Consider the following 57671-nt stretch of genomic DNA (forward strand, 5'->3'; position numbering starts at 1 on the left):
GGTTATAGGTACTTCGGCATCTGCAATTAATGCACTAGATATTTCATCCGCTCAAAAAACTGCTATGCAATCTAGTGTAGCAATAGCATATGCTATAACTTATATATTTGGTACTGTTGGAATACTTATTTTCTTAAAGAATATAGCTCCAATGCTTTTACATGTAAATTTAAAACAAGAAACTAAAAGAATGATTGAAAAAATAAACTTTAAAGGTGATTCATCAAATAGCTCAGCTATTTTAAAGAATGTAAAAATGCGTTCTTTTCTTGTAAATAATAATTGTACATTTATAGGAAAATCAGTAGGAGATATTGAAAAACAATTTAAGCATAAAGTAACTTTCGAAAAGATTTTTCAAAATGACAATGATGTTAAGTTTAATCAAGATATTAAAATAGAAGCAAGAAACTATATTACTTTAATAGGTGACCTTACAAACATGTTACAAGTTGCTAGTTCTGGATTAACAGAAACTTCAGATGAAAAATATCTAAATATATCATTGAAGAAGTCAGAAATAGTCCTTACAAAAGAATTTAATTTAAAAAATCTACAAGATTTATATAATAACAATATAATGTTATTAGGAGTTAGTAGAAACGGTAAGGCTTTGGAAGATGAAACTCAAATGAAAAATGGTGATTTCTTACAAATAATAGGACCACAACATGCTATTGGAAATATAATCAAAGAATTTGGTTATATAAAAGATACAGGCTCACAAACAGATGTTAGTTATTTAACATTTGGTATTATAGTTGGTGTAATAATAGGAACATTCGCATTAACTATACATAACGTTCCATTAACTCTTGGTAGTGGTGGAGGTGCTTTATTCTCAGGTTTATTATTTGGATGGTATCAAAATAAACATCCTCGTTTCGGAGAAATACCAGCATCAACACGTTGGTTCTTAAAGAGTGTAGGTTTAAACTTATTTATCTCAGTTGTTGGATTAGAAGCAGGAAGTGCCTTTATTCCTGCATTAAAATCTATGGGTTGGGTAGTTCTTTTAATAGGTATAGTAGTGTCTTTAGTACCACATGTTTTATCACTATACTTTGGTAAGTACGCTTTAAAATTAGAACCAGTAGATATAATCGGATCACTTTGTGGTGCAGGTACAATAACAGCTGCCTTAAATGCAATTGTTGAAGATACTGGAAGTAGTATATTTGCTTTAAGTTATACACCTTCTTATGCTGTGGGTAACATATTAATAACAATTATGGGCCCACTTGCTATAGGATTATTGTTTAAATAGATTGAAAAAAGACAAGCTTATGATAAGCTTGTCTTTTTTATAGGCTCTATTTTATTAAGCTAATAAAGTTTTTAAGCTATTTATACTATTTGAAATTTCTATTACGTTACTTAATAATAGTTTTTCTTCAAGACTATGTGAGTCATGAATATAGTCTTTTAATTTAAGTTCGCATTTTTTATTAGATTTCTCTTCTTTTAAATTATTAAATACATTTTTTAAATGTTGATTTTCACAACTATAGTTAGATAATTGAATATATAACTCATAAATACTACAAATAAGCATTCTTTCGTTAGTTATAAGTTGATTTAAATTATCATCTTCTTGAATATTATTTGCTTTAAGTCTTTCTTCGATAAAAGATGTTACTATGAATAAGTTATTCATTTTTGTACTAGATTTATGTATATATACTTCTTCAAGTGTAGTTAGCATTTCTTGAACTACATCAACATACATCTTCTTTAAGATTGATATATCTTTATTTAAGTTATAAGGTAAAATAAATTTATTTATTGATATAGCTAGTACAGCTCCTAGTGCGACGAATAATAGTCTGTTTATTACCATTGTACTAGTAAAGCCCATATTTCCTAAAAGTGAAGCAGCACCTATTGCGGATACTGTTACGCAAATCATGTTATACTTATAATCTTTAATAAATCCACTTATATATCCAGCTAACATAAGTATTAAAGTCCTTGCTAAAACACCTTTAAATGCAAAGAAAAGAATTTCTACTATTATTGCACCAATTATTGTAGCAAAAATTCTGTCTTTAGTTTTAGTTTTTGATACTTCATATATAGGATTCACTAAAGATAAAATTGTGAATACAAGCCATCTTCCTTCAGCTAAGTGGAAATAATCCATTATAAATGCGGCTAATGATATACCAATAGATATACGTATAGCATATGAAAATTTAGCTGATCTTGTCTTGAAGTTAGATTGCATAATGTATATTGTTTTAAAATTATGTGGAATTTCATCAAGTTTATTTATTAAGTTATATTTTTTAGTACCTAATTCTTTTAGCTTAACTAATGATTCATAAATAAAGGCAAGATTGCTTAAAATCTTAAGTACAGTTAAGTTTTCTATAGACTCACCTTTGTAATGCTTAATTTTACTAAGAACATCATCATTTATTGTGCTTTCATTACTTAAAAAAACTTTTATTTCAGTTAAAGAGTTTTCTAAAACAGAAACTAAATCCTTATGCTGAGAGCAATCTAATTCATTTAGTAATAAATAAGTTTTTTCTAATGCAACTGAAATATTTAATTTAATCTTGCTTTCCTCAGTTAAATAGAATCTCTCCTCACGCTTATTATAAATAATTGTTCTAAAATTATTTAGGCTATTTCTTATATTGTTATCTAATGAAGTTGTATCTTCATTTATATTTAGATTTTTAATTTTTTCTATTATATCATTACAAGTTTTAATTAATAGTTTGTTACCTTTTTTCTGAACATTATTTCTATTAGCGATTAATTGAACTATCATTATTATTACTGCGCCAGAAATTAAAGATATAAACCTCATTGGAAGTTTATCAGGAGTTACTGGGGTTACTAATATAAATAAATATTGAAGTGAAAATGGTAAGTACATAGGATTTTTTAGGTTATAGCATAAAGAATAACTTAAAATAAACATTGCTATGAAGTTTATAGGTATTCCTAACCACATGTTCATGCCTGCTAAAGTTGCAGCAGCACCTATAAATAAATTTAATACAATTAATAATAATGTATTTTTTAATGGAGACAGGGTTAAATCTTTTTGTAACATCATAAGCATAGCAGTTGCTGTCGTTACTCCAATAAGTGTATTATCATCTCCAAAAATACTTTTAAAAGCAATTATAAAAGCAACTATAAATACAAATATAACTGTGTTTGATATTATGGCTTTTTTGCTCATATTTAATCAATCCTTTCATCAAAAGAGGCTTTTTATTTAAGTAAACAAGCCTTGTAAATAAAAATAATACTCTCATATTACAAGATTTTCAATTGCTTTATAAGTTTGATATATTATAATGTCTAGTAATTTTTGAAGATATATTAAATTTTTGAAGATTTCTTACATGAAAACTTATATAAGAAATATATAGTATAATAAATTTATATATTTATTCCATGAAACATTAATAATTTTAAGAATTGCTATGTTAAAAGCGAATTTTAATAGAAGATATGTAAATAATTTAAAAGGATATGATGTTTATGAAAGAGAATTCAATTAATAAAGGATATTATAATTCTTCTATAGGAGTTCTAGAAATAATAGAATCAGAGGGATTTATAGTAGAAATTAACTTTGTTCAAAAAGAAGAGTGTGTAGAAGAAGCTATTAGTGAAGAAATAAAAAAATGTAAAAAAGAATTGGAAGAATATTTTGAGGGCAAAAGAACAGATTTTACAGTAAAAATTAATTTCACTAAAGGAACGGAATTTCAGAAATTGGTATGGAATGAATTAAGAAAAATTCCTTATGGTGAGACAGTTTCATATAAAGATATAGCGGAGAAAATAGGAAATCCTAAGGGGAGTAGAGCTGTAGGAGGAGCAAATAATAAAAATCCTATTGCTATAATAGTTCCTTGTCATAGAGTAATAGGGAAAAATGGCTCCTTAACAGGATATGCTGATGGATTAAGTAAAAAAGAGTATTTGCTTGATATAGAAAGAAAAAAGGAGAGAGATTTTGAATAAAGCAAAAGAGATTTTAAAGAGTTTTTATGGATATAGTGAATTTAGAAAAGGACAAGAAGAAATAATAAATGAGATTATAAGTGGAAATGATGTTGTTGCTATAATGCCAACTGGTGGTGGTAAATCAATTTGTTATCAAATTCCAGCTTTGATTTTAGAAGGAGTTACGGTTGTAATTTCTCCACTTATTTCTCTTATGAAGGACCAGGTTGATGCTATAAATAGTATGGGAATAGAGTCAGCATATATAAACTCAACTCTTAGCAATCAAGAGATAAATGATATATTTGAAAATGTTAAAAATGGACACATAAAAATATTATATGTAGCGCCAGAAAGACTTGAGTCTATGGATTTCTTAAATTTAGTTTCTAATATAGATATTTCACAGGTAGCTGTAGATGAGGCACACTGTGTTTCTCAATGGGGACATGATTTTAGAAGTAGTTATAAATTTATTGGTAGATTTATAAATCTTTTAAAGAGAAGACCCGTGGTTTCAGCTTTTACAGCAACTGCAACAGAGGAAGTTAGAGAAGATATAGTAAAATTACTTGAGCTTAATAATCCGAAGGTTTTTATTTCTGGTTTTGATAGAGACAATCTTAAAATAATCATAGAAAAAGGAGTTAATAAGGCTCATTACATTTTAGATTATTTAAAAGAAAATAAGGATGTTTCAGGAATTATTTACTGTGCAACTAGAAAAGAAGTAGATTCTTTATGTGAGCTTATAAATTCAAGGGGAATAGAATGTACAAAATACCATGCTGGACTTTCAGATGTTGAAAGAAAAGAAAATCAAGAGAATTTTGTTTTTGATAAAGCTAATGTAATGGTTGCTACAAATGCCTTTGGGATGGGGATAGATAAGCCAAATATAAGATATGTAATTCACAATAATATGCCTAAAAATATAGAGGGGTATTATCAAGAGATAGGAAGAGCAGGAAGAGATGGTGAGAAATCAGAGTGTATTCTTATTTTTTCACCAGGAGATGTTCAAACACAGAAATATATAATAGAAACTGGAACCTTAAACCCTGAAAGAAAGATAAATGAGTTAAGTAAACTACAAACTATGATGGATTTGGTTTATTCTAATGGATGTTATAGAAGATTTATACTTAACTACTTTGGAGAAGAGTTAGAAGAAGATTGTAATAACTGTAGTAACTGTGAAATGGAAGGTGAACTAGTTGATAAAACAATAGATGCTCAAAAAGTTATTTCATGTGTTTATAGAATGAAAAGACCTTTTGGAATTGGGGTAATAATAGATGTTTTAAGAGCCTCAAAGAATAAAAAGATAATTGATTTAGGATTAGATAAATTAAGTACTTATGGAATAATGAAAGATTATTCTAAAGATGGGCTTAAGGATTTTATAAATACTCTTATTTCACATAGATATATAGATTATGTTGGAGAATATCCTGTAGTTAGGTTAAATCAAGTTTCTATAGATATTCTTAAGGGCAATGAAAAAGTTATGTTTAAGGAGAAAAGAAAAATTGAAAGAGTTTCTGTTGATAATGAACTATTTGATTTATTAAGAAGTCTTAGAAGAGAAATTGCTTCTGAAGAGGGAGTTCCTCCATACATAGTATTTGGGGATAATACTCTTAAAGAGATGAGTATGAGAATACCTATAAGTGAAAATCAACTTTCAGAAATAAGTGGAGTTGGTGAAAAGAAAATACTTAAATATGGAGATAAGTTCTTAAGCGTAATAAAAGAATATGTTAAAGTAAATAATATTGAAGTTCAATGGGAATCAGGACTAAAACTTAATAAGGAAGACGTAGAAGAAAAGTTTAAAAAAAGCAGTGGAAAAAATGGAAAGAAAAAGTCTTTTGAAATAACAATAGATATGTTACAAGAGGGAGATAAATTCCATACTATTGCTAAGGAAAGAGATATTTCAGTTACTACGATATTATCGCATATTCAGCAATATTTAGAAGAAGGAAATAAAATAGACTTTGAGATAGACTTTGATTCTTTATTTTCAAAAAGAGAAGAAGAGTTAGTTTTAGATGCTATAGATAAAGTAGGATATAGTAAGTTAAAGCCAATTAAAGAAAATTTAGCTGAAGATGTTTCTTATGAAAAGATAAGATTTATTGTGACTAAATTAACCATAAATAATTTAAATAAAGAATTAAATTAAAATAAGTAGTATATAAAAAAATATAAAAGGGACTATATCAAAATTTCAAATAATAAAACTTATAAATAGTATGAAGAGAATATCTATTAATTTTCTAAATATATTTATAAGTTTTATTTTAAGTTACTTTTGATGTAGTCCTTTTTTAAAGTATTTCGAAGTTGTTTTCATATAGCTTTTCATTTACTTGATATAAGGATAAATTATTTTTTATTGCATAAATAATTATGAAATCTCTAGGATTTTTAGCATAAAGCTCACCTGAATTACCAATTTTTAAAGCTCTTTGTGTTTCTTTGAAGTTAAGTTTGGCACCAAAACAAAGACGAAGTATTTTATCTTTAGTTGGCTTTTTTGAGCCATCTAATATTTGATAGCCGTAGTTTCTATCTAAATCGGCAGCTTTTATTAATTTGCCTTTTGTAAGTCCTTTTTCTTCACAAATTTTTTTAAAGTAATTTGCTAAGTTTAAATCCTCAAACTTTTTAAGTTCATTATTAACAACAGAATCCAATTCTCTATCATCACCGATATTGTCTAATAAATTTAAGAGACTAGATGTTTCTTGTTCAAACATATTTGTAACTCCTTGTGATTAATCTTCAAATTAATTATATCAAAAAATTATATATTGGTTAATGTTGAGTTAATAGTATTTTATAGGGAATAAAGTATGTGATATAATTCAAAATTGAGGTAGTAATTATAGCGGGGGATGTAAGGATGGATGATTGTAATATTGAAAATATACCTTCAAATTATGTTGAATTAACAACTTTGTGTTCAAATAAAAAAAGTGAAATTTTGTTAGCTAAAAGTAGTTTAGATAACAAGATTTATGTAAAAAAAATTCTTAAGGTTTATAATAGAGAGGTTTATGAAAAGCTTAAAGAGTTAAAGAGCGTAAATTTACCTAAGATATATGAAATTTTCGAAGAAGATGGAAGATTGACTATTGTTGAAGAGTTTATAAATGGTTCTACTATAGAAGACATATTAAAGAGTGGAAAAGTACTTGATGAAGAAACAGCTTTAGGGTTTATGATAAACCTATGTGATGTATTGGAACTACTACATAGTCTTAAACCTGCAATAATTCATAGAGACATAAAGCCTTCTAATGTAATCATAAATAATGATGGAATATTGAAATTAATAGACTATGATGTATCTAGAATATATAAGGAAGATAAGAGAAAAGATACAGTTATTCTAGGAACAGTGGGATATGCATCACCAGAGCAACTGGGTTTTGATCAGACTGATGGAAGAACTGATATTTATGCCATGGGAGTACTTTTAAATGTAATGATTATTGGAAAACACCCTATAGAAGAGGCTGTTCAAGGAGAACTAAAAAAGATTGTAGCTAAGTGTACTATGCTTATAGCAGAGGATAGATATCAAAGTGTTGGTGAGCTTAAGAGAGTTTTAGAAGATGAGATTGAAAGAGTAAGAAATCTAGAGAAACAAAGTATCAAAGTAGAGGAACTGGAAAAAGAAAATGGTGAAATACAAAATAAAATATCTAAGAAATCACTTGATCTTTCTAAAAAAGAGTTTAAAACAACAGTTGATTTACTTTTAAATAATAAAGATAAAGCTGAAAAAGATTCTAGCTTTAATAAAACTGGATTTTTAAATTTGGATAAAGACGATAGAGATTCAAGTTTAGAAACTATTCATATAGAAGATAAGAGAAGTTGGTTTAGAAAAAATATTCCGGGTTTTAGAACTGATAAGGGATGGAAAATGACTTTAGCAATATTGGGTTATGCCTTTATTGCTTTTGGTATGACTATGAATTTAAGCAGCGGAGATAATAAGCTTATAATAGGTGATTTGGCTGTAGGAATTATATTACTTTTATATATAGCTCTTTTTTCTAACTTCTTAGGAATAGCTAATAAGTTACCTTTATTAAAAAGAGAGGGCTTATCAAATAAAATCTGTGGATATTTACTTTATTCCCTTTTAATAATGATTGCCTTTGGTGGCTTAATAGGCACTACAACACCTATAAAATAAAAAAGGAATCATTATATTATAGTAAAAAGGAATTAAAAATGAACATAAAACATTTTAACTCATAACAACACAGAAAACAAACTTATAAAACTATAACAATCAATGATTCCTTGAGAAAATTATATAAAAAAATAAATTTAAAAGTGTATGCTGGTAGGCGTACACTTTTTATTTTTATAAGTTTTAAAATAAAAGCATAACAACAAGAAAGAAGGATTATAAACTTTATGTTTTTAATCAGTGTTTAAAGGAGGAATTAAATTGGTTAGTAAAAAGTTTTATAAAAAATGGTGGGTTTGGGCCATTGCTATAGTTGTTGTATTAGGGGTTGCAGGTAGCGCTGGAGAAGCTGGAAAAAAGGCAACTAGTAATAGTGAAGTTGTTAAGAATGAAACAAGTTCAGCAAAGCCTTCAGAAGATAAGAATATAAAAAAAGAAGAACCAGTAAAAGAAGGTGAAACAAGAGATAATTCATCAGCTAAGGAGACAACTTTATCAACAGGAAAGTTTATAGTTGGAGAAGATATACAGTCAGGTAGATATGTTTGTACAAGTGATTCATCAGGTAATTTTATTGTTACAGATAAAAACGGTCTTCCAATAATAAATGAAATATTAGGAAATGATGATTTAGGAGTTTTAAAAGTTACAGCAGATTTTAAGGATGGAGAAAAAATTGAAATAAGTGGAATAAAAAATGTTCATTTTACTCCAGCAGAAACTAAGGTTTCAAATGAATTAAGTGCAGGTAGCTGGATTGTTGGATTAGATATAGAGCCAGGAAAATATGTGGCAGAAGTTAATAATGGACAAGGAAATTTTGTAGTATATAAAAATGGATTTCCAACGGTAAATGAAATTTTAGATGCATCAGGCAATATGGGAGTACCTAATGTTACTTTAAAGTTAGAAAAAGGTGAAGTTATTAGTATAAGTGGGTTAAATCAAGTTATATTCAATAAGAATTAACAGGAATTTGATTTATTAAAAATAAAAAAGTATTGAGATAGTTTTAAAATGAGGTTTTTTAAATACAATTATTTTAAGGAAGGATGATAATTTTGAAAAAAAGTAAATGTCTTATAATATCAGCAATTTTAGGTATAATATATTCAATATATTTATTAAGTTACTTTGGTAGCGTTTTAACAAATGGACAAGGTGCTGAGGCCGTTGGTGGTGCTATAGCTACTGCCATGGTTACTCCACATATGATTTGTGTGGTCTTAGCAGCAATTTTTAACTTAGTAGGAGCTTTGATGAATAAAGCAGGATTTGCCCTTACGGCGGGAATTCTTTATTCTGTTGGGGGAGTACTATTCTTACCATATATATTCTTTGTAATACCTATGATAGTTTTAAGCTTTGTAGGATTTTCTAGTGTAAAGAAAATTAAAAATAAATAATTAATTATAGAATAAAAGGCGTGCCACAATTAACTTTGTGTCATGCCTTTTTTATTTTAAGTGATTAATTAAATTGGTATTAGAAATTTTAACTATGTTTAAGTTTTTAAGAAGAATAATATTAAATGAAAAAAGTATTAACTAAAGAGATTATAAGAATACTATATTTAAATTAAAATTAAATTTGTTGAGGTATTAGTATGAAAATTAGTCATAAAAATAGATATGAAAAACTTAGATCATTAATAATGTGTTACCCTTGTAATTTTAAGGTTAGTGGTAATGTTCAAATAAATTATTCTCTTATGTATGAACAATATAATAAGTTTATAAATTTAATGAGTAGTGAGGGAGTAATAATTCAATTTTTAGATCCTATATATGGGGCCAATCAAGTTTTTACGAGAGATATAGGTTTTGTTATAGAAGATAGGATGTTTATTGCAAAAATGAGTACTCAAGATAGAATTGAAGAAACTAAAGCCTTAGAAAAGTATATAAAAGATCATCATTCTAAAATATATAATATGAAAAATAATATAGAGGGTGGAGATGTAATAATTCATGATTGTTATATTTTCGTTGGGTTAAGTAAAAGAACTAATATTGAAGCCGTTTATGAACTTCAAAATTATATAAATGAACAGAATATGAGATATAAAGTTATACCTATAAATTTTAATAAGGAAAAAATGCTTCATTTAGATTGTGTTTTTAATATTCTAGATAAGGATGATTGTATAATTAGCAATTACGTGTATGATAAAGAAGAAATAGAAAAAATAATGAAAAATTGTTATTATATTGATGAAAAAACTACTGAAGAACTTGGAACTAATATTATATCATTAGGAGACAAGAAGATAGTAACTTCAAATAAAACTGTATTTAACATGCTAAAATACAATGGATTTAAAGTATTTTACTTAGAGTATTCAGAAATATTGAAAGCTGGAGGAGGATTTGCCTGTAGCATTTTACCTATTTATACTGAATGATTTTTATATTTCTAATAAGACTTATGTCTTATTAGAAATGATGTTATTATGATATAGTGTCTTTATCTGATGATTTTTTGGTCAGCAGATAATTTATTTTTAAGGGAAAATAGCTTGTGCTATTTAAATAAAATATACGAATTAGGGGGAGATTTTTTGTTTGGACTTTCACCAATTTATTTTGGCGTCTATTTTTTTGTTACAGCTTTAATTATATTAGGAGTAACTTTATTTCTAAAAAAGAAGTTAGTAGGTAAAGATAAGGAATTTTATAAGGTATTATTAGTTTTATGTATTCCAATAATAGTTCAAAACTTTATATCAACTTCTGTAAATGTAGTTGATACAGTTATGATAAGTAGTTTAGGAGAGGAATCAATAGCAGCTGTTGGGGTAGCTAATCAGGTATTCTTTTTATTTAATATGGGATTAATAGGATTAACAGGAGCTACTGGATTATTTATATCTCAATTTTATGGAAGTAATGATAGAAAAAGCATAAAAAAAGTTATGGGATTAAGTACTATTTTATGTGTAGGATTTAGTTTAGTATTCTTTGTTTTAGCACTTTTCTTTCCAGATCTTATAATAGGAATTTTTTCTACTGACCCTAAAGTGGTTGAACTTTGTAAAAGTTATTTAGTGGTTATAGCTCTTTCATATCCTTTAACAGCTTTAAGTATGGTAATAAGTGCAGGAGCAAGGGCTGTAAGAAACCCTAAGTTAGGTATGTTTTGTAGTGGAGCTTCGCTTATCATAAATATTATATTTAACTATTGCTTAATATTTGGAATAGGTATATTTCCAGAGTTAGGTGTTAGGGGAGCAGCTATATCTACTGTATTTGCTAGAATAATAGAATGCCTATTATTAGTTGGATATGTTATATTAAAAGATAAAGATTATATAATCAAGTTTGATATCAATGATATTAAAGGAATAAATAAAGACTTCTTTAAAGTATATATGTCTAAGGGGATGCCTATATTTATAAATGATTTTGCTTGGGCCATTGGGTCAGTTTCATATTCTGTAGCTTATGCAATGGTTGGAACATCTGCAATAGCAGCAAGTCAGATTGCAACTAGTACAGCTAATCTATTTATAATGTTAGCTATGTGTATAGCTACTGGAGCAGCCATTATGCTTGGAAACGAGCTTGGAGCAGATAATACTGAGAGAGCTGTAGATTATGCTAAGAAATTCTCAAAAATAGTTTTTATTGTTGGAAGTATTTTAGGCGGAATGTTGATATTAAGTATTCCAGTATTACTTAAAGTTTATAGTACATCTTCAACTATGGCGAGTGATTTAAGCAAAATCTTTGTAATAATGGGACTTCTAATGGGATTAAAGGCCTTTAATATACTGGTTATTGTAGGAATATTAAGAAGTGGAGGAGATACAAAGTATGCCTTTGCATTAGAGTTTGGATGTATGTGGCTTGTATCAATACCGTTAACATTCTTTGGAGCAGTGAATGGCTTTCCAATATATATGTTAGTATTATTTACTTATTCAGAAGAGATAGTTAAATGCATATTTGGATTACCTAGAGTTTTATCAAAAGTTTGGGTAGTTAATTTAACTAAAGATATAGAGATAAGTGGATAACAATACTTTAATTTCTAACATTTCATTTTTAGAAGATTTATAAAAATAGTAAAATTATAGGAGCGTTAGAAAGTATATTAGTTGAATTAAGAGGTTACAGTCATGTTAAGGTGAATGTAGCCTTTTTCTTTTGGGATATATTTCGTGGGAATATTAATCTTTTTTATACTTGACTCTAACATCGTGTTAGGGAGTAATATAAGGTCTAGGAGGTGGTTATATGTATAAGGTTAAGGAAGTCTCAGAGATAACAGGAGTATCTATTAGAATGTTGCATCATTATGATAAGATAGGGCTTTTAAGACCTACAGCTATAAGTAACGCAGGATATAGATTGTATGATGATAAAGATCTAGAATTAATTCAACAAATTCTTATATATAGGGAGTTAGATTTTTCTTTAAAAGAAATAAAAGATATTTTAAATAATAATAATCTAGATTTGAGGAAGCTTCTGAAGTTACAAAAACAGTTAATAATAGACAAGCGAGATAAGCTAAACAAGATTGTTGATACTATAGAAAATACAATTAAGAATATGGAGGGAGAAATTATTATGGAGAAAAAGGGAATGTTTGAAGGTTTTGATATAGAAAAGCACAATAAACTTTATGAGGATGAAGTAGAAAAAAAGTATGGAGAAAGTGATGCTTATAATGAGTCAAAGAAAAAAACAAGCAAATATTCAAAAGAAGACTGGAATAATATAATGGAAGAAATAGATGGAGTGTATAGAGAATTAGCTGAATTAAAAGATAGAGATGTTTCTGATGAAAAAGTTCAAGAATTAGTTCATAACTGGAGAATGCTTATAACTAAGAATTTCTATAATTGTAGTATTGAGATATTTAGTGGCCTTGCAGATATGTATATCTATGATGAAAGATTCACAAAAAACATAGATAAATATGGAGAGGGATTTGCTAATTTTTTAAGTGAGGCTATGAAATATTACTGTAATAGAAATTAAAACTCACTTAAATAATATTAAGTCGAAAATTAAAATAATTAATATAGTTATTAAATAAATCAATATATAAATTAATAAAATTAATTTATATATTGATTTTTATTAATTTATGGGAGTATAATGTATACAAAAGGAGGTGCTTTCTTGAGATACGTAAGACCAAGCAAATGTCCTGTATGTAATAGTGAATTAAAAATAGTTAAATTAGAATGTGAAAAATGCAGAACTAAAATTGAAGGTGAATTTAAAGGCTGTGATTTTTGTAATTTAACTTCAGAAGAACAATATTTTTTAAAGATATTTGTTAAGTGTAAAGGAAGTATAAAAGAAATAGAAAAAGAACTAGATATATCCTATCCAACTGTGAAAAGTAGATTAAATCAACTTATAACAGCATTAGGATTTGAAGATAAAGAGTTAGAAGATGAAAAAAAAGATAAGAAGAGAAATAGAGAAATTATACTTGGGAAGCTAGATAAGGGAGAAATAACATCTAGTGAAGCTTTAAAGGAATTAGAAAAATTAAAATAAAAGGGGAGAATTTTTATGGATGAAAAGAAAAAAATATTAGAGATGATAAGTGAAGGTAAAATAAGTCCAGAAGAAGGAATGAAATTACTTGATGCTTTAGGAGAAAGTAAAGAAGAGGTTGCTATAAAGAAAAAGATATATAAGACATTAAAAGTTAGAGTAGAGGTTGAAAATGAGCAAGTAAAAGTTAATTTAAGTATCCCTTTAAGCTTAATAAAGGTTGCAAGTGAATTTACTAAGTTTATACCTGAAGATGCTATGAATAATATTGAAAAGGGTGGAGTTAATATAAAAGATATTGATTTCAAAAAAATAATAGAAGAAATTGAAAATGGTGAATTGGATGATCCGACTATCTGTGATGTAGATATAAATAATAAAGATGAAGGAAAAGTTATAGTAAAAATTTATGTTGACTAAGAAAAACTTTGTTTATATAAAAATAACATTACCCAAAATTAATTGGTTAAGAATCAGCATTCCTATCCCTTTAGTTAATCTTATATTAAATGATACCATAGATTTATTAGGTTTCCTAAGATGGATGTTTAGATTAAGAAAGATGGAGAATTATATTAAATACATGTACACAGCTTTAGAAGCCTTAAAGGAATTTAGAGAATGTGGCGAAAGTGAAATTCTTGATTTAAATTTAGGAAAAGAAAATATAAATATAATGATAAAACTAATATAGGAGGAAAAATGAAGAGAATAATTAGTAATTTTTTTATAAATCTTATTGTTGTATGGATATTAATTAAATTTTTTAATCTTGGGGAAGCTAAAAGTTTCTTAAATATAGTTTTATTTTCAGGAATTTTTACTATACTAAGTTTTACTTTAAGGCCAGTTCTTCAGATTATATCTTTGCCAATTACAGCAATTACTTTTGGAATATTTCTTTTTATGGTTAACGCCTTTATAGTTTACATGACTGATGTATTTTCATTTGGATTTAATATACCTGGATTTTTAAATACTTTAATAGTATCAATAATATTATTTATAGCAAGCTCTGTACTTAATAAATATAGATTAAAAACTAAAATTAAGAAGATTAATAAAACAATATAGAAAAAACCTATATATTTAGATAAATTAATTAGTATCTAAATATAATAGGTTTTTTTATTTTACAATTAGTGCTTTTTAGAATATAGTTGATTTCTTTATTTTAAAAATATAAAACAAAAAATATTTGGGGAAGTAATAGCAATTCAAAATAGGATAGTTATTATTAATATAAATCTCCAGAAATATTCTTTAATTCTTTTTTATTAATTATTTTTATTTCATTTTTATCTTTTAAAATAATCTCCTTTTCAACTAGTTTATTTAAAACACGGCTTAAATGACGGTAGCTTGTGCCTAATAAATCAGCTAAATTTGAATAATTATCTACCAAGACAATATTTCGATGGTTTACACTTAGGAGATAATTAGCAAGTTTGTTTTCTAATGGATAAACAATAGTTATTGAACTTGTTAATGATTGACTAGCAAGTTTGTTAGAAAGACTTTTAGTTATGTACATAAGAAAGTTAGGATCTTTAAGAGATAATGAATTTACTTTGTTTATAGGAATACCTATGCAAAGACTTGATTTCAATGATTTAACACTACAATTTGCTTTGATTTTTGATATTACTTCTAAATCACCTATTAGCTGTATAGGCTCATAGAATTTCAGAAGTAAAGATTTTCCATTGGGTAGGGTTTTATAGACCTTGGCCTTACCATCAACAAAAAAGTAAAAGTACTTAAGTTCTTCATCCATAAAGCATATATGCTCATTTTTTTTAAACATATGCAGTTCTAAAAAAGGCATAACTTCCTGTGAAAATATGGAGTTAAGTTCGTATTTATTTATTAATTCAAGCAATTTATCTTCATTTTTTACTACTATCAATGGCTTACCTCCCATGAAAACAAATGTTATAAGACATATGTCATAACTATACATATAGTATACATGATAAAATAAATTTGTTTAATAAACATAATTAAAATGTTTTCTAAATTCACTGTAAAATTGCCTTAATACTTTAAATTCTATATAAAAGAGTGATCAGTATATATGTTTACTGATCACTCTTTATGTTTTAAATACTACTTAGTTCAAAAAATAAATTATCTTCTTCAGTGAAGTTATATGAGTAAAATGGATTATGCCAATTATTTATATCATTGATATTTTTACAACTTATTGAAGAAGAATAATCCTCTAATAAATCACAGCAAATATTTTTAGGTGTTTTAATTTCATTGTTTTTGAGTAGTTCAATTATATCTTTAAAGTAGTTTTCAACATAAGGAGTAATAAAAGGATAAGTATCACACTGAGTATTCATGTAATCATAAAGAGGTTCTTTTTTATAATCCCAATCTATATAAAGTTCAATTAATTTTTCATTTATGTTAAAAGGTATATTAGATTTTATAATATTACAATTTACCAAGTTATCATCTATTGTAAGAACTTTAACCATACATTTACCGAATCCTTTCATAATAGTCCTCCCATAAATTTATATAAATCAAGTTTTATATTGATTTAGGCATTAATAGGTTTTATTTTGGAGAAGTACTTTATTAAAATAAAATTGAAAGTATCTACTAATGCCTAAATGAGATGGCTTTTTAAATATTTGATTAGTATAATAATATGAAAAAAATCTAGTATTATTCTGAATTATCTGAAAATTTAGAAAATATTAAAAAGATAATAATTATTATTAAAAAGAGTTTGACATCTAAAAGAGAGAGAATTAAAATATTAATATGCGAACTTATGTTTGGTTTTAGAAGAGACCAATCTGGTAATAATATAATGAAATGACTTAAATAAATTTAATATACAACAAATTATATATGGAATGATATTAACTAAAAAACAGGGGTTATTAGTGAGATTAGAAACTTACTAAAGTTTATATATTTATTAAGGAGATTTTTATGAAGGATAAGATAATAGTAAAAGGAGCAAAAGTACATAATTTAAAAAATGTAAATTTAGAAATTCCTAGAGATAAGCTTATTGTTTTTACTGGGCTTTCAGGTTCAGGTAAAAGTTCTTTAGCTTTCGATACAATCTATGCAGAGGGACAAAGAAGATACGTAGAGTCTTTATCAGCTTATGCAAGACAATTCTTAGGACAAATGGATAAGCCAGATGTTGAATCAATAGAAGGACTTTCACCTGCAATATCAATTGATCAGAAGACAACTTCTAGGAATCCAAGATCTACAGTAGGTACAGTAACAGAAATATATGATTACTTAAGATTATTATATGCTAGGGTTGGAGTTCCTCATTGTCCTAAGTGCGGAAAAGAAATAACTCAACAATCTGTGGATCAAATAGTGGATCAAATTATGGAGTTACCAGAGAGAAGTAAGACAATGATTTTAGCTCCAATAATAAGAGGAAGAAAAGGAACTCATGAAAAGGTTCTTGAGAATATAAAGAAACAAGGTTTTGTTAGAGCTAGAATAGACGGAGAAATTTATGACTTAACAGAGGATGAAGTAAAACTTGAGAAGAATATAAAACATAATATAGAAGCTGTTGTTGACAGAATAATTGTTAAGGACGGAATTGAAGGAAGATTAACAGATTCTATAGAAACTTCTCTTAAAATGGCTGAAGGCTTAGTATTAGTTAATGTAATTGGTGAAGAAGATAGACTTTATAGTGAACATTTTGCCTGTGCTGATTGTGGTATAAGTATAGATGAACTTGCACCAAGAATGTTCTCATTTAACTCACCTTTTGGAAAATGTGAGAGATGTGATGGATTAGGAACTTTAATGGAGATTGATGAGGATTTAGTTGTTCCTAATAAGGATTTAAGCATAAGAGGTGGAGCTATTTCTACTTGGGGAGATTCAAGAATGAAAGAAGATTCTTGGACTTTTTGTGTTCTAAAAGCTTTAATGGAAAAGTATAAATTTGATTTAGATACTCCTTACAAAGATTTACCTAATAAGGTTAGGGAAGTCTTAATGTATGGAGATTCAGAAAAACTAAAGGTTACATACAGAAAAGAAAATGTAGAAGCTGTTTATAATCATTCCTTTGAAGGGGAGATAAATAATTTAAGAAGAAGATATATGGAAACTGGATCAGATGCCATGAAAGCTGAAATAGAAAAGTATATGAGTGATAATCCATGTCCTAAGTGTAAGGGGGCAAGACTTAAGCCTGAGGCTCTTGCCGTTACAGTAGGTGGAAAAAATATATTTGAGTTTACAAGCATGGCAATAAGAGAAGAGTTAGACTTTATAAACTCAGTAGAGTTTTCAGAGAAAGACAAGATAATAAGTAGCCAAATTATAAAAGAGATTCAAGCTAGATTAAGTTTCTTAATAAATGTTGGGTTAGATTACTTAGACTTAGCTAGAACTGCAGGGACATTATCTGGTGGAGAAGCTCAGAGAATAAGACTTGCGACTCAAATAGGTTCTCAGCTTATGGGGGTTCTATACATCCTAGATGAACCTTCAATAGGACTTCATCAAAGAGATAATGATAGACTTATAGCTACTTTAAAACAACTTAGAGATGTTGGAAACACTCTTATAGTAGTTGAACATGATGAAGATACTATGAGAGAAGCAGACTATATAGTTGATATAGGACCAAGAGCCGGAGAACATGGTGGACAGATAGTTGCTGCAGGAACATTAGATGAAATCATAGAAAATGAAAATTCTTTAACTGGTCAATATTTAACTGGAGCTAAGAAAGTTGAACTTCCAGAGGAAAGAAGAAAAGGAAATGGAAACTTTATAACAGTTAAAGGTGCAAAGGAAAATAACCTTAAAAACGTTAATGCTAAATTCCCACTAGGAACTTTAACTATGGTTACAGGAGTTTCAGGATCAGGAAAGAGTACCTTAGTTAATGAAATTCTTTATAAAGGATTAAATAAAATAGTAAATAGAGCTAAGGATTTACCAGGTAAGTTTAAGGAAATAACAGGATACGAAAATATTGATAAGATTATTGATATAGATCAAAGTCCTATAGGAAGAACTCCAAGGAGTAACCCAGCAACATATACTGGAACTTTTGATATAATAAGAGAACTTTTCTCACAAACTCAAGAAGCTAAAATGAGAGGATATAAACCAGGAAGATTTTCTTTCAATGTAAAAGGTGGAAGATGTGAAGCTTGTAGTGGAGATGGAATAATAAAGATAGAAATGCAATTTTTATCTGATGTTTATGTTCCTTGTGAGGTTTGTAAAGGAAAGAGATATAATAGAGAGACTTTAGAAGTTAAATATAAAGGAAAGAATATAGCTGATGTACTAAATATGACTGTTGAAGAAGCTTTAGAATTCTTTGAAAATATTCCAAGAATAAAGAATAAACTTCAAACCTTAATGGATGTTGGATTAGGTTATATAAGACTAGGTCAACCTTCAACTCAGCTATCAGGTGGAGAAGCACAAAGAATTAAGTTAGCTTATGAACTATCTAAGAGAAGTACAGGAAAAACATTATATATTTTAGATGAGCCTACAACAGGACTGCACATACATGATGTAAACAGACTTGTTAAAATACTTCAAAGATTAGTTGATGGAGGAAATACAGTTATTGTAATAGAGCATAATTTAGATATGATTAAATGTGCAGATTATATTGTTGATTTAGGACCAGAAGGTGGAGATAAAGGTGGAATGATTGTAGCTACAGGAACTCCTGAAAAGATAACTGAGGTTGAAGAATCATATACAGGTAAATATCTAAAAAAATACCTTTAATATAGGAATATAATTTAAAAAAATAAATATATTATTTAAGAATAGAGTATTTAATTAGCTATCAGAATTTATGGCTAGAAGTTCTGATAGCTATATTTATTGTTAAGGAAATTTAGGAAAGTTAAAAAAGTACTAAAATTAAAAGATAAATATCATAAAATTGTCTTTTTTAGATGATATAATAATTAAGAGTTTCTAATTATTGATTATGAAATTGTAATCTTTTATTGTATAATCAAGTTATTAAATAAAGTAAAATATAAAAGAAATATAAAATATGTAGAGGTGAAGTGATGTTTTCGAAACTAATGACATGGGTTTTTGGAATAATATTTATTATAATTCTATATTCCATAATTTATTATGCGTTAAAGATAATGTATAAAGATGTTAAAGGCGGGAAAAAGAAAAAAGCCCCTGGAAAGAAAGCACATGGATTAGAAGTCTTAAAAACAATATCAAATGGGACGCTAGGTGTTGGCTCGGTTATACCAGTGACTAGTACCATATCCATTGGTAGAAGAGAAGATAATTCAATAGTGCTAAATGATCAGTTTGTATCCTCATATCATGCTAAAATTTATGTTAAAAACAATGATTTTTATTTAGAAGATTTAGCAAGTACAAATGGTACATTCATAAATGAATCAAAGATAGAGGGAAGAGTAAGATTAAAAGTAAATGATAAAATAAGAATGGGAAGCACTGTGTTTAAGGTTATAGGATAGAAGAGGTGATAATATGAATACTACTTTAAAGTATGAGAAAAGGATGTTGCTATTAGTCTATCTTTTATGCTTAGCCTTATTTACGAATATAGCTGTAAAGCAGACACCTATAGATAAGATGGCTTTTATAATAGCAGGTATATTAATAGTTATTATTGGATTTTCACATTTCATTATAAGGAAATTCTATCCCGATGGAGATAAGTACATATTTATCTTTGCATCGGTTTTAGCTGTGGTTGGAATAGCAATTCTTTATAGAGTAGATCCTAAATCAGCAATGAAACAATTAGTTTGGTTCAGTTTAGGAATAGCTGTTTATATGGGGATTGTAATAGTTATGCCGGATTTAAAGAGTTTTGCAAAATATAAATATGTTTATATGGGAGGAACTTTAATATTCATGGCTATGTCTATGATTATAGGTACTACAATAAATGGTTCTAAGAACTGGGTTAGAATAGGTGGTTTCACTTTTCAACCTTCGGAAATAGGTAAGATATTCCTAATACTTTACTTAGCGTCAGCACTTATGAACTATGAGAAAAAGAATAGCTTGAAAGATGAATTTAAACAACTTTTACAACCAGCTTTAGTGGTTATGTATTCTTTAGGATTCATGGTTTTACAAAAAGACTTAGGTTCAGCTCTTATGTTTTTCTTTGTATCTGTGACTATGCTTTATATAGCTACTTGTAATTGGAAGTATGTTGCTACTGGATTAGGATTATTTGCAGTAGGTGGAACAGCAAGTTATTTCTTATTTGGCCATGTTAGAAGCAGAGTAATGGTTTGGCGAGATGTTTGGAAATATGCTAGTCATGAAAGTTTTCAAATAGTTCAAGGTTTTTATGCTATGTCCTTAGGAGGAATGTTTGGAACAGGACTTTATAATGGTTATCCTAGTTTAGTACCATTTATACAAACAGACTTTATATTTACCTTAATAGCACAAGAATTAGGTCTTGTATTTGGTATAGGTTTATTATTAATATATTTCCTATTGTTTTATAGAGGGATAAGAGCAGCATTAAACACTGATGATCCATTTTCTCAGTTAAATGCTGTTGGATTTAGTACACTTATAGTTGCTCAAGTTTTAGTAATTATAGGTGGTGTCTTTGCAGTTATTCCTTTAACAGGTATAACATTACCTTTAGTTAGTTATGGAGGAACATCTATGCTTACAATCTTCATTGCCTTAGGAATACTTCAGAAAATTTCAGAGGAGGGACTAAGATAGATGGCTAAGAAAAAAGATTTATCAGGTAGCATAAGAAAAGTTATGGTTGTTTATCTATTGCTATTAGTTGGGCTTATATCGTATATCGCGTATTTTCAATTAATAAAAGTACCAAAAATAGCTCAGATGGATAGTAATACTGCTGTTATGGCAGCTCAGAATGAGGTAATAAGAGGAGATATAAAGGATAAGAATGGCAATGTTCTCGCTAAAAGTACTAAGAGCGGTGATTTAACTCAAAAGAGAGAATATCCTTATGGAGAAATATATTCACATCCAATTGGGTATGCTAGTGGAATATATGGAAACTCAGGATTAGAGGGAGCATATTCAAAAGAGCTAACTACTTCTGAGAACATATCATTAAAAGCTTTCTTAAAATCATTTAACTTCAAAAAAGATTTTAAAGAAAGAAATGAGAGTGACACTAAGATTGGAAATAGTGTTGTAACAACTTTAGATACTGATTTACAAAAGGCAGCATATGCAGCTTTAGGAGCTAATAGAGGGGCTGTAGTTGCTATGAATCCTAAAACAGGTGAGGTTTTAGCAAGTGTATCAAAACCAGGATTTAATCCTAATGATATGAAAGCAACATATGAAATAGCTAACAATCCTAATGGAAATCCAAAGGACGCTATATTAGTTGACAGAGCTATTAATGGTCAATATCCTCCAGGATCTACATTTAAGGTTGTAACTTTAACATCTGCTTTAGAAAATATTCCAGGGATAACACAAAGAACATTTAGTGATACAGGTACAATAAATGTTGGAACAAAGGATTTACCAAATGAAAATGGAACTGCTTATGGAGATATAAGTTTAAGAAAAGCACTTTCAGTTTCAAGTAACGTAGTATTTGGAGGAATTCTTGGAGAAGAGCTTGGAAATAAAAAGTTAAGAGAAACTGCTGAAAAATATGGATTTAATCAAGATTTATCTTTAGGTAATCTTAAGGCTTTTTCAGGAAAATTCCCTGATAGAAAAACTGTAGATAAAGGCCTTATAGCCTATGATGCTATAGGTCAAGGAGATGTTTTATCAAGTCCACTTGAAATGGCAATGGTTGCATCAACAGTAGCTAATAACGGGGTTCTTATGCAACCATATATGGTTAGTAAGATTGTTGATAAAGATGGAGATTCAGTAAAAGAATTTAAACCTGAAAAGAAAAGTACTGTAATGTCTAAAGAGGATGCTCAAATAATAAATGAATATATGCAAGGTGTAACAAATGATAGAATAAATGATAACTGGGGATATTTTAGAGGTATGAATGTTGCAGCTAAAACTGGTACAGCCCAGGTTCCAGATGGAAATTCTCATGCATGGTTAATAGCCTTTGCACCAGCTAATGACCCTCAAATAGCCGTTGCAACTATAGTTGAAAATGGTGGTTCAGGATCAAGAGTAGCAGCTCCGGTTACAGCTAAGGTAATGCAAGCATATTTTAATAAATAAGAGCAAAATTAAAAGAAATGTAAAAAAATATTTCTTGATTTTATCTTAGAAAATAGATAACTTATAAATTATAAAACTTAATATAATAGAATTGATTTGAAAATTTAATCGCCCTAATATTACTGTATTTCAATGGTATGTTAGGGCGTATTGCTTATGTAGACATAGTAATAATTCTGTTGCTTTAATTAAGAATTTATATGTTATTTTTAATTTGATAATATATTTAGATAAATAGGCAATATAAGAATAATAGGATTTGGCAAGTTTAAGATAAATGTAATATGAACATTGAGATGAGAGATTAGAGGTGGTAAGATGTTTGATTTTCAGCATCAATTAAAAATATTACCTGATAAACCAGGGGTTTATATAATGAAAAATTCCCTTGGAGAGGTAATTTATGTTGGAAAAGCAAAAATATTAAAAAATAGAGTAAGACAATATTTCCAAAATTCTAAAAATCATACTGAAAAAGTAAGGGCTATGGTTAAAAATATAGCTGAATTTGAGTACATAGTTACTGATTCTGAAATGGAGGCATTAATTTTAGAATGTAACCTTATTAAGAAATATAGTCCAAGATATAATATAGCTTTAAAAGATGATAAGTTTTATCCTTTTATAAAAATAACTACTAATGAGGATTTCCCAAGAGTATATGTTACAAGGAATTTTGCAAAGGACGGAAATAAATATTTTGGACCATATACAAATGGGACTGCTGTTTATGAAGTTATGGGGCTTATTAAGAAGCTATTTCCTTTAAGAACGTGTAAAAAGGCTATTGTAGAAGGGGAAAAACCAACTAGAGCATGTTTAAATTATCACATTAACCTTTGTAAAGCTCCTTGTGCTGGATATATTTCTAAAAATGATTATGGAAAGATGATAGATGAAATAATTAGTATTTTAAATGGAACAGATACATCAATTATAAAAGAATTAAAAGTTGAAATGGAAAAGGCTGCTGAGGAGTTAGAATTTGAGAAGGCAGCTAAAGTTAGAGATAGAATTTTGGCTATAGAGTTGATTAGTGAAAAACAAAAGATGTTTACTGTAAAAGAAGGCGATGAGGACTTTATAGATTTATATACTGATGAAAAGGATGGATGTGCTCAAGTTTTCTTTGTTAGAGAAGGAAAAGTTACAGGAAGAGAACATTTTATGTTAGAGAATGTAAGTGAAGAACCTGTAAAAGAAATTATTAGTTCTTTCATAGCATCATTTTATGGTGGAACAGCACAAATACCTAAAACTATATATGTTCCTGAGGAGATAGAGGATCAAGAATTAATAGAGAAGTTTCTTACAGACAAGAGAGGATCTAAGGTTTGGATAAAAACCCCTAAAAAGGGTGATAAAAAGAATCTTTTAGATATGGTTAGAAATAATGCGAAAATAATGCTAGAGCAATTTAAAGAAAAAATGGTAGAAGAAAAAGAATTAAATAAATCAGCCTTAACTGAGTTAGCAGATGTTTTAGCATTAGATTCTTTACCAGTTAGAATAGAAGCCTATGATATATCGAATATTCAAGGTGTAGACTCAGTTGGAACAATGGTGGTCTTCGAGAATGGAAAAGCTAAAAATTCTGATTATAGAAGATTTAAAATAAAAACTGTCCAAGGACCTAATGATTATGAAAGCATGAGAGAAATTTTAAGCAGAAGATTTGCTCATGGATTGGACGAGGTAAACAAAATAAAAGAGAGAAATTTAGAGTATTCAAAGGGAAAGTTCTGTATTTTCCCAGATTTAATAATGATGGATGGTGGAAAAGGACAGGTTAACATAGCCTTAGAAGTACTAAATGAGTTTGGTGTTGAAATTCCGGTCTGTGGGCTTGTTAAAGACGATAAGCATAGAACTAGGGGTATCATATTCAATAATGAAGAAATACTCGTTAAAAGAGGTTCTGGGCTTATGAATTTAATAACTAGAATACAAGATGAAGTTCATAGGTATGCTATAACCTATCATAGAAGTTTAAGAGATAAAAGAACACTACATTCAATTTTAGAAGATATACCTAGAATTGGAGAAAAAAGAAGAAGGAATCTTCTTATTAAGTTTGGAAGTGTAGAAAATATTAAGAAGGCAACAATAGAAGACTTATTAGAAACCCCTGGCATAGATAAAAAAGCAGCTGAAAGTATAAAAAAATATTTTTCAAGTTAATTTTTAATAACAAAAATTGACTTGAGATAATATATATAATATTATAGCATAGGAAAATAAAAAAATTTGTACTAAATATTGAAAATATGTCAAGAATTAATTTATACTATTAAATTAGGATATTAAATTTAAAATTGAGGAGTTTGGGTATGAATCAATACATGGAGTTTTATAAATTATTAGGTGAATTTTATAATGAAGAAGATATTACTGTAGATTCTCCAATGAGTGAACATATTTATTTCAGAGTAGGAGGACCAGCAGATATACTAGTAACTCCTGTTAATGAGGAACAAGTAGTTAATACTTTAAAACTTTGTAGGGAATATAATGTACCTTATTTTATATTAGGTAACGGTTCTAATATTTTAGTTAAAGATGGTGGAATTTCTGGAGTTGTAATTAAGCTTAATAAATTAAATAAAGTTACTTCAGAAGGAAATTGTGTAACAGCTCAAAGTGGAGCACTATTAAAAGATGTATCAAAAGCCGCTTTGGAAAATAACTTAAGAGGTTTTGAATTTGCATGTGGAATACCAGGAAGTATAGGTGGAGCGGTATTTATGAACGCTGGAGCTTATGATGGAGAAATGGCACATGTAATAAAGTCAGCTAGAGTAATTGATGAAAATTGCAATATTAAGAATTTAACTAAAGAAGAATTAGAACTTGGTTATAGAAGTTCATTAGTTATGAAAAAAGGATATGTAGTTATAGATGCTACAGTTGAACTAGAAAGCGGAGAGTATACTAGTATAAAAGATAAGATCGATGATCTTACGAATAAAAGAGAGAGTAAACAACCTTTAGAGTATCCATCAGCAGGTAGTACTTTTAAAAGACCAGAAGGATATTTTGCAGGTAAGCTTATTCAGGATTCAGGATTAAAAGGTTTCTCAATAGGAGGAGCAGCTGTATCAGAAAAGCATTCAGGATTTGTAATCAATAAAGGTGGAGCAACAGCTAAAGATGTTTTAGATGTTATAGCGCATGTTCAAAAAACAGTTAAAGAAAATTTTGGTGTTGATCTTCACACTGAAGTTAGAATAATAGGTAGAGATTAATAGAATAAACAAAAATAGAGTCTGCATTTAAATTAAATGTAGGCTCTATTTTTATGCATATATTTGAGGCATACTCCATGTATATTAAAACAATATTAATAGCTTAAAATATTAACGATATGACCCTAAAAATATATTTATCAATACATATATAAATGTTACTCCAAAGAAAATATTAGAAATCCAAAATAAAATTTTACCATAAGGAAATTTTGTTTTTCTGTGGTTTTCTACTTTTAAAGATTTCAAAACTTCTAAAAAGTTATTTAAATCATCATCATTGTGTTCTATGGAGCCTATCAACATATAGCTTTTAGGAATACTTAAATCATTCTCTCCAAGTTTATTAAATTCTATGAAAAGAGTATTTCTGCTAAACTCCATGAAGTCTCTTATACTTTTATTTGATATAAAGGATGTTTTTATATAGTTAAGAGGAATTGTTGTTGTATCTATAACTCTAAAGTAATTGTCTAAATTATAAAATAAAAGCTTATCTTCGGTAACATAAACTCTATAGGCAACTGCCTGTTTTGAGAAACCTATTGATAAAACTTTAAAAGTATAATCATTAAAAGAATATAATAAAGTCTTATAAATAAGTTTATCTTTAGGAATAGGACAGTCTTTATCTAAAGCTTCTATGACAATATCTCTCAAGACTTTACCATTCCTAACATAATTAAGAGTATCATCAGCTTCATCACCAAGGTTATTTACTACTCTTATAATATTTTTTAGAGAAAAGTCTGCATTAACATTATCAAAGTTATTCTTTAAATATGGATTGATAGCAAATTTTATAACTGTTTTGATTCTTCTTTTTTGTTCTTCAGTGAGATTAATATCTGGTAATTCTTTATCATTTATTTCAACTAGATTAAAAGTGTTCATCATATAAAAGTCCTCCTTAATTTAATGAATATATAAGTATAAGTATTCATTAAGTAATTTTTTCATCAGAATAATTTTCTTTATTAGTAATGGATAACTTTTTACGCCCTCGCAAAATCCTGAGACTCACAGCTTTGGGTGTCATATTAAGATCCTTAGCTATATCTTTAATACTTTTATTTAAGAAAAAGCGTTGAATAAATATTTTTCTATCTAATTCTTTAAAATTATTAATCTCTTTTTTTATAGTTTCTAACTCAGCTCTCGACATAACTTGTTCTTCAATAGAATCAGTATTTTTGCTTTCCTCTTTAAGTTCTATATTTTCAAAATGTTTTTTTTCTTTTCTAAGAATATCAATAGCACTATATTTAGTTATAGCAGCTAGCCAGTTCTTGAATTTACTTTTATCATAATCATACCCGTGTATGTTTTCCCAAACTTTTAAAAGTACATCATTTACACATTCTTCACTAAGTTCTTTTGAATTAAGTTGCATATAAGCTAATTTATATATTAAGTTTCCAAAGGCATCTAAAACATACTCAAGTGCATTTGGATTTCCTTTTTTTAATTCTTCTATAAATGTATTTTCCATAGTATCCTCTCCAAACTAATTTTTTATTGAAAGCTTAAGTTGGTAAGTTTAAGACTATTTGAGAAATAAACAAGAGGATAAAAAAAATAATTGCTAGTACAGTGATTATCAGATTTCTAGTTTTTTCTTTAGAAGTAACTTCTAAAGGATTAGTATCAACACCTAAAGAATTAAGTGTGTTCAAGAGTTCATAAAGTTCTGAAACATTTTCTCCTTTTTCACCAACTAAGTAATAAGTACTAGGAAGTGAAAGGTTATTTTCAGTTGATTTATCTAAATTAATAATTAAAGTATTACAGCTAAAAGGGATATAATTTTTTTTATCATATTTGCTTATAAAAGCAGACTTGATATATGTTAAAGGCAATTTAGTTGTATTTATAACTCTAAAGTAATTATCCAAGTTATAAATAAAGACTTCATTCTTTGTAACGTATATTCTGTGTGAAAAAACTGAATTTGAATATAAAACACCAACTGTTTTAAATGAATAATCTACTGGAATATATAATAATGTTTTATATAAAATATCATTTTCTTCAATAGGACAATCTTTATCTAAGGCGTCTATTACTAAATCTCTAAGAATCTCACCACCTTTAACATGGTTAAGAACTTCCTCAGATGATTTACTAAGTGTATTGCTAATCTTAGATAAGTTAGAATTTGATAGGTCAATATCAATAGGATTTTTATCTAAAGATAAATATGATTTGATTAAGTTATTAAAAAGTTTTTTAATCTTTTTCTTTTGATCTTCTGAAAGTTCAACGTCAGGTAGAATATCTTCATTTATATCAATTAAATCAAATTTTCTCATAACTGCTCTTAGAAAGTTAAGGTAAACTTTCTAAACTTCACCCCCTTATGGATTTAATAATAATTATATAGTTAATTTCATAATAATTGGTTAATTGTAATAAAAAGTATTTATATAGATGAAATTAAAATATTTATATTTAATAATCTTTCTACTAATTAATTCGTAATAAAAAAGAAAATGCTTCAAGAATAAATAAGTTTTTTATTTATAATTCATTGTTGATTTATATTTAGGAATCTGTTTTAAACTAATACTGATTTTTAGATAGAACTGCTCATCAAGTTAAGCTTGAAAGGCTAGCTAAAAATCAACATTAACATAAAGCATAGTCATATTTAAACTTAGTATGAGAATAGCTATTGTGAAATGTAGAGTAACATTTTTAAATTTCATACTTTATTTTAGTTAATAATTATTAAAAAGCTTAAATTAAAATTAGAGATAATTTTTATATTGTCATTAAAATAATTTTAAAACTAGAGTAGTGTGAGTTTGATTTGTATAATGATATAAAACTTTATGAATTTTAATTAAAGGTTCTGGTTTAAATGTTTATCTAAAACAAAACTCAATTAAAAAGGTTTTGTTGGTAATTTTATTAGTTAGTTTTGGGGAAATTAAACTAACTTTTAGCAATAATTTTAAGGAGGCTATTTAAAATGAAATTTAATGTTAGAGATGAGGTCTTAAGAATTGAGGCCTATGTGGCAGGAAAACCGATATCAGAGGTGAAAAGAGAATTAGGTCTTGAAAAGGTGGTTAAGTTAGCATCTAATGAAAATCCTCTTGGGTGTTCACCTAAGGTTAAAGAAGCACTTAGAAATGTAGTTGAAGAAACTTTTTTGTATCCAGATGCTAATAATTTTGATTTAAAAAGAACACTATCAAAATATTTAGGTGTAAATGAAAGAAAAATTTTTTGTGGAGCTGGATCTGATTCCCTAATAAGAGTTATTTGTAATACATTGATAAATCCTGAAGATGAAAATATAGTAGGAGAGATAACATTCCCAAGATATGAAACTAATATAGAGCTTATGGGAGGTAAGGTTATTAAAGTTCCTATGAAAGAAATGAAGTTAGATTTAGAAGGTATGGTAAATGAGATTACACCAAAAACAAAAACAATTTGGTTTTGTAATCCCAATAATCCTACAGGGAGTACCTTTGGGGTTAATGATATAAAAGATCTTTTAAATAAAATACCAAGTAGTGTATATATAATAATGGATGAGGCTTACGTAGAGTATGTTTCAAGAGATGATTATCCAAATTCAATTGAGCTTTTAAAAGAATATAAAAATATTATTATTCTTAGAACTTTTTCTAAGGCGTATGGATTAGCTTCATTGAGAGTTGGATATGGAATAGCACATGAAAAACTTGTAGAGTATTTTAATAGGGTTGTTAATTCATTTGACGTTAATCTCTATGCGCAAGTAGCAGCAGTAGAAGCTTTAAATGATAGAGAGTTCTTAAATAATGTTAAAATATTCAATAAAAACCAAAGAGATTATTTAGAGAAAGAGTTTGAAAACATGGGATTAAAATACGTAAAATCTGATGCAAACTTTATACTGGTAAATGTTAAATGTGATGACAAAAAGTTTTTTTACTATTTACTTCAAAATGGATATATAATTAGACCAGGCTATTTATTAGGATGTCCCCAGTGGATGAGAATAAGTATAGGGAAAGAAGCTGAAAATAAAGAATTAATTAGACTTATGAAGAGCTATTTAGAGAAAAACTTATAAAAAAAGACAGCTTAATAAAATGAGTAATAATTACCTTGTTTTATGTTATAATTTATTTGTAAAATTATTAGATTTGCTTTAATTACTAAGTGATTAAAGCATTTCTTATGTTTTGAAAATTAATTAAATTTTTTTAAGTTTATAAATTTATATTTTAATTTGTTTTATTAGATTCTATTATTGTAAGATAAAATTAGATTTAATGTTAAGGGGGAAGCGATTCCCAGTAAGATATTATTGAAATTCATGGTGTAGTTAGGTATTTTTAATTTTTGAAATTCAAAATTATAAGCTATCGAATAAAATGAATTATATGTTTAGGAGATGATAATATGAGATTTGTAATAGTTACTGGTCTTTCAGGTGCAGGAAAGACAGAAGCAACAAGAAGTTTAGAAGATTTAGGATACTTTTGTGTGGACAACTTACCACCAAAATTAATACCGAAGTTTGCAGAGGCATGCATACAAAGTGAAGGTAAAATAGATAAAATAGCTTTAGTAATAGATATAAGAGGAGGAATATTCTTCGATGATTTATTTGAAAGCTTAGAGTACTTAAAAACAAATGATTTTAATTATGAAATTTTATTCTTAGAAGCTTCAGATGAAGTTTTAGTTAAGAGATTTAAAGAAACGAGAAGAAGTCATCCACTTTCACCAGATGGAAGAATAATAACTGGTATAAGTGAAGAGAGAATGAGACTTAGAGAGCTTAAGGATAGAGCTGACAATATAATTGATACTTCAAATTATCCTATAAGAAATTTAAGAGAAAAAATAAACCTTTTATATGGAGATGGTAAACCAGTAGAGCAAAATCTTTCAATAACTATCTTATCTTTTGGATTTAAGTATGGAATTCCTTCAGATTCAGATTTAGTTTTTGATGTTAGATTTATACCAAATCCATTTTATATTCCAGAATTAAAGCCATTTTCAGGAGAAGATGAACCAGTTAAAAATTATGTGCTTGCTCAAGAAGAAACTAAAGGTTTCTTATCAAGACTTACAGATATGGCAGAGTTCTTAATTCCTAATTATATTAAAGAGGGAAAAAGACAGCTTATTATATCTATAGGATGTACAGGGGGAAGACATAGATCAGTAGCAATAGCAAATGCTTTATATAAAGAATTACTATCTAAAAACCTTAGTGTTAGTTTAGAGCATAGAGATATTAATGAGGATATAAATAGAGGGGATAGAAAACTATGATGACAAAAAAAATGCTTAAGCCTGGTATCAAAGTTAAAAGATACATATTTTTGGCTTTAGCATCTATAATCACTATGTCGATTGCTATGGCAAAGTTAATTGGTGAGAGACATGTAACTAATGTTCAAGATAAGGCTATATTTATAATTCTTATATTTTTTTCGGGGTTAGTTGGTTATAAATCCATAGTTTGGTGTGTTAAATCTTTAGTTTCACTAGTAAACAAAGGATATATAAATTTATCTATTGAAGAAGATGAATTAGAAGATTTAATAGAAGATGACAGACTTCTAATAAAAGGTCCTAAAATAGTTGTTATAGGCGGCGGGACAGGCCTTTCAACAATGCTTAGAGGACTTAAACACTATACATCAAATATAACTGCGGTAGTAACAGTTGGAGATGACGGTGGTGGATCTGGTATTCTTAGAGAAGATTTAGGTATGCTTCCTCCAGGCGATATAAGAAACTGTATATTAGCATTAGCTAATACAGAACCTTTAATGAATGAATTATTGCAATATAGATTTAATGATGGTAGACTAAAGGGCCAGAGCTTTGGTAATTTATTCTTAGCTGCTATGGACGGAATCTCTGAAAATTTTGAGGATGCTGTCCAGAAAATGAGTTCTGTCCTTGCGGTTAAGGGTGAAGTTTTACCTGTAACTTTAGAAAATATGATTTTAGAAGCTGAACTTATGAATGGACATAAGGTAAGAGGGGAATCTTTAATAGGAGAGGAAGTTATAGACCAAAGTAGTCCAATAAAAAAATTAAAAATAATACCAGAGGATGCTAAAGCTTTAGATAGAGCATTAGAAGCAATAGAGGATGCTGATGCTATAGTTTTAGGACCAGGAAGTTTATATACTAGTGTATTACCTAATCTTTTGGTAAAAGATATAACTAAGGCTATAAAGAAGAGTAAAGCATTTAAAATATATAATTGTAATATAATGACTCAACCAGGTGAAACTGATGGATTTAAGGTTTCTGATCATGTTAAAGTTATACTAGATCATTGTGGGAAAGATATGGTAGATTGTATAATTGCAAACTCTAAAGATATTTCAGAAGAGCTAAAACAAAAATATTTAGAAAAGAATTCTGAATTTGTAGAACTTGATATAAATAAGCTTAAGAAAATGGGATTGTGTGTTATCGAAGGTGATTTAATGAAAGTAAATGGGGATTATATAAGACATAATTCAGAGTACTTAGCACAACTTCTCATTGAAACAGTAATGGAAAAGCATTTATTATATGATAGAAAGAAAATTTTAGAGTATATATATTTATCACAAAGAATTAAGAAAAGAGAGCGTTTAAATAGGAAGGAGCAATCATGTCATTTTCAGCAAAAGTAAAGGGAGAAATATGTAGATATATTGATATATCAAAGGAAGAAGCTCTTGCTCAAATATCAGCTATCATGAAGGTATGCGGAACACTTGCTTTTAGTGGTAGACAAATAAGCTTCAAAATGACAACAGAAAATCCTGCATCTGCAAGATTGATGTTTACTATATTAAAGGATTACTTTGATATACACGCAAAACTTATGGTTAAAAAAAGTAATTCCTTAAAGAAAAATAATATTTATATGGTTGTTGTAACTGAAGACATGGGAGTAAAAAAGTTACTTGAAATAACAGGAATTCTAAGAGAAATAGAAGGAATAATGTCATTAGACTATCATATAGATGAAGATTTAGTTGATACAGAAGCTAAGAAAAAGGCATATATTAGAGGAGCTTTTATCGGTGGTGGAAGTATAAGTAATCCTGAAAAAACTTATCATCTAGAGTTTGTTACTCACTCACAAGAATATGCAGAGGATTTAGGAAAACTTATCAATACATTTGGTTTAAAATCAAAGGTAATACAAAGAAAAAATAGTTACATAGTCTATATAAAAGAAGGAGAGCAGATAGTTGACTTATTAAATATAATAGGAGCTCATACAGCACTTCTAGAACTTGAAAATATTAGAATCATGAAGGAAATGAGAAATAATGTAAATAGACTTGTAAACTGTGAGACTGCAAACCTTAGCAAAACTGTAAATGCAGCAGTTAGACAGGTTGAGAGTATAAAACTTATAGAGAGAGAAATTGGTCTTGCAAGACTTCCAAAAAATTTAAGGGAAGTTGCAGAGTTAAGATTAACTTATCCTGAGGAATCATTAAAGGAACTTGGGGAAATGCTTGAACCTCCAGTTGGTAAATCGGGAGTAAATCATAGATTAAGAAAAATCGAAAAAATAGCTGAAGAACTTAGAACAGGTAACTTCTAGCAGAATTTTTAAAATCTTTTAAGTGATTATTTTAACAGCAAATGCTATGTTTGCTGTTAGAAAAGCTTAAAAGTTTTTTTTGGTTAAGGCTATATTTTTAGGAGGTGTTGATTTTTAGATAGTCCTTCAGATCTAGCTTAATTTCGCAAAGAGTTTCTATTATCTATTCCAGAATAATAGCTAAGGCTTCTAAACTAGCTTGGCGTCGAACAAAAGAAGCCTTTTAACGCTATTATTCTTTCATAGATAATGAAACTCTAATTGCTCATTAAGATGGTCTTACGGCTCTATCTAAAAATTAACATTCACCTAAAATAGAGTCTTATTAAAAAATATACCTAATGTTGAGATAATATTAATTTTACTAATGGAGAAACTAGTTTTGAAAATAATATTATTTCATATGGAGGTATTGATATGGTAAAGAAATTTAAAAAAATGATTTGGCTTCTAGTAGGTGTCATGGTTTTTGGCCTTATAGGTATGATTGGATGTACAAAAAAAGCTACTGAGATGCCAGGAGGATCTGGAGTGACAGCAACTACTCCGGAAGAGTATATGACAATGTTGGAAGAAAAAATTAAAACTTATATGGGCGACATAAAGATGGCAGCAGAATATGATTTCTCAGGTGTAACAGAGGAAAATAAGCAGGCAACTTATGAGGCCTATAAGAAATATTATACAAACTTAGATACTGAACTTACTAATTTAAGAAATGAACTTAATAGCAAAGTTACTCAAGGAGATTCAAAAGTTAGTGAAGTGAACAAAAAAGTAGTAGAAAATATAGATAATTTAAAAATGTCTATAAGTAATGTTGAAAAAGAGTTAAAGGCTAATAAGGATAAGTTAATGGCAATGCCTGCAGATCAATTTGTTAATGCAATGAAAGATATTGAAAAGCCAGCATATGATGCTAGAGTAAAACTTCAACAATCTATAGATGATGTCAAAAATATCTTTAAGTAATTTTAGGGGTATATCAAAATAATGCAATAAAACTTATAAATAGCATGGAGAGAATATCTAGATAAACTCTTAGTGAAATCCAGATATTCTCTCCAAATATATTTATAAGTTTTATTATTGAGTTTTGATACAGCCCTTTAATTTATTTCTATTATTTGGTCATATAATATTTCAGTATCATCATTTGAAATATATTCATATTCTAAAAGATAATCAATGTTAGTATCAAAGTCTGATATAACATATGCCCATCTTTAGTTTCTATATTTTCATAGTTTTGAGTTGTATATAACTCATCAGATATTTCTTTTTGGTTGTTTTTATTTTTTTTATAAATTTTATTACACTCATTTATTAAAATTCTTATTAACCATGTTTTAAAATACCTTTCATCCTTTAATGTATTAATCTTATTAAAGGCTATTAAAATAGTAGTTTGGATAGCATCTTCAACATCCTCTTCAATCTTTAAGATACCTTTAGCAACTCTATACATAGATGTGAGATTTTCTTTTATTAATAGTTCAAAGTCTTGAGATAAGTCCTCTTTAGTTAATTTTTTGTATGAAACTTTATTAAATGAATTTTTATTAAAAAAACTTATTAGTTCCAATATCATCCTTCCTTTTTCAACTATTAGAGAGTAAATTATACATAATTGTTCCATAAAAAAATGAGTATTTTCATTTTATTTACAAATAATAAAAAGTTTTGAATGTTTATTTAAAACTTGACTGATTTTTAGGAGTATTATAAATTAATAATTTAAGAATTTTACTTTATAAATAAGTGTGTTAAAGTAAAAAAATGAAATTAATATGATAAATTAGATATGTTTTCATAAAAAGATTATTTTTGTTTGAGAGGTTAATAATTAGAACTACTACAATAAAGTTTTCTTAGTGTATTTCTATTTAATATGGTAAAATTAATATATTACACTTAAATAAAAACATAGCTTTTAGTATGCAATTTTAATAAAAAAAATGACTATTTACTTAAAGTAAAATTAGAAAAATAGTAGTTTATATATCATTAAAAATGTTTAATAGAAACAATATTAGAAGAAAGGATGTGAAGGAAATGGGGGATAAAAAGTTTTGTCACTTACATCTGCACTCAGGGTACAGTTTGTTAGATGGTTCTGGAAAGATAAAGCCACTTATTAAAAGGGCGAAGGAACTTGGAATGGAAAGCATAGCTTTAACTGACCATGGTGTTATGTATGGATGTGTCGACTTATATAAAGAGGCTAAAGCACAAGGCATAAAGCCTGTTTTAGGTTGTGAAGTTTATGTTGTGCCTAAGTCTAGAAAGATAAAAAGTAATGATGAAGATAATAAAACATATCATTTAGTTCTTCTTGTTAAGAATGAAAAGGGATATGAGAACCTTATGAAAATTGTTTCTGTAGCATCTATTGAGGGATTTTATTATAAACCAAGAATTGATAGAGAATATTTAAAAGAACATTCAGAAGGAATAATAGCCTTAAGTGCTTGTCTAGGAGGAGAGGTTCAAAAGGCTATTTTAAATGGAAATATAGATAGAGCTAGAGAAGCCGCAACATTCTATAGAGATACTTTTAAAGATGGATTTTATTTAGAGCTTCAAAACCATGGTATGGAAGAACAAAAGAAGGTTAATGAAGTAAATATACAGTTAGCTAAGGAACTTAATATTCCATTAGTAGCGACTAATGACGTTCACTACATAAATCAAGAGGATTCAAAGGCTCATGACATACTTATGTGCATTCAAACTGGGAAAACTGTTGATGACCAAAATAGAAGAAGATACCCATCAGATCAATTCTATTTAAAATCACCAGAAGAGATGTGGGATATGTTTGATTATGTTCCAGAGGCTTTAGAAAATACATTAAAGATTGCTGAAGAATGTAATTTTGATTATGAGTTCCATGTATCAAAGCTACCTAAGTTCCCATTGCCAGAAGGGGTGGAGCCTTTTGACTATTTAAGAAAAACTTGTTTTGATGGTCTTATAGATAGATTAGAAGAACTTAAGCCGCTTAAGGACAATGGAGAATATGATATAGATAAGGTATATGAGATTGGGGAAAGCAATGAGCGTGTTAAAGAGGATATAGAAAGATTAGAATATGAGCTTGGAGTAATTAAGCAGATGGGATATGTAGATTACTTCTTAATAGTTTGGGACTTTATTAAATACGCTAATGATAATGGAATACCAACAGGCCCAGGAAGAGGGTCAGCTGCTGGAGCTTTAGTTGCCTATACTTTAGGAATAACAAAGATTGACCCTATGAAATATAGCTTGCTTTTTGAGCGTTTCTTAAATCCTGAAAGGGTAAGTATGCCCGATATAGATTCTGACTTCTGCTATGAAGGAAGACAGCAAGTTATAGACTATGTTGTTGAAAAGTATGGACATGATAATGTATCTCAGATTATAACCTTTGGAACAATGGCTGCAAGAGCTTGTATAAGAGATGTAGGAAGAGCTATGAATTATACTTATGCAGAGGTTGATAGAATAGCTAAACAAATACCTACAGTATTAGGAGTTACCATAGATAAGGCTTTAGATTTAAATCCAGAGCTTAAAACTATATATGATAGTGAGGAGCGAGTAAAGGAGCTTATAGATGTCAGCAGAAGACTAGAGGGACTTCCAAGACACTCATCAACTCATGCTGCTGGTGTTGTTATAGCATCTCAGCCTTTGGTTGAGTATGTTCCACTTCAAAAAAATGATGAGTCTATAGTAACTCAATTTGATATGACAACCCTTGAGGAACTTGGACTATTAAAGATGGATTTCCTTGGACTTAGAACCTTAACTGTTATGCGTGATGCTGTTGATATGATTAAATATAACAGAGGTGTAGATGTAGACTTAGATAATCTAGACTTTGATGATAAAGAAGTTTATAAAATGATTGGTGAGGGGAATACAGTAGGTGTATTCCAATTAGAATCAGCTGGTATGACTTCTTTCATGAAAGAGTTGAAACCAGACTGTTTAGAAGATATCATAGCGGGAATCTCTCTTTACAGACCAGGTCCAATGGCAGAAATACCAAGGTATATTGATGGAAAAAGAGATCCTAAATCAGTAGAATATATAGTTCCTGAACTTGAAAGCATACTAAATGTAACTTATGGAGTTATGGTTTATCAAGAGCAGGTTATGGAGATTGTTAGAAAGCTAGCAGGTTATTCTATGGGAAGAAGTGACCTTGTTAGAAGAGCCATGTCTAAGAAAAAGCATAAGGTCATGGAAGAGGAAAGAAAGAACTTCATTTATGGAGTTGAAGATGAAAATGGAAATATTGAGGTGCCAGGTTGCTTAAGAAATGGGATTTCAGCTGAGGCAGCCAATAAAATATTTGACTCCATGATGGACTTTGCATCTTATGCATTTAACAAAAGTCATGCTGCTGCTTATGCCGTAATAGGATTTCAAACTGCATACTTAATGAGATATTATCCAGTAGAGTTTTTAGCAGCTATGCTTAACTCTGTTATGGGTAACAGTGATAAAGTATCTGAGTATATAAGAAGTGCAGAAAAGCTTGGAATTCAAGTATTACCACCAGATATAAATGAAAGTTATACTAAGTTTACTGTTAAAGGAGATACCATAAGGTTTGGTATGGGAGCTATAAAGAATGTTGGAGTTAACGTTGTTGCTAACATATCCTCTTCTAGAGATAAAAAAGGTAAATTTACATCTCTTATGGATTTTTGTAATAAAGTAGATTTAAGTATTGTTAATAAGAGAGCCGTTGAGAGTTTAATTAAGGCTGGAACATTTGATAGTTTAAAGGTATATAGATCACAATTATTATCTGTTTTTGAAAAGATAATGGATGGAGTTTACTCGCAAAGAAAGAAGAATATAGATGGTCAAATGTCTCTATTTGGAGCTATACAAGAGGAAAGTAATAATTTAGAGATTAGTTATCCTAATATAAAAGAGTTTAATAAAAAGTATATGCTTGCTATGGAAAAAGAGATGACAGGTCTTTATATGAGCGGCCATCCTCTTGATGACTATGAAAAGCCTTTAAAGGAACAAACTTCGATAACTATAGAAAAAATAGTTGAAGCTCAAAAGAATTTAAGCGAACAGAAGGATGTTGAATTAGAAGATTTAGTTATAGATAGCTCTTTAAGTGATGGAACAAGGGTAATTGTAGGAGGAATTCTTACTAATGTATCTAGAAAAGTAACTAGAAATAATACACTTATGGCATTTGCAAAAATTGAGGATTTAACAGGATATTTAGAGTGTGTTATATTCCCAAAAACTTTAGAAAAGTGCAATACGCTAGTGAATGAAGATTCTTTTGTTTTAATAAGAGGAAGAGTTTCTCTAAAAGAAGATGAAGAGCCAAAGATACTTTGTGAGGATATACAACCATTAGAATTGATGAATTCATCTAAGGTTTATATAAAGGTAGAGGATAAGGCAAAGGCTAATATGATAATTAAGCCTTTAAAAGTTTTATTATCACAATATAAAGGGGATTCTCCAATATATGTTTTTGCTGAAAAAGAAAAAGCATCCTTCAGACTTAATAGAGATATGTGGGTTAATCTAGAGACTGATGTAATAGACTTTTTAATCAGTAAATTTGGGGAAGAGAATGTAAAAGTGGTTGAAACCTAGCTCTTAAATCTTAGAAAATTAGTGAAAAAATAAACAAAATAGGAAATTAATGTCCACTTATAAGAGAGAAGTTGCCAGTTTAAAATATTTTTTGAATATATAAGTATTAACGATTACTTATTGAGTTTTAGAGAGATATTTTAGAAAAAGCACTAGTAAAACCTCCTCTTAAAGTGGACTTTTTTTAAAAAAGTGATAAAATTAATTTGTAAATTTTCTTAAAATTAAAAAAATATAATCTTTTTGTATAATTAACTAAATTTTTTGTGCAAAAAGTGTTAATTTAGTTTTAAATGGACAATATAGTTAAATTTTGAATTATAACTTTTAATATTTATTTAAATATAAAAATGAAATTAGAGCATAATAATTATTGAAAAAATTATCAAATATCGAGTTTTTTTTCTTTAATTCTACATAAAAAGGTTGAAAATGGACACTACTTTAAGTACAATTAATTGTGGTAGAATAGTATTAACAAAAGTTACGTAGGGTATTTAAATTTTGAGATAAGATTTTACATAGTTTAAAATTGATAAACATTTAACATATATAAATAATATCTTAAAAATGTGGGTAATATTTGGCACTGTTGGGACTAAAGTTGTCCCGAGTGGTGTAGAGGAGGAAAATATTATGAAAAAGATTGCTGTTTTAACAAGTGGTGGAGATGCACCAGGAATGAATGCTGCATTAAGAGCAGTTACAAGAATGGCTTTACACAATGGACTTGAAGTGATGGGAGTTCAAAGAGGATACGCTGGATTAATAAACGGAGAACTATTCAAAATGGATAGAAAATCTGTTTCAGAAATCATAAACAGAGGTGGTACAATCTTAAGAACTGCTAGATGTTTAGAGTTCAAACAAGAAGAAGTAAGAGAAAAAGCTGCACAAATATTAAAAGCTTATGGAGTTGAAGCTTTAGTAGTTATCGGTGGAGATGGATCATTCATGGGAGCTAAACTTCTTTCAAAATTAGGAGTTAAGACTGTTGGATTACCAGGAACAATCGATAATGACTTATCTTACACTGATTACACTATAGGATTTGATACTGCATTAAACACTGTAGTAGATGCTATAAACAAATTAAGAGATACATCAACTTCACACGAAAGAGTATCTATCGTAGAAGTTATGGGAAGAAACTGTGGAGACCTTGCTTTATATGCTGGTATAGCAGGTGGAGCAGAAGCTATAATAGTTCCAGAAATGCCATTTGATAAAGATGAATTAATCAAAACTATCTTAGAAGGTAGAGCAAATGGAAAAACTCACAGCATAATAGTTGTTGCTGAAGGAGTTGGAGGATCAGCTGAGTTAGCTAAAGAAATAGAATCTGTAACAGGTATAGAAACTAGAGCTACAATTTTAGGACATATTCAAAGAGGTGGATCACCAACTGCTGATGATATAGTATTAGCATCAAGAATGGGAGCTAAAGCTGTAGAAGTTTTATTAGAAGGAAAAACTTCAAAAGTTATAGGAATTAAAGAAAATAAAATATTCGATATGGATATAGATGAAGCTTTAGATATAGAAAGAAGCTTTGATGAAAATTTATATGAAATGGCTAAAGCTATAAACAAATAATTTTATTGAGTTAATGACATAATAAATTTTTCAATTTATTATTTATTATATATTTTAAACTTAGGGTTAATTTTTTTACGAGGGAGTGTTTTTTAAATGAGAAGAACAAAATTAGTATGCACTATCGGACCAGCTAGTGAAAATGAAGAAATCTTAACAAAAATAATCGAAGCAGGTATGAACGCTTCAAGACACAATTTCTCACATGGTGACCATGAAGAACATAAAGGAAGAATGGTTAAAGTAAGAGAAATATCAAAAAAATTAGGTAAAGAAGTAGCTATATTATTAGATACTAAAGGACCAGAAATAAGAACAGGAAAATTCGAGCCAAGCAAAGTTGAATTAACTGCTGGAACTGAATTTACTATATATGCTGGAGGAGACGTAGTAGGTGATACTACTAAATGTTCAGTAACTTATGAAGGATTAGCTAAAGACGTTAAAGCTGGAGATACTATCTTAATAGACGACGGTTTAGTTGGATTAGAAGTTGTATCTGTAGAAGGTAACGCTGTTAAGTGTATCGTAAGAAACACTGGTTTAGTTGGAACTCACAAAGGAGTTAACGTTCCTGGAGTATCAATAAAATTACCAGCTATGACTGATAAAGACAGAGCTGACTTAATATTTGGTTGTGAAATGGGCGTTAACATGGTTGCTGCTTCATTCATAAGAAAAGCAGAAGACGTTAAAGCTATAAGAGAAGTATTAGTTGCTAATGGTGGAGCTGATATACAAATATTCTCAAAAATCGAAAACCAAGAAGGTGTTGATAACATAGATTCTATCATCGAAGCTTCAGATGGTATCATGGTAGCTAGAGGAGACCTTGGTGTTGAAATACCAATGGAAGACGTTCCTTCAGTTCAAAAAATGATAATAGAAAAATGTAACAATGCTGGAAAACCAGTTATAACAGCTACTCAAATGTTAGACTCAATGATGAGAAACCCAAGACCAACAAGAGCTGAGGTTTCAGACGTAACTAACGCTATCTTAGATGGTACTGATGCTATCATGTTAAGTGGTGAGTCAGCTAACGGAAGCTGGCCAGTAGAAGCTGTTGAGACTATGGTTAAAATAGCTACTAAATCAGAAGAAATGTTAAGCTACGAGTTAGCTGCTTCAAAAGCTAAAAAACACATACCAGCTGTACCAGGAGTTATCTCAAGAGCTGCTTGTAACGCTGCACACGAGTTAAAATCAGCTGCTATAGTTTCATTAACTCAATCAGGAGCTACTGCTAAGAGAATATCTCAATGCAGACCAGATGCACCAATAGTTGCTGTAACTCCATGTGAAAGAGTTGCTAAGAAAATAGCTTTATGCTTCGGAGTTTACCCAGTTGTTGCTGAAAATGCTACAATGGAAAACGCTGTTGAAATAGCTAAAAATGCTGGATTCGTTAAAGCAGAAGATACAGCTGTAGTTGTTGCAGGTGTACCAGCTAACGAAGGAAACACTAACATAGTAAAAGTTGAAGTTGTAAAATAATTTTACAAATATATAAAGAAATAGGTAGCAATAGCTACCTATTTTTTTTATTTAAAAGAACTTCTTACCAAATGTTAATAAATTATGAATTAAAATTTATATCCAAAATTTAAAAATAATTTAATGAAAATATTTAATTTAAAGCCTAAATATTAAAATAATATAATTAAATATATTAATTAACAAAAAGTTAACAAATTTATTATGACAAGTAAATAAAAATAGTGTATATTAGATAGTGCTTATGAAATAATATAAGTAGAATCAAATGGCAACTGATTCCAAACTTGAAAAGTACTTGATGACTGATACCATCGAGTGCTTCTTTTTTTATTCAAAAACTAATATTCATATAAATTAAAGAGTTCTTGCTTCATAACATTTCTTAAATACATCTTTAATAAGTATTTTAAATATAATAAATTTTAATATTAAGATATTAAATTCATTAAGTTAATTTAGGTATATAGTATAAATTTAAAATAAATACAAAAAATAACCTCAAATAATTATTTTGAGGAGGATATTGAATATGACAAGATTAGCATGTTCAGCTCATAATTGTGTTAACTATGTTAATGGCATGTGTTCAGCATTAACTATTCAGGTTGATGGTCAGTCTGCTGAAAGCAAACAAGAAACTTGTTGTGAGACCTTTGCACCAAGAACTTTTATGAATGCTGTTAAAAGTGCTTTTAACACTAATTATGCAGGAACAATAATACAAGCTTTAGATAGTCAGGCTGACGTAGATCATAAAATAAAATGTTATGCCATGAATTGTACATATAATGTTGGTATGATTTGTACATCTACTGACATACAAATTTTTGGACCAGAGGCTAATACATCCACTTCAACAGAGTGCGAGACTTTTTATAAAATATAATTATTAAAGGCTAGAATATAAAGGTTAACCTTTGTATTCTAGCTATTTTATTATATAATAAAATATATTTTATTTATCTATATAAAGGGGGGGAGAAATATAAAAGAAGTAAATAAAGTTGCTGTAATTACTGGAGCAACTAGTGGGATTGGAAGAGAATATGCCTTTCAGTTAGCAAAAGAAGGATATAATTTGATAATAGTAGGTAGAAGAATAGAAAAAATAAATGAGGTTGCTAGAGAGGTAAAGGATAAATTTAAGGTAGAGGTTTCAATTGAAATTTTAGATTTAACTAATGATGTTGAATTTAATGATTTTGTTGAAAGGTTAGAAGAAAAAGGAAATATAGAATTTTTAGTAAATAATGCTGGATATGGAGCTGATGATTCATTTACAAGAGATGAATATAATAAGCAGCTTGATATGGCCAAGGTACATATGTTAGTTACTATGAAATTATGTCATAGCATAAGTAAGCAAATGAAAAAAAACAATAAAGGATATATAATAAATGTTAGTTCTATGGCAGGGTTTAATGTTTTTCCAAGTTCAGCTATGTATTGTTCCACTAAGGCTTTTCTAATAAGTTTTTCTCAATGCTTAGAAATGGAACTTATAGGAAACAATGTTAAGGTTCAATGTCTTTGTCCAGGATTTACGAGAACAGATTTTCATAGCAAGTTAAATATGGAGGGAAATAAGCTTAAAAATAAAGGTCTTGTAAGGTGGATGAGCACTAAAGAGGTAGTGAAAATAAGTTTAAAAAATATAGATAAAAAATTAAAGGTTATTGTTATACCAGGAGTTTGCAATAAGATTCTTTATTTTGTTAGTAAGTTCACGCCTAGATGGCTATATTATAAAGTAGCTATAAAAGGGTGGGAGTTAATGGATTAACGAAAAAGGTTTGGTTATATAAGGTTTTGATCCAATAAGTATAGTGGTTTTTAGAGGATTAAGGAGGATAGAATGGAGAAGTTTTTAAAAAAATTATTAAGTAGAACATTTATAGTTGGATTTCTCATATTCATACAGTTAGTTATATTAATAGCTGCTATATGGAAGGTAAGTGAAGATTTCATTTATTTATATTTTTTATTTATTTTTATTAGTGTGGTAGTTTTTATTTATATTGTAAGTAGAAAAGATAATCCATCTTATAAGCTGGCATGGGCTGTACCGGTGTTATTGGTACCTGTTTTTGGGGGATTATTTTACCTAATATTTGGTGGGAATAAGACAAGTAAGAGGTTTAGAAAGCAAATTCAAGCCTCTCATGATGAAACCAAGCATTTATTATATAATGATGGAAAAATAATAGCGGAATTAGAAAGTCTAGATAAAAGTATAGCTAATCAGTCTAGATACATAGCTAATTATTCTCAATTCCCAGTGTATAAAAACACAATTACAGAATATTTATCACCAGGAGAGGTATTCTTTGAAAAGTTAAAGGAAGAACTTAAGAAGGCTAAACACTATATATTTATGGAGTATTTCATAGTTCATGAAGGGGTTATGTGGGATAGTATTCTTGAAATATTAGAAGAAAAGGTTAAAGAAGGCGTAGAAGTTAGATTTGTTTATGATGATATGGGATGTTTAGGTACTCTTCCATATAAGTATAATGAGGTTTTAGAGGCTAAGGGAATAAAGTGTATGGTTTTTAATCCTTTCGTACCACTTTTATCTTTAAGAATGAACAATCGTGATCATAGAAAAATAACAGTTATAGATGGACATACAGGTTTTACTGGAGGAATAAACCTAGCAGATGAATATATAAATGAAATTGTTAGATTTGGACACTGGAAAGATGCTTCTATAATGCTAAAAGGGGATGCTGTTTGGAATTTAACGGTTATGTTCCTTCAAACATGGAATTTTTATAGTGAAGGAAAAGAAGCATATGAAAAGTATTATCCATATTTTCATCATGAAGATGAATTTGAAAGTGATGGATATGTTCAGCCATATGGAGATAGTCCATTAGATGATGAGATTGTTGGAGAAAATGTTTATTTAAATATTATAAATAAAGCTAGGAATTATGTTTATATAAATACTCCATATTTTATTGTTGATAATGAGCTTGTAACAGCACTTACTCTTGCAGCTAAAAGTGGAGTAGATGTTAGAGTGGTTACTCCTCATATTGAAGATAAATGGTATGCTCATATAGTGACAAGAGCATATTATCCTCAGCTTATAGAAGCTGGTGTTAAGGTATATGAATATACTCCAGGATTTATTCACTCAAAAACTTTTGTATCTGATGATGAGGTTGGTACAGTAGGTTCAATTAACATGGATTATAGAAGTTTATATCTTCACTTTGAGTGTGGAGTATGGCTATATAAAACTAAATCAGTAGGGCAAATAAAAGAAGATTTCTTAGAAACATTGAAAAAGTGTCAAAGAATAACTTTAGAAGATTGTGCTAATGTTAAGATGCCAACTAGAATTTTAAGAGCAGTTATTAGAGTATTTGCACCTCTTATGTAATTAAAAAAGGAGACTAAATTTTAGTCTCCTTTTTGTGGTGTTAGAATGAAAAAATATTATTTTTTTTCAAAGCTTCCGCAGTCAGTACATTCAATAGAAGCAGCATCAGTACTATTTTTTACAACTTGGATTTTGTCTAAAGTGCAATAGTTGTCATCATGACAATGATGCTTACATTCATGAACTGTACATCCTATACTAGAATTATGATCCATAACAAACTCCTCCTTCTCTTAAACCTTTTTGTTGGAAGTACCAACAATATATATAATGTGTATAAAGGAATTTATTTATACTGGAATTTAAAGTTTGTAATAGGGGATATAAGTATTTAGAGTTTAATAATTGATATTAAGAATTTTTAAAGGTAATTTTATAATATATAAGCACTTAGTTAAGATGCTTTTTTTTATTAATTAATATATGATAAAATTTACTTAGTTTAATTAAGGATATAGAAATCAATGGGTTTGGATAAATGCAAAGAGATTTAGAATAGAAACCCTTGGAGGAATTTATGTTTAAAAATTTAACATTTAGTGAAAATGAGAAAAAGTATATACAAATAGCTGATTATATTAAAGACCTTATAAATAGAGAGGTTTTAATTGAAGGAAATAAGCTTCCATCATCAAGAGAGATTAGTAGTATTTTATCAATAGGAAGAAATACAGTGATTTCTGCCTATGAAATTCTTGAAATTGAAGGTTTTGTAGAGACTATAAAGGGAAAAGGAACCTTTGTTAAAGGAAAAATTTCTAATGGTTTTAAAAATGGTAATCCTATGTGGGAAGAGGCAAATTCTAAAAATAAAGAAGAAAAAAAATGGAGTATTGATTGGAATAAAAAAACTAATGAATATGGAGTTTTAGCTGAAAAATTAGATATTCAAAAAAGCGAATATAGGTGGGAAAAAGGAATGATTTCTTTTAAAAGTATAGCTCCACCAGGAGATCTTTTTAATATTGAAGAGCTTAAAAGAGCTTTTTCTAATAGGATAGCTTTAGAAAAACATAAAATAGTAAACTATGGTTACGCTGTTGGATATAAGCCTTTTATAGATTATTTAAAAGATTATATGAAGGAGAAGGGGGCTTATTCAGAGGAAAAGGAAATAATAATAACTAATGGATTCACAGAAGGATTAGATATGTTACTATCTGCTTTTACTGAAGAAGGTGATTATATACTTTGTGAAAATCCAACTCATAATACAGCTTTAAAAATAATGAAAACTCATAAACTAAATATTGTGGGAGTTAAAATGACAAAGGATGGAATGGATATAAATGATCTTAAGGAAAAGATAAAAAAATTTGGTTCAAAGATTAAATTTGCATACCTAATTCCTTCATATCATAATCCAACAGGGGTTGTTGCTTCTATAAAGAAGAGAGAAGAGGTTTATAATATTCTTAAAAATGTGGAGATTCCTATTATAGAGGATGGATTTAATGAAGAACTTTTATATGAAAGTTCCCCAACAATTCCTTTAGCTTCTTTAGATAGAGAAAGCAATGGAGTAATATATATAGGCAGCTTTTCAAAAATACTATTTCCAGGTTTAAGAATAGGATGGATTTATGGAGATAAAAGAATAATAGATATATTAGAGAGTGTAAAAAGGTGCAGGAACATTCATACTTCATTTTTAGATCAAGGAATATTATATGATTTCATGATAAGCGGAGCTTTTGAAAAATATATTAAAAAGGTTAGAAAAGTTTATAAGAAAAAATATAAGTTTACTAAGAATGTTATAGAAAAGTACATTCCAAGTGCTGAAATTTGGGGTGAAGGTGGACTTCACATGTTTCTAAAGATAAATGGAATAGATACAAGAGAGCTTTTAAAAAGGTGTTATGGTAGAGGAGTTCTCTTTATGCCTGGAGACTTGTTTTATATAGATAATGAAGTTTATTTAGAAGAAGAAAACATAGTTAATACTAAAGAAGGTTTAATTATTGGAGAAGAAAGTAAACAAAAAAGAGATACCTTAAGACTTGGATTTACTAGACTTTCAAAAGAAGATATAGAAAGAGGAATAAAAGTAATTGGAGAAGAGGTTGAAGATCTTTTAATTTAGCTTTAGATTTATTTTTCATATAGCTTTTCAGAATTACTTAATTTCGTAAAGTATTGCTATCATTTATTCCAAAATAATACAATACTAATTACTCATTAAGATATTCTTCCAATTCTATATGAAAAATAAATAACAAGCTAAATTAAAGATTTAATTCTATATAAAAGTTAATAAGGTTAATGTTTTGTTTTGAATATGTATAGTATATTAGCCATACGTTGTAAAAGGTTATTGCATGTGATAAACTTTAAAAGTTAGTTATCAACTTAGATTTGAAGTAAATTAAGGTTTAAATATATACGGATAAAATGAATCATAGATATATAGATGATTTAAATATACATAAGGGAGTTTTAGTGAATGGTTGAAAAGAATAAAGAATATATTTTGGATATAATTTCTCAAGGTTATGAAGGAGAAGGAATAGCTAAAATTGATAATAGATACCCAATTTTCATCGAAGGTGCTTTAAAGGATGAGAAGGTTAGAGTTAAGATAGTTAAGGTTAATAAAAACTTCGCTTACGGAAAACTTATTGAGGTGTTAGAAGCTTCTGAGGAAAGAGTGAACCCAGCATGTGCTATTTATAAAAGATGTGGAGGTTGTAAGCTTCAACATGCTTCATATAAGGCTCAATTAGATTTTAAGTGGGATAGAGTTAAGGATTGCGTTAGTAAGATAGGAAAACTTGATCCTAGTATAGTTAAGTATCCTTTAGGAATGGAAGAGCCTTGGAGATATAGAAATAAGGTTCAGCTTCCAATAGGGTTAATTAACGGAGAAGTTAAAATAGGATTCTTTGCTCCAAGAAGTCACGATATTATTGATATGGAATCTTGCTTAATTCAAGATGAAATAGGAGATAAGGTTGTTAAGCTTACTAGAGAGTGGATAGAAAAATTTAACATAAGACCATATAATGTTGATGGACAATATGATGAAAATGGAATAGTAAGACACATAATGATAAGAAGAGGTTTTACAACTAATGAAGTTATGGTTGTCTTAGTTACAAATGGAGAAAAACTTCCTCATAAAGAAGAGTTCGTAGATTTAATGGTTAAGAATATCCCAGGAATAAAGAGTGTTATACAAAATATAAACTCAAAGAAAACTAATGTAATATTAGGTTTAGAAAGTAAAACTTTATGGGGAGAAGATACAATAGCAGATTACATAGGAGACTTTAGATTCAATATATCTCCACTATCATTCTTCCAAGTAAATCCTACTCAAACAGAGGTTTTATATGGTAAGGCTTTAGAGTATGCAGATCTTACAGGAACTGAAGAAGTTTTTGATGCATATTGTGGAACTGGAACAATAACACTATTTTTATCACAAAAAGCTAAGAAAGTTTATGGAGTAGAAATAATTCCACAGGCTATAGATAACGCTTGGATAAATGCAAAAGAAAACAAAGTAGAAAACGTAGAATTCTTTGTTGGTGAATCAGAAGTGATAATACCAGATTTAATAAACAATGGAGTAAAAGCTGATGTGGTAGTAGTAGACCCACCAAGAAAAGGTTGCGACAAAAAGTTACTAGATGCTATAACAAATATAGATGCCAAGAAAATAGTGTATGTAAGCTGTGACCCAAGTACCTTAGGAAGAGATTTAGCAATATTAGAAGAGAATGGCTATAAAACTTTAGAAGTTCAACCAGTTGATATGTTCCCTAACACTGCTCATATTGAGAACGTAGCTTTACTTATCAAAGAGAGATAGCGACGAAGATAAGTAATTAGCACGTTCCATGCAATGGATGTCCAAAAAATCGAGCTTAAGCGAGATTGATTGGAAGCAGCCTACTGCTGAGAATGTTGCGAAGTTAATTAAAAAATAATGTAATTTAATAGTTTAATATTGAATGTTTAATTTAAAATTAAATGATTAGGATATAAAAATAGAGAGCGTATTTATTACGTTCTTTATTTTTATATTTATAAGTTTGATTATGTTAATAATTTGAAATAATTGAAAAATATTTATTGAACCTATAAAATAGGAGTATATTTGTAAATATTATGAAAGAGGAGATAGTTTTGGAAAGTTGTTTGAGTGACTTAATTGATATAAAAAATGGAGATATTATATCTGTTGTTGGTTCTGGTGGAAAAACTACTTTTATATATAACTTAGCTAAAGAGCTTAGAAAAGAAAAAGTTTTAATATCTACAACAACAAAGATGCTATGTCCTGAAGAAAATCAAGTTGATTATTTTTTCTGTTCATCTGAACGTAATAAACTAAATATAAAAAAAGGAAGAACATTTATTGCAGAAGAAAAAGTGAATCAGAATAAGATTTCAGGAGATATATACTTAATAAAAAAATATATGAGTAGCTTTGATTATGTATTACTTGAATGTGATGGATCAAAAAGAAAATCTCTTAAGGGATGGAATGAGACTGAACCAGTAATATTAAATGAAACTACAAAAACCATAGGAATAATTCCTTTACATATTGTTGGAGAGAGAATTACAGAAGAAAATATACATCGAATAGAAATTTTCAATAATATATTTAAAACTAAAATTGAAGATGAAATAACATTAGATGTAATAGCAGAGATAATAACAAATCCAAAGGGATTATTTAAAGATGCTATAGGAGAAAAAATATTGTTTTTAAATAGGATTGATGGTGAAAAAAGTAAAGAATTGGTATGGAAATTGCTTGAAATATTAAGTAGAAAAAATAAAAATTCCTTAAAAATTATTGGTGGAGATTTGAAGAAGAATCAATATTATAAATTTTAGTTGGAGGTGAGCTAAAATATTAGCTATAATTTTAGCCTCTGGAATTGGTAAACGAATGGGGGAAAATAAGCTTTTATTAGATTTTTGTGGTAAACCTTTAGTTCAGTGGGTAATAGAAACTGTTAGCTCTATAGGATTTAATGAGGTTATTTTAGTTTATAGGGATCCTAAAGTAAAGGAAATTGCCCAAAAGTATGGAATATCTACTATATATAATGAAAAAGCTAATTATGGACAAAGTGAAAGTATAAAAATTTCCTTAGAAAAATCATCAGATTTAAGCAATGGATATATGTTTTTTACTGGAGATCAACCATTATTAAAAAGAGAGACTATAATAAAATTAGTGCAAACGTTTAATGATAATGGCGGTATAATTGTTCCGAAAATTAATGGTCAAAACAAGAGTCCTACAATTTTTTCAAGTGATTTTAAAGATGAATTAATGTCTTTGAAAGGAGACATTGGAGGAAGGCCTGTTATAAAAAATAATTTGGACAAAGTATTTTTTGTGAATTTTCATTCAGATATTGAATTCTTTGATATTGACACCAAAGAGGAATTGGAATATGTGAGGAGAAAATATAATGAATGAAATAGTAGTTGTAAGAGGTGCTGGAGACATTGCCACTGGAGCAATTCAAAAATTATATAGAGCTGGATTTAAAGTAATAGCCTTAGAAATAGAAAAACCAACTTCTATAAGAAGAAGGGTTTGTTTAAGTGAGGCTATGTATGAAAAGGAATTTAAAGTTGAGGATGTAGTTGCTAAAAGAGCCGATTCATATAATGAAATATTTAATATATTAGATGAGAATAAGGTTTGTATTGTAAAGGATACTTCAGGCGAGATAATAGAAAAGATTAGACCTATGGCTGTTGTTGATGCCACTCTTTGTAAGAAAAACATTGGGACTAATAGAGATATGGCTGATATAACTGTAGCCTTAGGACCAGGTTATGTAGCTGGTGAAGATGTTGATATAGTAGTTGAAACTAATAGGGGGCATAACTTAGGAAGATTAATTTTTAATGGACCAGCTGCTAAAAATACTGGGGTTCCAGGAATAATAGAAGGCTTTGGAATTGAGAGAGTAGTTTATTCACCTTGTGAAGGAAATATTGAAATAATAAAGGATATTGGAAGCATTGTAGAAGCGGGTGAAACTATATGCATAGTTGGAGATAAAGCTGTTAAAGCATCACTAACTGGGGTAATAAGAGGAATGATAAGAAACGGATTTTATGTAAAGGAAGGCCTTAAAATAGCAGATATAGATCCTAGAATTAATCAAAAGAAAAATTGTGAGTTAATTTCAGATAAAGCTAGATGTATAGGTGGTTCAGTTTTAGAAAGTATAATGATGTTAAGACAATGGAGGAATAAATAATGGATGAAAAGGTATTGAAGAGTATTATTGAGGGATTAGCAAATGGAAAGAGGATGGCATTGGTTACTTTAACATCTTCTAATGGATCTACTCCAAGAAAAAATGGATCATTAATGAGTGTAGATGAGAAGGGCAATATTGTTGGTTCCATAGGTGGTGGTAAAATAGAGTGTGTGGTTATAGAAAGTGCAGTTAATTGTATAGAATATGGACAAGGAGAAAAGTTTGCTTATAACTTAAATGAAAATGGGGTTAAAATGGCATGTGGTGGTGCTGTAGAAGGATACATAAAGGTATTTGAACCAAAACCAAACCTAATTATTTTTGGAGGAGGCCATATATCTCAGAGTATATGTAGACTAACTGATAATATGAATTTTAGAAGAACTGTAATTGAAGATAGAGAAGAGTTTAAAGAATATGATGCTTTTAAAAATGTAGAAGACTTTGTTATAGCTGAAAGCATAGAAGAATTAGATCATATAAACTTTGAAAATAGTTATATAGTTATTGTAACTAGAGGACATAAAAGTGATACTTATTGGGCTCAAGAGTTAATAAATAAAAATTACAATTACATTGGTGTAGTTGGAAGTACAAAAAAAATTATTGAATTAAAACAAGCTGTATCAGAAAAAGGAGTTTCTGAAGAGTTAATTGAAAGTATGCATGCTCCAATTGGACTTGATATATCAGATGGAACTCCAGAAGAAATAGCATTTAGTATTTTATCAGAAATATTATTAGTAAAAAATAATGGTAGATTGGCTCATTTACAAGATGTAAAGATGAAAAAATTACAAAATCAATAAAAAAGGAGAATCACCATAATGATGCAGATAAATTTGATAGATATCTCAGATGTAGTAAATAAATATGCAAACTTATTATCAAATATATTGAAATTAGATGTAGAAATTGTTGATTACAATATGCAAAGGATAGCAGGTACAGGAATATATAAAGATGGAGTAGGAGAAAATATTGAATCTGCAGGTTATGTATATAAAGCGGCTTTATATACAGGAGAATCAAAAATAATAGAGGATCCAGGAGAAAATTTTCTCTGTAGAGATTGTATGAATAAGGGGAAATGTAAGGAGCATATGGAGATATGTGTCCCTATAAAATATGAAAATTCTATATTTGGAATAATTGGTCTTGTATGCTCAACAGAAAAACAAAAAAAGCATTTACTTTTAAATCTTGATACAATTATGAGTTTCTTAGAACAAATAGCTGAATTTATAGCTATAAAATTAATAGAGCAGAATGAAATATTAGCAAATAAAAATAATTTAGATTTCTTTAAAGAAATTATAAATTCTGTAGATGATGGAATCATTACAATAGACAGTTTGAATAATATTAAAATAATAAATAATAAGGCTCTTAGAATGTTAAACTTAAAGCCTGAAATAGTAGGAGAATATATACAAATCAAAGAGACTGATGATTACTTTCCAGGAGGAAATATATTTGAATTATATATAAAAGGGATTTCTTATAAGGTTGTTGGAAAAATAATATATAATTATATAAACAAAAGTAACTGTGAAAAAATAGTTGTGTTTAATGAACTTAAACATTTAAAAGATGAAGTTGTAAACTTAACTCATGGAAATAATAAAATAAACTGTGATGAAATAGTTGGTGAATCTGCGGCTATGAAACAGCTTAAAAGTAAGATAAAAAGAATATCCTATTCAAAATCAACTGTTTTAATAACAGGGGAAAGTGGAACAGGGAAGGAGCTAGTAGCAAGAGCTATACATGCAGAAGGTAGTAGAAAAAATAAACCTTTTATAGCTATAAACTGTGGAGCTATACCAGAGAGCTTACTTGAAAGTGAGTTGTTTGGTTATGTTAAAGGTGCCTTTTCTGGTGCTAGTTCAAGTGGACGTGTAGGTAAATTTGAACTTGCAAATAAGGGAGTTATATTTTTAGATGAAATTGGGGACATGCCTCTATACCTTCAAGTAAAACTACTTAGAGTTCTACAAGAAAGAACAATAGTTAAGATAGGTTCTAATCAATTGATAGAGCTTGATATAAGAGTTGTAGCAGCAACTAATAAAGATTTAAGAAAGCTTGTAGAAGAAGGTAAATTTAGAGAGGATTTATATTATAGATTAAATGTTATACCAATAGAAGTTCCTCCTCTTAGGAAAAGAGATGGCGATATTGAACTTATTATGAATGAGCTTATAAAAAAATATAATAAGATATTTAACAAATATGTTCATACAGTAAATGAAGATGTAATAGAAAAGTTAAAAGCTTATCAATGGAAGGGAAATGTTAGAGAGTTAGAAAATGTAGTTGAGTTCATGGTAAACCTAAGTGGAGAAGATGGAATAGTTACATTAGAAATGCTTCCTCAAACAGTATTAGAGTATGAAGATGAAAAGAAGGTAAGTTCTAACGTTATGGCTTCAGAGGATTCAGAAGAAATAAGAGAGCTTAAGGATATAGAAAGCGAATATATAAATAAGGCATTAGATTTATATGGTAGAGATACAGCAGGCAAGAAAAAAGCTGCAAAAAAATTAGGAATAGGTATTGCTACATTATACAGAAAAATTGGAGAACAATAATAAAGATAAGCAAGAAGAGTTATCAAAATGATAATTTCTCTTGCTTATTTTGTTAATAAAATAACTAAGATATAGTAAATTAAAAGGATTATCAAAATGATAATCCTTTTATCATTTTGATAAAAGGCAATAAGATAGCTATATAACTATCTGTAAACATATACAAAAAATGGCGTTTAAAATAAAATAATACAAAATTAAAGGATAAAATTTATATAAAATATAGAAAAACTTGGCATGGATGTTGCTTTGAATAATAGTATGAAATAAAAAAGATCGTGGGGAGGAACTAGTATGGAAAAAATACTATGGAAATTAAACACATTACCAAAAACAGATAAAGAAGGTTGTATAGAATTTTTAAGTAGAGAAGAAGTATCAAAAGCAAAGAACTTTCATGAAAGTTTTTCAGAATATGATAAAACACCATTAGTTGAATTAGATAATTTAGCTGAAAGAGTAGGTCTTAAAGGAATATATCTAAAAGATGAATCTTATAGATTTGGATTAAATGCTTTTAAAGTTCTTGGTGGATCATTTGCTATGGGAAGATACTTAGCAGATAAATTAGGAGAAGACATAAAGGATTTACCTTATGAAAAATTGACATCAGATGAGGTTAGAGAAAAACTTGGAGACATTACATTTGTTACAGCAACAGATGGAAACCATGGAAGAGGAGTAGCATGGACAGCTAATAAATTAAAACAAAAATCAGTTGTTTATATGCCAAAGGGATCATCACTTCAAAGATTAAATAATATAAAAGCAGAAGGAGCAGATGCTAGCATAACTGATTTAAATTATGATGATGCGGTTAGATTAGCTGCAAAATATGCAGATGATCATAATGGATTAATGGTACAAGATACTGCTTGGGAAGGATATGAAAAGATTCCAGCATGGATAATGCAAGGATATGGAACTATGGCATTAGAAGCTTTAGACCAATTAAATGCTATTAAAGTTATTAAGCCAACACATATATTTGTACAAGCTGGTGTTGGATCGCTTGCAGGAGCTGTTCAAGGATTCTTTGCATCAGAATTTGGAGAAGAGTGTCCAAAGACAGTTATTGTTGAATCAAACTTAGCAGATTGTTTCTATAAATCAGCAATAGCAGATGATGGAGAAGCAAGATTTGTTGGAGGAGATATGCAAACAATAATGGCAGGACTTGCTTGTGGCGAACCAAACACTATTGGATGGGAAGTTCTAAAAAATCATTCAACAGCTTTCGTATCATGTCCAGATTGGGTATCAGCTAAAGGTATGAGAATACTTGGAAACCCATTAAAAGGAGATGAAAAAGTAACATCAGGAGAATCAGGTGCAGTTACAACAGGCCTTTTATATGAAATCATGACAAATGAAGATTATAAGGACTTAAAAGAAGCTTTAGAATTAAATGAAAATTCAAGAGTACTTTTATTCAGTACTGAAGGAGATACAGATCCAGAAAAATATAGAGAAATTGTTTGGAACAGTGAATGTTAATAGATTAAATAATTTATTGGAGGAAGATAGAAATGCTTACTAATCAAAGAAAAGAAACCCTAACTAAGTTATGCCAAGAGTTAATAAGAAATCAATCAGTTTCAGGAGAAGAAGGTAAGGTAGTCGAAGCTATAAAAAAAGGCTTTAAAGAATTAGGATATGATGAATGTTTTGTAGATAGTTATGGAAATGTAATTGGACATATAAAAGGTAATAAACCAGGAAAAACAATACTTTTTGATGGGCACATTGATACAGTTCCAGTACCAGATGATTCAAAATGGACCTATGCACCATTCGGTGGAGAAATAGTTGATGGAAAAATCTATGGAAGAGGGGCTTCAGATATGAAAGGCCAAACATCAGCTATGATAGCAGCTGCAGCTTACTTTGCAGAGGATTTTAAAAAGGATTTTGCTGGTGATATTTTTGTGGCTGGTGTAGTACATGAAGAAATATTCGAAGGAGTATCAGCTAGAAAAATAAGTGAAGCTGTTAAACCAGACTATGTAGTTATTGGTGAGTCTTCAGAATTAAACTTAAAAATCGGACAAAGAGGAAGAGCTGAAATAGTTATTGAAACTTTCGGAAAGCCAGCTCATTCAGCTAACCCTGAAAAAGGGATAAATGCAGTATATAAAATGTCAAAAATAATTGAAAGAATTCAAGAAATAGAAACTCCTGTACACGATGTACTTGGAAAAGGAATTCTTGTATTAACTGATATTAAATCATCACCATATCCAGGAGCATCTGTAGTTCCAGATTACTGTAAGGCTACATTTGATAGAAGACTTTTAGTTGGAGAGACTAAAGAAGAAGTTTTAGCTCCAATCCAAAAGATTATAGATGATCTTATGAAAGAAGATAAGGAATTAAATGCTAAAGTCTCATATGCAATAGGTAGAGAAACTTGCTATACAGGAGAAGTAATAGAAGGTGAAAGATTCTTCCCAGCTTGGTTATATAGCGAAGATGATGAGTTTGTACAAGCTGCTTATAATGGATTAAAACGTGCAGGTATAAATCCAGAAATAACTCAATATTCATTCTGTACAAATGGTTCACACTATGCTGGAGAAGCTGGAATAAGAACAATTGGGTTTGGACCATCAAAAGAAAATTTAGCTCATACAATTGATGAATATATAGAATTAGATCAATTATTCATTGGAGCTGAAGGATATTATGGAATATTAGAATCTGTTTATAACAAATAAAAGGTGGTTTTAAGGATGAAGATATTAATAAAAGATGGCTTTATAGCTGATGGAAGTGGCAATAAAGGATATATCGGAGATATCTTAATCTGTGATGAGAGAATTGAAAAAATAGGACATGGACTTTGTGAAAATAATGTAGATAGAACAATAGATGCTAGGGGCTTAGTTATAGCCCCAGGATTTATTGATACTCACTCACACAGTGATCTTAAGATATTAGAAAATCCATTTAATG

The 57671-nt window shown here is 28.7% G+C and carries 49 protein-coding genes (2 of these 49 running past the window's edge); 40 read left to right on the top strand and 9 right to left on the bottom strand.

Annotated elements, in window-relative coordinates; all coding sequences use genetic code 11:
- Nucleotides 1–1267 carry the 3' portion of an aspartate-alanine antiporter gene (aspT, locus tag AC2A4K_RS02065; RefSeq protein WP_322504632.1) on the top strand. Its footprint begins 398 nt before the window's first position, so 1267 of the gene's 1665 nt are visible here — the last part of the coding sequence; the start codon falls outside the window, past its left edge; the stop codon is at nt 1265–1267.
- Between the two features lie 54 nt (nt 1268–1321).
- On the opposite strand, the gene AC2A4K_RS02070 is transcribed toward aspT, so the two are convergent.
- Nucleotides 1322–3202: an FUSC family protein gene (locus AC2A4K_RS02070; protein WP_322504631.1), complete on the bottom strand. Its 1881-nt coding sequence runs from the start codon at nt 3200–3202 to the stop codon at nt 1322–1324.
- A 305-nt stretch (nt 3203–3507) separates the two neighbouring features.
- Between AC2A4K_RS02070 and AC2A4K_RS02075 the strand changes: the two genes are divergently transcribed.
- Together AC2A4K_RS02075 and recQ are read left to right on the top strand one after the other, a co-directional pair.
- Nucleotides 3508–3996, top strand: a complete 489-nt coding sequence (locus AC2A4K_RS02075) for a methylated-DNA--[protein]-cysteine S-methyltransferase (RefSeq protein ID WP_322504630.1) — start codon at nt 3508–3510, stop codon at nt 3994–3996.
- Nucleotides 3989–6169, top strand: coding sequence for a DNA helicase RecQ (gene recQ, locus AC2A4K_RS02080; protein ID WP_322504629.1), 2181 nt, complete (start codon nt 3989–3991; stop codon nt 6167–6169). The genes AC2A4K_RS02075 and recQ overlap by 8 nt, the downstream gene beginning before the upstream one ends.
- Before the next feature lie 145 nt (nt 6170–6314).
- Here the strand turns inward: recQ and AC2A4K_RS02085 are convergent, their stop codons facing one another.
- A complete protein-coding gene (locus AC2A4K_RS02085) occupies nt 6315–6746 on the bottom strand; it encodes a hypothetical protein (RefSeq protein WP_322504628.1) in 432 nt (143 codons plus the stop codon).
- A gap of 146 nt (nt 6747–6892) precedes the next feature.
- On the opposite strand from AC2A4K_RS02085, the gene AC2A4K_RS02090 reads away from it, so the two are divergent.
- The 10 genes from AC2A4K_RS02090 (at nt 6893) to AC2A4K_RS02135 (ending at nt 14790) form a co-directional block, all read left to right on the top strand.
- Nucleotides 6893–8197, top strand: a complete 1305-nt coding sequence (locus AC2A4K_RS02090) for a serine/threonine-protein kinase (RefSeq protein ID WP_322504627.1) — start codon at nt 6893–6895, stop codon at nt 8195–8197.
- Nucleotides 8198–8458: 261 nt separating this feature from the next.
- The gene (locus AC2A4K_RS02095; protein WP_322504626.1) at nt 8459–9166 is read left to right on the top strand and encodes a hypothetical protein; all 708 of its coding nucleotides are present in this window, start codon (nt 8459–8461) and stop codon (nt 9164–9166) included.
- A gap of 83 nt (nt 9167–9249) precedes the next feature.
- On the top strand, nt 9250–9603 hold the full coding sequence (locus tag AC2A4K_RS02100) for a hypothetical protein (protein WP_322504625.1): 354 nt from the start codon (nt 9250–9252) through the stop codon (nt 9601–9603).
- Between the two features lie 200 nt (nt 9604–9803).
- Nucleotides 9804–10601: a dimethylarginine dimethylaminohydrolase family protein gene (locus tag AC2A4K_RS02105; protein ID WP_322504624.1), complete on the top strand. Its 798-nt coding sequence runs from the start codon at nt 9804–9806 to the stop codon at nt 10599–10601.
- Between the two features lie 156 nt (nt 10602–10757).
- Nucleotides 10758–12215 carry an MATE family efflux transporter gene (locus AC2A4K_RS02110; RefSeq protein WP_322504623.1) on the top strand — a complete coding sequence of 486 codons (1458 nt, stop codon included), beginning with the start codon at nt 10758–10760 and terminating at the stop codon, nt 12213–12215.
- Nucleotides 12216–12435: 220 nt separating this feature from the next.
- On the top strand, nt 12436–13185 hold the full coding sequence (locus AC2A4K_RS02115) for a MerR family transcriptional regulator (RefSeq protein ID WP_322504622.1): 750 nt from the start codon (nt 12436–12438) through the stop codon (nt 13183–13185).
- Nucleotides 13186–13329: 144 nt separating this feature from the next.
- Nucleotides 13330–13716, top strand: a complete 387-nt coding sequence (locus AC2A4K_RS02120) for a DUF2089 domain-containing protein (RefSeq protein WP_322504621.1) — start codon at nt 13330–13332, stop codon at nt 13714–13716.
- 15 nt (nt 13717–13731) lie between these two features.
- The gene (locus tag AC2A4K_RS02125; protein ID WP_322504620.1) at nt 13732–14136 is read left to right on the top strand and encodes an SHOCT-like domain-containing protein; all 405 of its coding nucleotides are present in this window, start codon (nt 13732–13734) and stop codon (nt 14134–14136) included.
- A complete protein-coding gene (locus AC2A4K_RS02130) occupies nt 14126–14410 on the top strand; it encodes a hypothetical protein (RefSeq protein WP_488458837.1) in 285 nt (94 codons plus the stop codon). The genes AC2A4K_RS02125 and AC2A4K_RS02130 overlap by 11 nt, the downstream gene beginning before the upstream one ends.
- An 8-nt stretch (nt 14411–14418) precedes the next feature.
- On the top strand, nt 14419–14790 hold the full coding sequence (locus AC2A4K_RS02135) for a phage holin family protein (RefSeq protein WP_322504618.1): 372 nt from the start codon (nt 14419–14421) through the stop codon (nt 14788–14790).
- Nucleotides 14791–14953: 163 nt separating this feature from the next.
- Here AC2A4K_RS02135 and AC2A4K_RS02140 read toward each other — a convergent pair whose 3' ends face one another.
- Together AC2A4K_RS02140 and AC2A4K_RS02145 are read right to left on the bottom strand one after the other, a co-directional pair.
- Entirely contained in the window at nt 14954–15625 is a 672-nt protein-coding gene (locus AC2A4K_RS02140) for a cyclic nucleotide-binding domain-containing protein (RefSeq protein ID WP_322504617.1), read from the bottom strand.
- A 193-nt stretch (nt 15626–15818) separates the two neighbouring features.
- A complete protein-coding gene (locus AC2A4K_RS02145; protein WP_322504616.1) occupies nt 15819–16226 on the bottom strand; it encodes a hypothetical protein in 408 nt (135 codons plus the stop codon).
- 445 nt (nt 16227–16671) lie between these two features.
- Between AC2A4K_RS02145 and uvrA the strand changes: the two genes are divergently transcribed.
- The 6 genes from uvrA (at nt 16672) to murB (ending at nt 26171) form a co-directional block, all read left to right on the top strand.
- Nucleotides 16672–19491 carry an excinuclease ABC subunit UvrA gene (uvrA, locus tag AC2A4K_RS02150; RefSeq protein ID WP_322504615.1) on the top strand — a complete coding sequence of 940 codons (2820 nt, stop codon included), beginning with the start codon at nt 16672–16674 and terminating at the stop codon, nt 19489–19491.
- A gap of 293 nt (nt 19492–19784) precedes the next feature.
- Entirely contained in the window at nt 19785–20219 is a 435-nt protein-coding gene (locus AC2A4K_RS02155) for an FHA domain-containing protein (protein ID WP_322504614.1), read from the top strand.
- 13 nt (nt 20220–20232) lie between these two features.
- Nucleotides 20233–21462: an FtsW/RodA/SpoVE family cell cycle protein gene (locus tag AC2A4K_RS02160; RefSeq protein ID WP_322504613.1), complete on the top strand. Its 1230-nt coding sequence runs from the start codon at nt 20233–20235 to the stop codon at nt 21460–21462.
- Nucleotides 21463–22926, top strand: coding sequence for a peptidoglycan D,D-transpeptidase FtsI family protein (locus AC2A4K_RS02165; protein WP_322504612.1), 1464 nt, complete (start codon nt 21463–21465; stop codon nt 22924–22926).
- Nucleotides 22927–23244: 318 nt separating this feature from the next.
- Nucleotides 23245–25107, top strand: coding sequence for an excinuclease ABC subunit UvrC (gene uvrC / locus AC2A4K_RS02170; protein WP_322504611.1), 1863 nt, complete (start codon nt 23245–23247; stop codon nt 25105–25107).
- A 149-nt stretch (nt 25108–25256) separates the two neighbouring features.
- A complete protein-coding gene (gene murB / locus AC2A4K_RS02175; protein WP_322504610.1) occupies nt 25257–26171 on the top strand; it encodes a UDP-N-acetylmuramate dehydrogenase in 915 nt (304 codons plus the stop codon).
- A 111-nt stretch (nt 26172–26282) separates the two neighbouring features.
- On the opposite strand, the gene AC2A4K_RS02180 is transcribed toward murB, so the two are convergent.
- From AC2A4K_RS02180 to AC2A4K_RS02190, 3 genes are read right to left on the bottom strand one after another with little or no spacing between them, the layout of a single operon-like run.
- Nucleotides 26283–27068: a hypothetical protein gene (locus AC2A4K_RS02180; protein WP_322504609.1), complete on the bottom strand. Its 786-nt coding sequence runs from the start codon at nt 27066–27068 to the stop codon at nt 26283–26285.
- A gap of 46 nt (nt 27069–27114) precedes the next feature.
- Nucleotides 27115–27663, bottom strand: a complete 549-nt coding sequence (locus AC2A4K_RS02185) for a sigma-70 family RNA polymerase sigma factor (protein ID WP_322504608.1) — start codon at nt 27661–27663, stop codon at nt 27115–27117.
- A gap of 34 nt (nt 27664–27697) precedes the next feature.
- The gene (locus AC2A4K_RS02190) at nt 27698–28483 is read right to left on the bottom strand and encodes a hypothetical protein (protein WP_322504607.1); all 786 of its coding nucleotides are present in this window, start codon (nt 28481–28483) and stop codon (nt 27698–27700) included.
- Nucleotides 28484–29145: 662 nt separating this feature from the next.
- Between AC2A4K_RS02190 and hisC the strand changes: the two genes are divergently transcribed.
- From hisC to AC2A4K_RS02215, 5 genes are all read left to right on the top strand, one after another.
- Complete coding sequence (hisC, locus tag AC2A4K_RS02195) at nt 29146–30243, top strand: histidinol-phosphate transaminase (protein ID WP_322504606.1); 1098 nt, start codon at nt 29146–29148, stop codon at nt 30241–30243.
- 332 nt (nt 30244–30575) lie between these two features.
- On the top strand, nt 30576–31460 hold the full coding sequence (rapZ, locus tag AC2A4K_RS02200; protein WP_322504605.1) for an RNase adapter RapZ: 885 nt from the start codon (nt 30576–30578) through the stop codon (nt 31458–31460).
- Nucleotides 31457–32827, top strand: a complete 1371-nt coding sequence (locus AC2A4K_RS02205) for a gluconeogenesis factor YvcK family protein (RefSeq protein ID WP_322504604.1) — start codon at nt 31457–31459, stop codon at nt 32825–32827. Before rapZ ends, AC2A4K_RS02205 begins: the two co-directional genes overlap by 4 nt.
- Nucleotides 32806–33756, top strand: a complete 951-nt coding sequence (gene whiA / locus AC2A4K_RS02210) for a DNA-binding protein WhiA (protein WP_322504603.1) — start codon at nt 32806–32808, stop codon at nt 33754–33756. Before AC2A4K_RS02205 ends, whiA begins: the two co-directional genes overlap by 22 nt.
- Nucleotides 33757–34173: 417 nt before the next feature.
- The gene (locus AC2A4K_RS02215) at nt 34174–34728 is read left to right on the top strand and encodes a hypothetical protein (RefSeq protein ID WP_322504602.1); all 555 of its coding nucleotides are present in this window, start codon (nt 34174–34176) and stop codon (nt 34726–34728) included.
- A gap of 202 nt (nt 34729–34930) precedes the next feature.
- On the opposite strand, the gene AC2A4K_RS02220 is transcribed toward AC2A4K_RS02215, so the two are convergent.
- Nucleotides 34931–35341: a sigma-70 family RNA polymerase sigma factor gene (locus AC2A4K_RS02220; RefSeq protein ID WP_322504601.1), complete on the bottom strand. Its 411-nt coding sequence runs from the start codon at nt 35339–35341 to the stop codon at nt 34931–34933.
- Nucleotides 35342–35811: 470 nt separating this feature from the next.
- On the opposite strand from AC2A4K_RS02220, the gene AC2A4K_RS02225 reads away from it, so the two are divergent.
- The 6 genes from AC2A4K_RS02225 (at nt 35812) to cls (ending at nt 45874) form a co-directional block, all read left to right on the top strand.
- Complete coding sequence (locus tag AC2A4K_RS02225) at nt 35812–39387, top strand: DNA polymerase III subunit alpha (RefSeq protein ID WP_322504600.1); 3576 nt, start codon at nt 35812–35814, stop codon at nt 39385–39387.
- Nucleotides 39388–40023: 636 nt separating this feature from the next.
- On the top strand, nt 40024–40983 hold the full coding sequence (pfkA, locus tag AC2A4K_RS02230) for a 6-phosphofructokinase (protein WP_322504599.1): 960 nt from the start codon (nt 40024–40026) through the stop codon (nt 40981–40983).
- Between the two features lie 96 nt (nt 40984–41079).
- Nucleotides 41080–42480, top strand: a complete 1401-nt coding sequence (gene pyk / locus AC2A4K_RS02235) for a pyruvate kinase (RefSeq protein WP_322504598.1) — start codon at nt 41080–41082, stop codon at nt 42478–42480.
- Nucleotides 42481–43012: 532 nt separating this feature from the next.
- A complete protein-coding gene (locus tag AC2A4K_RS02240; protein ID WP_322504597.1) occupies nt 43013–43369 on the top strand; it encodes a DUF1540 domain-containing protein in 357 nt (118 codons plus the stop codon).
- Nucleotides 43370–43495: 126 nt separating this feature from the next.
- Nucleotides 43496–44266 carry an SDR family NAD(P)-dependent oxidoreductase gene (locus tag AC2A4K_RS02245; RefSeq protein ID WP_488458849.1) on the top strand — a complete coding sequence of 257 codons (771 nt, stop codon included), beginning with the start codon at nt 43496–43498 and terminating at the stop codon, nt 44264–44266.
- Between the two features lie 72 nt (nt 44267–44338).
- Complete coding sequence (cls, locus tag AC2A4K_RS02250) at nt 44339–45874, top strand: cardiolipin synthase (RefSeq protein ID WP_322504596.1); 1536 nt, start codon at nt 44339–44341, stop codon at nt 45872–45874.
- A gap of 56 nt (nt 45875–45930) precedes the next feature.
- On the opposite strand, the gene AC2A4K_RS02255 is transcribed toward cls, so the two are convergent.
- A complete protein-coding gene (locus AC2A4K_RS02255) occupies nt 45931–46089 on the bottom strand; it encodes a DUF1540 domain-containing protein (RefSeq protein ID WP_322504595.1) in 159 nt (52 codons plus the stop codon).
- Nucleotides 46090–46391: 302 nt separating this feature from the next.
- On the opposite strand from AC2A4K_RS02255, the gene AC2A4K_RS02260 reads away from it, so the two are divergent.
- From AC2A4K_RS02260 to AC2A4K_RS02305, 10 genes are all read left to right on the top strand, one after another.
- Complete coding sequence (locus tag AC2A4K_RS02260) at nt 46392–47960, top strand: aminotransferase-like domain-containing protein (RefSeq protein WP_322504594.1); 1569 nt, start codon at nt 46392–46394, stop codon at nt 47958–47960.
- 360 nt (nt 47961–48320) lie between these two features.
- Nucleotides 48321–49691, top strand: a complete 1371-nt coding sequence (gene rlmD / locus AC2A4K_RS02265) for a 23S rRNA (uracil(1939)-C(5))-methyltransferase RlmD (protein WP_322504593.1) — start codon at nt 48321–48323, stop codon at nt 49689–49691.
- A 317-nt stretch (nt 49692–50008) separates the two neighbouring features.
- The gene (gene yqeC / locus AC2A4K_RS02270) at nt 50009–50728 is read left to right on the top strand and encodes a selenium cofactor biosynthesis protein YqeC (RefSeq protein WP_322504592.1); all 720 of its coding nucleotides are present in this window, start codon (nt 50009–50011) and stop codon (nt 50726–50728) included.
- A 28-nt stretch (nt 50729–50756) separates the two neighbouring features.
- Nucleotides 50757–51323 carry a nucleotidyltransferase family protein gene (locus tag AC2A4K_RS02275; RefSeq protein ID WP_488458850.1) on the top strand — a complete coding sequence of 189 codons (567 nt, stop codon included), beginning with the start codon at nt 50757–50759 and terminating at the stop codon, nt 51321–51323.
- Nucleotides 51316–52119: a selenium-dependent molybdenum cofactor biosynthesis protein YqeB gene (yqeB, locus tag AC2A4K_RS02280; RefSeq protein WP_322504591.1), complete on the top strand. Its 804-nt coding sequence runs from the start codon at nt 51316–51318 to the stop codon at nt 52117–52119. The genes AC2A4K_RS02275 and yqeB overlap by 8 nt, the downstream gene beginning before the upstream one ends.
- The gene (locus tag AC2A4K_RS02285; RefSeq protein ID WP_322504590.1) at nt 52119–52931 is read left to right on the top strand and encodes an XdhC family protein; all 813 of its coding nucleotides are present in this window, start codon (nt 52119–52121) and stop codon (nt 52929–52931) included. Before yqeB ends, AC2A4K_RS02285 begins: the two co-directional genes overlap by 1 nt.
- An 18-nt stretch (nt 52932–52949) precedes the next feature.
- Nucleotides 52950–54716, top strand: a complete 1767-nt coding sequence (locus AC2A4K_RS02290; protein WP_416173360.1) for a sigma-54-dependent Fis family transcriptional regulator — start codon at nt 52950–52952, stop codon at nt 54714–54716.
- Nucleotides 54717–55010: 294 nt separating this feature from the next.
- Complete coding sequence (dpaL, locus tag AC2A4K_RS02295) at nt 55011–56213, top strand: diaminopropionate ammonia-lyase (RefSeq protein ID WP_322504589.1); 1203 nt, start codon at nt 55011–55013, stop codon at nt 56211–56213.
- Between the two features lie 32 nt (nt 56214–56245).
- Entirely contained in the window at nt 56246–57433 is a 1188-nt protein-coding gene (locus AC2A4K_RS02300; protein WP_322504588.1) for a YgeY family selenium metabolism-linked hydrolase, read from the top strand.
- 15 nt (nt 57434–57448) lie between these two features.
- Nucleotides 57449–57671 carry the beginning of an N-acyl-D-amino-acid deacylase family protein gene (locus AC2A4K_RS02305; RefSeq protein WP_322504587.1) on the top strand. It continues 1367 nt past the right edge of the window, so only the first 223 of its 1590 coding nucleotides appear in the window; its start codon is at nt 57449–57451; the stop codon falls past the right edge of the window.

This window comes from Clostridium sp. LIBA-8841 (assembly GCF_057782475.1).

What these genes read in the sequence shown, in the direction of transcription:
- rapZ (WP_322504605.1), top strand. Translation starts at nt 30,576, where the DNA reads ATGAGATTTGTAATAGTTACTGGTCTTTCAGGTGCAGGAAAGACAGAA.
- AC2A4K_RS02125 (WP_322504620.1), top strand. Translation starts at nt 13,732, where the DNA reads ATGGATGAAAAGAAAAAAATATTAGAGATGATAAGTGAAGGTAAAATA.
- AC2A4K_RS02105 (WP_322504624.1), top strand. Translation starts at nt 9,804, where the DNA reads ATGAAAATTAGTCATAAAAATAGATATGAAAAACTTAGATCATTAATA.
- AC2A4K_RS02070 (WP_322504631.1), bottom strand. Translation starts at nt 3,202, where the DNA reads ATGAGCAAAAAAGCCATAATATCAAACACAGTTATATTTGTATTTATA.
- AC2A4K_RS02160 (WP_322504613.1), top strand. Translation starts at nt 20,233, where the DNA reads ATGAATACTACTTTAAAGTATGAGAAAAGGATGTTGCTATTAGTCTAT.
- uvrC (WP_322504611.1), top strand. Translation starts at nt 23,245, where the DNA reads ATGTTTGATTTTCAGCATCAATTAAAAATATTACCTGATAAACCAGGG.
- rlmD (WP_322504593.1), top strand. Translation starts at nt 48,321, where the DNA reads ATGGTTGAAAAGAATAAAGAATATATTTTGGATATAATTTCTCAAGGT.
- AC2A4K_RS02075 (WP_322504630.1), top strand. Translation starts at nt 3,508, where the DNA reads ATGAAAGAGAATTCAATTAATAAAGGATATTATAATTCTTCTATAGGA.
- AC2A4K_RS02115 (WP_322504622.1), top strand. Translation starts at nt 12,436, where the DNA reads ATGTATAAGGTTAAGGAAGTCTCAGAGATAACAGGAGTATCTATTAGA.
- pfkA (WP_322504599.1), top strand. Translation starts at nt 40,024, where the DNA reads ATGAAAAAGATTGCTGTTTTAACAAGTGGTGGAGATGCACCAGGAATG.
- dpaL (WP_322504589.1), top strand. Translation starts at nt 55,011, where the DNA reads ATGGAAAAAATACTATGGAAATTAAACACATTACCAAAAACAGATAAA.
- AC2A4K_RS02130 (WP_488458837.1), top strand. Translation starts at nt 14,126, where the DNA reads ATGTTGACTAAGAAAAACTTTGTTTATATAAAAATAACATTACCCAAA.
- yqeB (WP_322504591.1), top strand. Translation starts at nt 51,316, where the DNA reads ATGAATGAAATAGTAGTTGTAAGAGGTGCTGGAGACATTGCCACTGGA.
- AC2A4K_RS02085 (WP_322504628.1), bottom strand. Translation starts at nt 6,746, where the DNA reads ATGTTTGAACAAGAAACATCTAGTCTCTTAAATTTATTAGACAATATC.
- AC2A4K_RS02215 (WP_322504602.1), top strand. Translation starts at nt 34,174, where the DNA reads ATGGTAAAGAAATTTAAAAAAATGATTTGGCTTCTAGTAGGTGTCATG.
- AC2A4K_RS02155 (WP_322504614.1), top strand. Translation starts at nt 19,785, where the DNA reads ATGTTTTCGAAACTAATGACATGGGTTTTTGGAATAATATTTATTATA.
- AC2A4K_RS02240 (WP_322504597.1), top strand. Translation starts at nt 43,013, where the DNA reads ATGACAAGATTAGCATGTTCAGCTCATAATTGTGTTAACTATGTTAAT.
- hisC (WP_322504606.1), top strand. Translation starts at nt 29,146, where the DNA reads ATGAAATTTAATGTTAGAGATGAGGTCTTAAGAATTGAGGCCTATGTG.
- AC2A4K_RS02165 (WP_322504612.1), top strand. Translation starts at nt 21,463, where the DNA reads ATGGCTAAGAAAAAAGATTTATCAGGTAGCATAAGAAAAGTTATGGTT.
- AC2A4K_RS02090 (WP_322504627.1), top strand. Translation starts at nt 6,893, where the DNA reads ATGGATGATTGTAATATTGAAAATATACCTTCAAATTATGTTGAATTA.
- AC2A4K_RS02300 (WP_322504588.1), top strand. Translation starts at nt 56,246, where the DNA reads ATGCTTACTAATCAAAGAAAAGAAACCCTAACTAAGTTATGCCAAGAG.
- AC2A4K_RS02100 (WP_322504625.1), top strand. Translation starts at nt 9,250, where the DNA reads ATGATAATTTTGAAAAAAAGTAAATGTCTTATAATATCAGCAATTTTA.
- AC2A4K_RS02180 (WP_322504609.1), bottom strand. Translation starts at nt 27,068, where the DNA reads ATGATGAACACTTTTAATCTAGTTGAAATAAATGATAAAGAATTACCA.
- AC2A4K_RS02190 (WP_322504607.1), bottom strand. Translation starts at nt 28,483, where the DNA reads ATGAGAAAATTTGATTTAATTGATATAAATGAAGATATTCTACCTGAC.
- whiA (WP_322504603.1), top strand. Translation starts at nt 32,806, where the DNA reads ATGTCATTTTCAGCAAAAGTAAAGGGAGAAATATGTAGATATATTGAT.
- murB (WP_322504610.1), top strand. Translation starts at nt 25,257, where the DNA reads ATGAATCAATACATGGAGTTTTATAAATTATTAGGTGAATTTTATAAT.
- AC2A4K_RS02205 (WP_322504604.1), top strand. Translation starts at nt 31,457, where the DNA reads ATGATGACAAAAAAAATGCTTAAGCCTGGTATCAAAGTTAAAAGATAC.
- AC2A4K_RS02260 (WP_322504594.1), top strand. Translation starts at nt 46,392, where the DNA reads ATGTTTAAAAATTTAACATTTAGTGAAAATGAGAAAAAGTATATACAA.
- AC2A4K_RS02255 (WP_322504595.1), bottom strand. Translation starts at nt 46,089, where the DNA reads ATGGATCATAATTCTAGTATAGGATGTACAGTTCATGAATGTAAGCAT.
- AC2A4K_RS02185 (WP_322504608.1), bottom strand. Translation starts at nt 27,663, where the DNA reads ATGGAAAATACATTTATAGAAGAATTAAAAAAAGGAAATCCAAATGCA.
- uvrA (WP_322504615.1), top strand. Translation starts at nt 16,672, where the DNA reads ATGAAGGATAAGATAATAGTAAAAGGAGCAAAAGTACATAATTTAAAA.
- pyk (WP_322504598.1), top strand. Translation starts at nt 41,080, where the DNA reads ATGAGAAGAACAAAATTAGTATGCACTATCGGACCAGCTAGTGAAAAT.
- AC2A4K_RS02285 (WP_322504590.1), top strand. Translation starts at nt 52,119, where the DNA reads ATGGATGAAAAGGTATTGAAGAGTATTATTGAGGGATTAGCAAATGGA.
- AC2A4K_RS02290 (WP_416173360.1), top strand. Translation starts at nt 52,950, where the DNA reads ATGATGCAGATAAATTTGATAGATATCTCAGATGTAGTAAATAAATAT.
- AC2A4K_RS02145 (WP_322504616.1), bottom strand. Translation starts at nt 16,226, where the DNA reads ATGAAAGGATTCGGTAAATGTATGGTTAAAGTTCTTACAATAGATGAT.
- AC2A4K_RS02225 (WP_322504600.1), top strand. Translation starts at nt 35,812, where the DNA reads ATGGGGGATAAAAAGTTTTGTCACTTACATCTGCACTCAGGGTACAGT.
- cls (WP_322504596.1), top strand. Translation starts at nt 44,339, where the DNA reads ATGGAGAAGTTTTTAAAAAAATTATTAAGTAGAACATTTATAGTTGGA.
- AC2A4K_RS02135 (WP_322504618.1), top strand. Translation starts at nt 14,419, where the DNA reads ATGAAGAGAATAATTAGTAATTTTTTTATAAATCTTATTGTTGTATGG.